The organism is Cellulomonas fimi, from assembly GCF_028583725.1.
Lineage (GTDB): Bacteria > Actinomycetota > Actinomycetes > Actinomycetales > Cellulomonadaceae > Cellulomonas > Cellulomonas fimi_B.
Window position 1 is genome coordinate 1606221 of sequence record NZ_CP110680.1, and the last position, 56814, is coordinate 1663034.

52 protein-coding genes, 1 tRNA gene and 1 riboswitch (2 of these 54 running past the window's edge) are annotated in these 56814 nt (G+C 74.2%); of the genes, 25 read left to right on the forward strand and 28 right to left on the reverse strand.

Translation table 11 applies throughout. The features are described 5' to 3' along the window. Positions 1-1213: the 5' portion of a cytochrome ubiquinol oxidase subunit I gene (locus OOT42_RS07360; RefSeq protein WP_273654226.1), read on the reverse strand. It extends 296 nt beyond the left edge of the window; the window shows 1213 of its 1509 coding nt (coding positions 1-1213); it begins with the start codon at positions 1211-1213; the stop codon falls past the left edge of the window. Positions 1214-1710: 497 nt separating this feature from the next. On the opposite strand from OOT42_RS07360, the gene OOT42_RS07365 reads away from it, so the two are divergent. Further along, positions 1711-5037 (forward strand): Rne/Rng family ribonuclease, encoded by a 3327-nt coding sequence (locus OOT42_RS07365; protein ID WP_273654227.1) that lies wholly within the window; start codon positions 1711-1713, stop codon positions 5035-5037. Between the two features lie 81 nt (positions 5038-5118). On the opposite strand, the gene OOT42_RS07370 is transcribed toward OOT42_RS07365, so the two are convergent. Then, positions 5119-6219, reverse strand: a complete 1101-nt coding sequence (locus tag OOT42_RS07370; protein ID WP_273654228.1) for a YihY/virulence factor BrkB family protein — start codon at positions 6217-6219, stop codon at positions 5119-5121. 128 nt (positions 6220-6347) lie between these two features. After that, on the reverse strand, positions 6348-6965 hold the full coding sequence (locus OOT42_RS07375; protein WP_273654229.1) for an NAD(P)H-dependent oxidoreductase: 618 nt from the start codon (positions 6963-6965) through the stop codon (positions 6348-6350). A 97-nt stretch (positions 6966-7062) separates the two neighbouring features. Here OOT42_RS07375 and OOT42_RS07380 point away from each other — a divergent pair, with 97 nt between their 5' ends. From OOT42_RS07380 to proB, 5 genes are all read left to right on the forward strand, one after another. Continuing rightward, positions 7063-7629, forward strand: a complete 567-nt coding sequence (locus tag OOT42_RS07380) for a TetR/AcrR family transcriptional regulator C-terminal domain-containing protein (RefSeq protein WP_273654230.1) — start codon at positions 7063-7065, stop codon at positions 7627-7629. 254 nt (positions 7630-7883) lie between these two features. Further along, complete coding sequence (gene rplU, locus OOT42_RS07385) at positions 7884-8192, forward strand: 50S ribosomal protein L21 (protein WP_174768669.1); 309 nt, start codon at positions 7884-7886, stop codon at positions 8190-8192. A 65-nt stretch (positions 8193-8257) separates the two neighbouring features. Next, positions 8258-8515, forward strand: coding sequence for a 50S ribosomal protein L27 (gene rpmA / locus OOT42_RS07390; RefSeq protein WP_168677922.1), 258 nt, complete (start codon positions 8258-8260; stop codon positions 8513-8515). 108 nt (positions 8516-8623) lie between these two features. Further along, a complete protein-coding gene (obgE, locus tag OOT42_RS07395) occupies positions 8624-10144 on the forward strand; it encodes a GTPase ObgE (protein ID WP_273654231.1) in 1521 nt (506 codons plus the stop codon). Positions 10145-10339: 195 nt separating this feature from the next. Then, positions 10340-11494: a glutamate 5-kinase gene (gene proB, locus OOT42_RS07400; RefSeq protein ID WP_273654232.1), complete on the forward strand. Its 1155-nt coding sequence runs from the start codon at positions 10340-10342 to the stop codon at positions 11492-11494. A gap of 126 nt (positions 11495-11620) precedes the next feature. Here the strand turns inward: proB and OOT42_RS07405 are convergent, their stop codons facing one another. The 5 genes from OOT42_RS07405 to OOT42_RS07425 all read right to left on the reverse strand — a co-directional run bounded on the left by OOT42_RS07405 (position 11621) and on the right by OOT42_RS07425 (position 18446). Then, positions 11621-12679, reverse strand: a complete 1059-nt coding sequence (locus OOT42_RS07405; RefSeq protein WP_273654233.1) for an IS110 family transposase — start codon at positions 12677-12679, stop codon at positions 11621-11623. A 247-nt stretch (positions 12680-12926) separates the two neighbouring features. Further along, a complete protein-coding gene (locus OOT42_RS07410; RefSeq protein ID WP_273654234.1) occupies positions 12927-14567 on the reverse strand; it encodes an ABC transporter substrate-binding protein in 1641 nt (546 codons plus the stop codon). A gap of 74 nt (positions 14568-14641) precedes the next feature. Then, entirely contained in the window at positions 14642-16393 is a 1752-nt protein-coding gene (locus OOT42_RS07415) for a dipeptide ABC transporter ATP-binding protein (RefSeq protein ID WP_273654235.1), read from the reverse strand. Next, a complete protein-coding gene (locus OOT42_RS07420) occupies positions 16390-17382 on the reverse strand; it encodes an ABC transporter permease (protein WP_273654236.1) in 993 nt (330 codons plus the stop codon). The genes OOT42_RS07415 and OOT42_RS07420 overlap by 4 nt, the downstream gene beginning before the upstream one ends. After that, positions 17379-18446, reverse strand: a complete 1068-nt coding sequence (locus tag OOT42_RS07425; protein WP_273654237.1) for an ABC transporter permease — start codon at positions 18444-18446, stop codon at positions 17379-17381. Before OOT42_RS07425 ends, OOT42_RS07420 begins: the two co-directional genes overlap by 4 nt. A 76-nt stretch (positions 18447-18522) precedes the next feature. Beyond that, positions 18523-18633, reverse strand: a riboswitch (SAM riboswitch). 175 nt (positions 18634-18808) lie between these two features. Between OOT42_RS07425 and OOT42_RS07430 the strand changes: the two genes are divergently transcribed. The 10 genes from OOT42_RS07430 (at position 18809) to OOT42_RS07475 (ending at position 25417) form a co-directional block, all read left to right on the forward strand. Next, on the forward strand, positions 18809-19630 hold the full coding sequence (locus OOT42_RS07430) for a nitroreductase family protein (protein ID WP_273654238.1): 822 nt from the start codon (positions 18809-18811) through the stop codon (positions 19628-19630). Positions 19631-19715: 85 nt separating this feature from the next. Then, positions 19716-20132 (forward strand): rhodanese-like domain-containing protein, encoded by a 417-nt coding sequence (locus OOT42_RS07435; protein WP_273654239.1) that lies wholly within the window; start codon positions 19716-19718, stop codon positions 20130-20132. Further along, positions 20129-20737: a GNAT family N-acetyltransferase gene (locus OOT42_RS07440; RefSeq protein ID WP_273654240.1), complete on the forward strand. Its 609-nt coding sequence runs from the start codon at positions 20129-20131 to the stop codon at positions 20735-20737. The genes OOT42_RS07435 and OOT42_RS07440 overlap by 4 nt, the downstream gene beginning before the upstream one ends. A 4-nt stretch (positions 20738-20741) precedes the next feature. Next, positions 20742-22049: a glutamate-5-semialdehyde dehydrogenase gene (locus OOT42_RS07445; protein ID WP_273654241.1), complete on the forward strand. Its 1308-nt coding sequence runs from the start codon at positions 20742-20744 to the stop codon at positions 22047-22049. 58 nt (positions 22050-22107) lie between these two features. Beyond that, entirely contained in the window at positions 22108-22263 is a 156-nt protein-coding gene (locus tag OOT42_RS07450) for a hypothetical protein (RefSeq protein WP_273654242.1), read from the forward strand. A gap of 23 nt (positions 22264-22286) precedes the next feature. Then, positions 22287-22886 carry a nicotinate-nucleotide adenylyltransferase gene (nadD, locus tag OOT42_RS07455; protein ID WP_273654243.1) on the forward strand — a complete coding sequence of 200 codons (600 nt, stop codon included), beginning with the start codon at positions 22287-22289 and terminating at the stop codon, positions 22884-22886. Then, entirely contained in the window at positions 22883-24172 is a 1290-nt protein-coding gene (locus OOT42_RS07460) for a hypothetical protein (RefSeq protein WP_273654244.1), read from the forward strand. Before nadD ends, OOT42_RS07460 begins: the two co-directional genes overlap by 4 nt. Positions 24173-24193: 21 nt before the next feature. Further along, positions 24194-24577, forward strand: a complete 384-nt coding sequence (gene rsfS, locus OOT42_RS07465; RefSeq protein ID WP_273654245.1) for a ribosome silencing factor — start codon at positions 24194-24196, stop codon at positions 24575-24577. Continuing rightward, positions 24574-25269: a histidine phosphatase family protein gene (locus OOT42_RS07470; protein ID WP_273654246.1), complete on the forward strand. Its 696-nt coding sequence runs from the start codon at positions 24574-24576 to the stop codon at positions 25267-25269. The genes rsfS and OOT42_RS07470 overlap by 4 nt, the downstream gene beginning before the upstream one ends. A gap of 75 nt (positions 25270-25344) precedes the next feature. Beyond that, positions 25345-25417, forward strand: a tRNA-Ala gene (locus OOT42_RS07475). 48 nt (positions 25418-25465) lie between these two features. On the opposite strand, the gene OOT42_RS07480 is transcribed toward OOT42_RS07475, so the two are convergent. From OOT42_RS07480 to OOT42_RS07505, 6 genes are all read right to left on the reverse strand, one after another. Next, a complete protein-coding gene (locus tag OOT42_RS07480; protein ID WP_273653218.1) occupies positions 25466-26647 on the reverse strand; it encodes an IS481 family transposase in 1182 nt (393 codons plus the stop codon). A 195-nt stretch (positions 26648-26842) separates the two neighbouring features. Next, positions 26843-27595 (reverse strand): phosphatase PAP2 family protein, encoded by a 753-nt coding sequence (locus OOT42_RS07485; protein ID WP_273654247.1) that lies wholly within the window; start codon positions 27593-27595, stop codon positions 26843-26845. Positions 27596-27731: 136 nt separating this feature from the next. Next, the gene (locus OOT42_RS07490; RefSeq protein ID WP_273654248.1) at positions 27732-28601 is read right to left on the reverse strand and encodes an NAD(P)H-hydrate dehydratase; all 870 of its coding nucleotides are present in this window, start codon (positions 28599-28601) and stop codon (positions 27732-27734) included. Next, positions 28585-29361 (reverse strand): histidine phosphatase family protein, encoded by a 777-nt coding sequence (locus tag OOT42_RS07495; protein ID WP_273654249.1) that lies wholly within the window; start codon positions 29359-29361, stop codon positions 28585-28587. Before OOT42_RS07495 ends, OOT42_RS07490 begins: the two co-directional genes overlap by 17 nt. A gap of 321 nt (positions 29362-29682) precedes the next feature. Further along, positions 29683-31167 (reverse strand): glycoside hydrolase family 43 protein, encoded by a 1485-nt coding sequence (locus OOT42_RS07500; protein WP_273654250.1) that lies wholly within the window; start codon positions 31165-31167, stop codon positions 29683-29685. Positions 31168-31247: 80 nt separating this feature from the next. Beyond that, the gene (locus tag OOT42_RS07505) at positions 31248-32003 is read right to left on the reverse strand and encodes a DeoR/GlpR family DNA-binding transcription regulator (protein WP_273654251.1); all 756 of its coding nucleotides are present in this window, start codon (positions 32001-32003) and stop codon (positions 31248-31250) included. A 65-nt stretch (positions 32004-32068) separates the two neighbouring features. Between OOT42_RS07505 and OOT42_RS07510 the strand changes: the two genes are divergently transcribed. Together OOT42_RS07510 and OOT42_RS07515 are read left to right on the forward strand one after the other, a co-directional pair. Continuing rightward, on the forward strand, positions 32069-32767 hold the full coding sequence (locus OOT42_RS07510; RefSeq protein ID WP_273654252.1) for an NUDIX domain-containing protein: 699 nt from the start codon (positions 32069-32071) through the stop codon (positions 32765-32767). A gap of 75 nt (positions 32768-32842) precedes the next feature. Continuing rightward, a complete protein-coding gene (locus OOT42_RS07515) occupies positions 32843-33112 on the forward strand; it encodes an HPr family phosphocarrier protein (protein WP_273654253.1) in 270 nt (89 codons plus the stop codon). Between the two features lie 54 nt (positions 33113-33166). Here the strand turns inward: OOT42_RS07515 and ptsP are convergent, their stop codons facing one another. Continuing rightward, a complete protein-coding gene (gene ptsP / locus OOT42_RS07520) occupies positions 33167-34849 on the reverse strand; it encodes a phosphoenolpyruvate--protein phosphotransferase (RefSeq protein ID WP_273654254.1) in 1683 nt (560 codons plus the stop codon). After that, positions 34846-36186: a PTS transporter subunit EIIC gene (locus OOT42_RS07525; protein ID WP_273654255.1), complete on the reverse strand. Its 1341-nt coding sequence runs from the start codon at positions 36184-36186 to the stop codon at positions 34846-34848. Before OOT42_RS07525 ends, ptsP begins: the two co-directional genes overlap by 4 nt. Positions 36187-36397: 211 nt before the next feature. On the opposite strand from OOT42_RS07525, the gene OOT42_RS07530 reads away from it, so the two are divergent. The 4 genes from OOT42_RS07530 to OOT42_RS07545 are packed head-to-tail and all read left to right on the forward strand — an operon-like array spanning position 36398 to position 38282. Then, a complete protein-coding gene (locus tag OOT42_RS07530; protein WP_273654256.1) occupies positions 36398-37309 on the forward strand; it encodes a GntR family transcriptional regulator in 912 nt (303 codons plus the stop codon). Next, a complete protein-coding gene (locus OOT42_RS07535; RefSeq protein WP_168679346.1) occupies positions 37306-37551 on the forward strand; it encodes a glucose PTS transporter subunit EIIB in 246 nt (81 codons plus the stop codon). The genes OOT42_RS07530 and OOT42_RS07535 overlap by 4 nt, the downstream gene beginning before the upstream one ends. A 42-nt stretch (positions 37552-37593) precedes the next feature. After that, positions 37594-37824 carry a glucose PTS transporter subunit EIIB gene (locus tag OOT42_RS07540; RefSeq protein ID WP_273654257.1) on the forward strand — a complete coding sequence of 77 codons (231 nt, stop codon included), beginning with the start codon at positions 37594-37596 and terminating at the stop codon, positions 37822-37824. Beyond that, positions 37824-38282: a PTS sugar transporter subunit IIA gene (locus tag OOT42_RS07545; RefSeq protein WP_273654258.1), complete on the forward strand. Its 459-nt coding sequence runs from the start codon at positions 37824-37826 to the stop codon at positions 38280-38282. The genes OOT42_RS07540 and OOT42_RS07545 overlap by 1 nt, the downstream gene beginning before the upstream one ends. Here the strand turns inward: OOT42_RS07545 and OOT42_RS07550 are convergent. From OOT42_RS07550 to OOT42_RS07580, 7 genes are all read right to left on the reverse strand, one after another. Then, a complete protein-coding gene (locus tag OOT42_RS07550; protein WP_273652808.1) occupies positions 38279-39256 on the reverse strand; it encodes an IS481 family transposase in 978 nt (325 codons plus the stop codon). The genes OOT42_RS07545 and OOT42_RS07550 overlap by 4 nt on opposite strands. A 120-nt stretch (positions 39257-39376) precedes the next feature. Beyond that, a complete protein-coding gene (locus OOT42_RS07555; RefSeq protein ID WP_273654259.1) occupies positions 39377-40909 on the reverse strand; it encodes a histidine kinase N-terminal 7TM domain-containing diguanylate cyclase in 1533 nt (510 codons plus the stop codon). 91 nt (positions 40910-41000) lie between these two features. Next, complete coding sequence (locus OOT42_RS07560; RefSeq protein WP_273654260.1) at positions 41001-42077, reverse strand: DNA polymerase IV; 1077 nt, start codon at positions 42075-42077, stop codon at positions 41001-41003. 58 nt (positions 42078-42135) lie between these two features. Continuing rightward, a complete protein-coding gene (locus OOT42_RS07565) occupies positions 42136-43035 on the reverse strand; it encodes a carbohydrate ABC transporter permease (protein WP_273654261.1) in 900 nt (299 codons plus the stop codon). Next, the gene (locus OOT42_RS07570) at positions 43035-43964 is read right to left on the reverse strand and encodes a carbohydrate ABC transporter permease (protein ID WP_273654262.1); all 930 of its coding nucleotides are present in this window, start codon (positions 43962-43964) and stop codon (positions 43035-43037) included. Before OOT42_RS07570 ends, OOT42_RS07565 begins: the two co-directional genes overlap by 1 nt. A 32-nt stretch (positions 43965-43996) precedes the next feature. Continuing rightward, on the reverse strand, positions 43997-45340 hold the full coding sequence (locus OOT42_RS07575; RefSeq protein ID WP_273654263.1) for an ABC transporter substrate-binding protein: 1344 nt from the start codon (positions 45338-45340) through the stop codon (positions 43997-43999). Positions 45341-45424: 84 nt separating this feature from the next. Next, on the reverse strand, positions 45425-47098 hold the full coding sequence (locus OOT42_RS07580) for a glycoside hydrolase family 13 protein (RefSeq protein ID WP_273654264.1): 1674 nt from the start codon (positions 47096-47098) through the stop codon (positions 45425-45427). Between the two features lie 77 nt (positions 47099-47175). Between OOT42_RS07580 and OOT42_RS07585 the strand changes: the two genes are divergently transcribed. Then, on the forward strand, positions 47176-48390 hold the full coding sequence (locus tag OOT42_RS07585) for an ROK family transcriptional regulator (RefSeq protein WP_273654265.1): 1215 nt from the start codon (positions 47176-47178) through the stop codon (positions 48388-48390). Here the strand turns inward: OOT42_RS07585 and OOT42_RS07590 are convergent. The 5 genes from OOT42_RS07590 to OOT42_RS07610 form a co-directional block, all read right to left on the reverse strand. Continuing rightward, positions 48326-49057 (reverse strand): hypothetical protein, encoded by a 732-nt coding sequence (locus tag OOT42_RS07590; protein WP_273654266.1) that lies wholly within the window; start codon positions 49055-49057, stop codon positions 48326-48328. The two genes, OOT42_RS07585 and OOT42_RS07590, sit on opposite strands and share 65 nt — an antisense overlap. A 9-nt stretch (positions 49058-49066) precedes the next feature. Further along, the gene (locus OOT42_RS07595) at positions 49067-49594 is read right to left on the reverse strand and encodes a gluconokinase (RefSeq protein ID WP_273654267.1); all 528 of its coding nucleotides are present in this window, start codon (positions 49592-49594) and stop codon (positions 49067-49069) included. Further along, positions 49591-50829: a D-mannonate dehydratase ManD gene (gene manD / locus OOT42_RS07600; RefSeq protein WP_273654268.1), complete on the reverse strand. Its 1239-nt coding sequence runs from the start codon at positions 50827-50829 to the stop codon at positions 49591-49593. The genes OOT42_RS07595 and manD overlap by 4 nt, the downstream gene beginning before the upstream one ends. Positions 50830-50867: 38 nt before the next feature. Further along, positions 50868-52280, reverse strand: a complete 1413-nt coding sequence (locus OOT42_RS07605; RefSeq protein ID WP_273654269.1) for a mannitol dehydrogenase family protein — start codon at positions 52278-52280, stop codon at positions 50868-50870. 120 nt (positions 52281-52400) lie between these two features. Next, positions 52401-53432: a LacI family DNA-binding transcriptional regulator gene (locus OOT42_RS07610; RefSeq protein WP_273654270.1), complete on the reverse strand. Its 1032-nt coding sequence runs from the start codon at positions 53430-53432 to the stop codon at positions 52401-52403. A 122-nt stretch (positions 53433-53554) separates the two neighbouring features. On the opposite strand from OOT42_RS07610, the gene uidA reads away from it, so the two are divergent. Then, complete coding sequence (gene uidA / locus OOT42_RS07615; protein ID WP_273654271.1) at positions 53555-55342, forward strand: beta-glucuronidase; 1788 nt, start codon at positions 53555-53557, stop codon at positions 55340-55342. Positions 55343-55454: 112 nt separating this feature from the next. Continuing rightward, positions 55455-56814, forward strand: partial view of a glucuronide transporter gene (uidB, locus tag OOT42_RS07620; protein WP_273654272.1) — the 5' portion only. Its footprint extends 104 nt past the window's final position; 1360 of the gene's 1464 nt are visible here — the first part of the coding sequence; the start codon lies at positions 55455-55457; its stop codon lies beyond the right edge, outside the window.

Below are 56814 nucleotides of genomic sequence, written 5' to 3' on the forward strand. Positions count from 1 at the left end.
TCTCGGTGAAGATCCAGCCGAACGCCGACGCGAGGAACGGGGTCGCGAGCGCCGCGACCGCGAGGCGGGAGACCCACACGTTCCCCGTGACGCGGCCCTTGCGCGTGACCCAGAGGGCGACGAGCGCGAGCGCGGCGGACCCGGCACCGAAGCCGATCATCAGGCGGAACGACCAGTAGGTCACCGCGAGGTTCGGCTGGAAGGAGATCGGCTCGCCGTCCTCGCCGGTGAACCCGAACTTCTCCTCGTACTGCGCCTGCAGGTCCTCGACGCCCGGCAGCGGCGTCGTGAAGTCGCCGTGCGCGAGGAACGAGGTCAGGCCGGGGATCTCGATGACGTGCGAGACGCCCTCGCAGGAGTCGGTGAGGTCGCCGATCGCGAGGATCGAGAACGGCGCGCCGCCCTCGGTCGTCTGGCAGATCGCCTCGGCCGCCGACATCTTCATCGGCTGCTGCTCGTACATGAGCTTGGCCTGCGCGTCGCCGCTCACGGCCACGACGATGCCGCCCACGAGCATGGTGATGACGCCGAGCGTGACGGCGGGCCGGTAGACGTCGCGCGCCTCGTCCGCACGGTTCGCCCGGACCAGCTTGACCATCCACCAGGCGGCGATGCCCGCGACGAACGTGCCCGCGGTGAGGAACGCGGCGCTGATGGTGTGCGGGAACGCGGCGAGCAGCGTGTTGTTGGTGAGGACGGCGCCGATGTCCGTCATCTCCGCGCGGCCCGTCTCCGGGTTGTACGTCGACCCGACGGGGTGCTGCATCCAGGAGTTCGCGGCGAGGATGAAGTACGCGGACAGGTTGGTCGCGATCGCGACGGCCCAGATGCAGGCCAGGTGGATCTTCTTGGGCAGCTTGTCCCAGCCGAAGATCCACAGCCCGAGGAACGTCGACTCGACGAAGAACGCGGCGAGCGCCTCCATCGCGAGCGGCGCCCCGAACACGTCGCCGACGAAGCGCGAGTACTCCGACCACGCCATGCCGAACTGGAACTCCTGCACGATGCCGGTGGCGACACCGATCGCGAAGTTGATCAGCAGGAGCTTGCCGAAGAACTTGGTGAGCCGCAGCCACCGCTCGTTCCCCGTGCGGACCCAGATCGTCTGCATGATCGCGACGAGGGGCGCCAGGCCGATCGTCAGCGGCACGAAGATGAAGTGGTAGACGGTCGTGATGCCGAACTGCCAGCGGGCGAGATCGAGGGCGTCCACGTGGGTTCTCCGTGCTCTGCGGACCGGACAAGGCAGGGCAGGTCGCACGGAGGACGCCTCGGCGGGTGCCCAGCCTGTGGACCTGGGGGAACGCTAAGAAGCACCCCCAGTCTGCTCCTGGGACCAAGGTCCCGTGTGGTGACAGGGCGTCGTGAAACGGCCGCCCGGGGTGTCGAGCGTCACCCGGCCCGCGCCGCGCCGGTGACCGCACCGCGCCCGCGGGAGGGCCCTGTGCGATACTGACCACGGTTCCGTCGGCGCCCACACCGCGGACGGACCCTTGAGCTCGCAGCACCAGCGCGCATCGCGCGCCAGTCCGCCGCTCGGCCGTGCCGCTCCATCCGGGAGCGCGACGCCGGTGCAGGCGACGGCGCCGGCCCAGGTGCAGCAGCCACGACCGACGACTTCCGTCGCCACGCCGAGGGCGTGCGTGACGACCGACCGACCGAGGACCGCGCGTGTGGGGCGGGGCTCTGCGGTACCCAGGAGCACCACGCGTGACCCCCGAGAACACCCCCGAGACCGCAGACGCCACGACGCCGACCGGGGGTGAGGCCGCGCCGGCGACGCGCCGCCGCCGGGCGACGCGCACGACCGCCGCCGCACCCGTCGTCGAGCCGTCGGCCGACGCCCCGGTCGACGGTGCGCCGGCCCCCGAGCCCGTCGCCGGCACCGCTGCGCCCGAGGTCGCCGCCGCCACCGACGCCCCCGCCGAGGCGCCCGCCACCAAGCCCCGCCGCTCGCGCCGCGTGACGCGCACCGTCACGCCGACCGCCGAGCCCGCCTCCGACGACACACCTGCCGCGCAGCCGACGCCGGACGCCACCGCGCAGACCGCCGCCCGCGCCGAGGCCGCCGCCTCGCCGGCCGAGCCGTCGACCGCCGAGCAGCCCGCCGCCGAGCAGGCCGTCACCGAGCCCGCGGAGACCAAGAAGCCCGCGCGTCGTCGCCGCGCCGCGGCCCGACCCGCCGCCGCCCCCGAGCCCGCTGCCGCGGCCACGCCCGCCGAGCCCGTGGCCGCCGCCGACGAGGCGCCGGAGGCGGACGAGGAGGTCGAGGAGACCGCCGCGGAGGCCGACACCGCGCAGGACCCGGCCGCCGCACCCGCGCTCGACGTCCTCGCCGCGCTCGCGGACGTCCGCCCGGAGCCGCAGGCGCCCACGAGCCCCCGGCTCGCGACGACCGCGCTGCTCTTCCAGGCGCCCGACCCGTCCGCGGCGCGCCCGCGCCGGCGCCGGGCGCAGGCGAGCGCCGGGTCGCCCGAGGAGATCTCCGAGGCGGCGCGTCGCGCCGAGCGCGAGGCCGCGGAGGCCGCCGAGGCCGCAGCGGCCGCCGACACCGAGCAGGACGCCGACCCGACCGAGGGTGTCGCCGGGGCGCCCGAGGCCGCGCAGGCCGAGCGTCCGGCCCGCCGCCGCGGACGTCGCGGCCGCAACGCCCCGCCGCCCGTCGAGGACGCCGACGTGGTCGAGGAGGACGCCGACGCCGTCGCGCCGTCCGACGAGGTCGACGCCGAGGACCGGTCGGACGCGCAGGCCGCCGACGAGCGGGCCGCCGACGACGAGGCTGCCGACGAGCAGGGCGCCGACGACCAGGGCGAGGGCGGGCAGCGCCGTCGCCGTCGCCGGGGTGGCCGGGGCCGTCGCAACCGCGGCGAGTCCGCCGAGCAGGACCAGGACGCCACCTCCGACGCGGACGCCGAGGACGCCGAGCCGCAGGACGCCGACGCGGACACGGACGACGCGGACGCCGACGGCGAGCAGGGCGGGTCGAGCCGCCGCCGTCGCCGTCGCCGTCGGGGCAGCCGTGGCGACGCGGGCGAGCCCGAGCGCCCGTCGCGCCGCTCCGCGAGCGACGAGGTCACCGCGCTGCGCGGGTCGACCCGGCTCGAGGCCAAGCGCCAGCGCCGTCGTGAGGGTCGGGACGCGGGGCGCCGCCGCCAGATCATCACCGAGGCCGAGTTCCTCGCCCGACGCGAGTCGGTCGAGCGGACGATGGTCGTGCGCGAGCGCGCCGGCCGGACGCAGATCGCGGTGCTGGAGGACGGCGTCCTCGTCGAGCACTACGTGTCGAACCAGGCGCAGACGTCCATGGTCGGCAACGTCTACCTCGGTCGCGTGCAGAACGTGCTGCCGAGCATGGAGGCCGCGTTCGTCGACGTCGGCAAGGGCCGCAACGCCGTGCTCTACGCGGGCGAGGTCAACTGGGACGCCGCGGGGCTCGAGGGCCAGCCGCGCCGGATCGAGCAGGCGCTGAAGTCCGGCGACTCGGTGCTCGTGCAGGTCACGAAGGACCCGATCGGCCACAAGGGCGCGCGTCTCACGTCGCAGGTCACGCTCGCGGGCCGCTACCTCGTGTTCGTCCCCGGTGGCGGCATGACCGGCATCAGCCGCAAGCTGCCCGACACCGAGCGCAACCGGCTGAAGAAGATCCTGCGCGAGGTCGTCCCGGACTCGGCGGGCGTGATCGTCCGGACCGCGGCCGAGGGGGCCTCGGAGGAGGAGCTGCGCGCCGACGTCGCCCGCCTGCAGGGGCAGTGGGAGGCCATCGAGAAGAAGGCGAAGACCGCCTCGGCGCCCGCGCTGCTCCAGGGCGAGCCCGACATGGCGATCCGCGTCGTGCGCGACATCTTCAACGACGACTTCTCCGCGCTCGTCGTCCAGGGCGACGACGCGTGGTCGACGATCTCGTCGTACATCGACGAGCTCGCGCCGGACCTCGCGCAGAAGGTCTCGAAGTGGACGGGCACGCAGGACGTGTTCACGGTGCACCGCGTCGACGAGCAGCTCGCGAAGGGCATGGACCGCAAGGTCTGGCTCCCGTCGGGCGGCTCGCTCGTCATCGACCGGACCGAGGCGATGACGGTCGTCGACGTCAACACCGGCAAGTTCACGGGCTCGGGCGGCACGCTCGAGGAGACGGTGACGCGCAACAACCTGGAGGCTGCGGAGGAGATCGTCCGCCAGCTCCGGTTGCGAGACATCGGCGGGATCATCGTCATCGACTTCATCGACATGGTCCTGGAGTCGAACCGCGACCTCGTGCTGCGCCGCCTGGTCGAGTGCCTGGGCCGCGACCGCACGAAGCACCAGGTCGCGGAGGTCACGTCGCTCGGCCTCGTGCAGATGACCCGCAAGCGCGTGGGCCAGGGCCTCGTCGAGGCGTTCTCGGAGACGTGCGAGCACTGCCACGGCCGCGGCTTCATCGTGCACGAGGAGCCCGTCGAGAAGAACGGCCGCCCCGACGCGGGTGCGACGCAGGCGCCCGCGCCCGCGGAGACCGGCGAGTCGAAGCGGTCGCGCCGCAAGCGCGGCGGAGCGAAGGAGACCGCCCCGGCGGCGCCGCACCCCGGCGTCCCGGTCCTGCCGGAGGCCCGCGAGGCCGTCAAGGCGACGCTCGCCACGATCGCGGCAGCGGCCGCGCACGCGCACGAGCACCACGGCCACCACGAGGGTGACGTCGCCGCACACGACGACGTCGCGACCACCGTCGACGACGTCGCGTCGGACGGGGGCGCTCCGGCGGTCCTGGAGGAGACGGTCGCGGTGCGCGAGAGCGTGCTGGTCGTCGAGGACGCGGTCGAGGAGCTCGCGGCGGCGGAGACCGCGCCGGGCGTCGACGCCCCGGCCGACCAGCCGGTGCTCGACGTGCTCGCGGCGCTCGCGGCGAGCGGCGTCGCCCCGGCGTCGCCCGCCGAGGCACCGGTCGACGGCGAGCCGGCGGCCGAGCCCGTCGACGAGCCGCTCGAGCTGACACCGGTGTCGCCGGACCTCTTCGAGGACGCGGCCGACGACGAGGAGCCGGCCGAGGCGCCGCACGACTGACCCGCCGGCGTCGCCCCGGCACGCCGTGCACGACGACGCCCGCACCGCGCGACCGGTGCGGGCGTCGTCGTGCGAGCGGCGTCAGCGGTGCGTGCCGTCGCCCGGGGCGCCGTCGTCGTTCCCGGTCCGGCTCGCCCGCATCCGCAGCTCGCGGCCGCGACGGACGTCCTCGGCGGCCTTCGCCGCCTTCTTGTCGCTCGCCTTGGTGTCGCGCGCGGGCAGCTGGATCGTCTCCTCGGCCGCGATGCCGCCCTGGAGCTCGCGGCCGCGCTCGAGCTCGGCGTCGAGCTCCGCGCCGAACAGCAGCGCGAGGTTGCTGATCCACAGCCACAGCAGGAAGACGACGACGCCGGCGAGCGAGCCGTACGTCGCGTCGTACGACGCGAACGTCGTGACGTAGAAGCCGAACACGACGGACGCGACGGCCCACACGACCAGCGCGACGGTCGCGCCGACGCTGATCCAGCGGAACTTCGGCTGCCGGACGTTGGGCGTGCCGTGGTAGAGCAGCGCGATCGCGACGACGACGAGCGCGACCACGACGGGCCACTTGAGCACGTTCCAGACGGTCACCGCGGTGTCGCTGAGCCCGACGGCGTCGCCGATGGTCCGCGCGACCGGTCCGGACAGCACCATGGCCACGACGACGAGCACCGCGATGACCACGAGCACGAGCGTGATGAGCAGGATGACCGGGCGCAGCTTCCAGATCGGCCGGCCCTCCTCGACCTCGTACACGCGGTTCATGCCGCGCCCGAACGCCGCGACGTAGCCGGACGCGGACCACAGCGCGAGCAGCACGCCGAGGACGAGCGCGAGCCCCGCCTTCGAGTTCGACGTCGCCGCGTCGACGATCGGCGTGATGGTCTCCGCCGCCTGGTCGGGCGCGCCGAGGTCGGCCACGAGGTCCATGACGCGGTTGAGGGTCTGCTCGGGGTCACCGACGAGGCCGAGCACCGAGACGACGGCCAGCAGCGCGGGCGCGATCGCGAGCACCGCGTAGTAGGTGAGCGCGGCGGCCTGGTCGGTGCACTCGTCCGCGAGGAACTCGCGGAACGTCTTGCGCGCCACGTACTTCCACGACGGCTTGGCGATGTCGCCGGGGGAGTCGGGCTTGCGGGGGTCGTCGGGATCGGGGGCGGCCTGGGTCGTGCTGCGGCTGCGGGACGGGTCCTGGGACACGACGCCTCCTGGTGGGACGCGGCGGCTGCGGGACGCCTCTTGCCCGACTCGGTCCGACCTGGTGAGGCTAGGTCGGACCACCGGGGGGCGCACCTGGACCGCTGCCCGGTCCGGCCGCGGCGTGCTCGTCAGGACGCGACGGCGACCCCGCGGACGTGCGGCAGGCGGACGTCGGCGGCCCGTGCCTCGATGCGCGCGAGCCACCCGTCCCGTCGGGCGGGGGAGACCTCGGCGACCCGGGGATGGCTGAGCCAGCGCGCGGGGACGCCCATCTTCTGCCAGACCCCGCGGACCGACGCCTTGTGCGCGGTGTTGCCGAACACCCACCGGTACGCCGGTCCGGGCGTGGCCATGGTCGTCGCCACGGTGACGCGGCGCAGGCGCGCGAACCGGCCGCGGGGCAGCCCGAGGACGCCGTCGTCGTAGGCCCAGCCCGGCACGAGCACCTTGTCGTAGAACCCCTTCATCACGGCGGGCGCGGTCTCCCACCAGACCGGGTGCACGAGGACGAGGTGGTCGGTGGCGTCGATGCGGTCCTGGAGGTCGCGGACCTGCGGGTCGAGCGTGCGATGCTCGCGCCAGGCGGCGAGGTCGGCACGGCGCATCACGGGGTCGAACCCGAGCGCGTCGAGGTCGACGAGATCGGTCTCGTGACCCGCGCGCCGGGCGCCGCGCTCGGCGGCGTGGGCGAGCGCGTGGCAGAAGCTGCCCTCGTAGGGGTGGTTGACGACGATCGTGGTGCGCACCATGGCCTCCTGAACAGTGTTCAATTGAACGGTGTTCAGGTTGCGGTGAACGCTGTTCAGTTGTCAAGGTGGGACGTCGCCGGACGCGGGAGGTGGGATGGCGCAGCGGCTCGACCGCGAGCGGATCGTCCGTCGCGCGCTCGACCTCCTCGACGAGGTCGGCCTCGACGGCCTCACGCTGCGCCGGCTCGCCGGCGACCTCGGTGTCCAGGTGGCGGCGCTGTACTGGCACGTCCCGAGCAAGGCCGCGCTGCTCGACGAGATGGCCACCACGATGCTGCGGGACCTCATCGTCGCGGCCGAGCCCGAGATCCGGGACCTCGTCGGGGAGCCCTGGCAGGACTGCGTGCGCGTCTCGGCCGACCGGTTCCGTGCGGCGCTCCTGAGCCGCCGCGACGGCGCACGCGTGTTCAGCGGCACGTACGTGACCGACGAACGCCTGCGCGGGTGGGTCGAGCTCCCGCTCTCGATCCTCGTCGGGGCGGGGTTCTCCGTCGAGGACGCGACCCGTGCGTGGTCGACGCTGCTGGCGTACGTCGTCGGATTCGCCGTCGAGGAGCAGGCGCGTCCGGCGGGCGACGACGACTCTGACGCGCGCTTCACCTTCGGCGTGGACCTCGTCGTCGGCGGGCTCGAGGCGAGGCTCGCCGCCGCGGCGGTGTGAGCGGCGGTGCGAGTGGCGGTGCGGGTGGCGGTGTGACCAGCGTCGCCCCCCGCGGCGGTTTGACCCTGGCTCACGCGGTCCGTACCCTAGAACGTCGGCGCGTCGTGTGCGCGCTGGTCATGTGTGCCGCCGCAACGGCGTCGACGCGACTCCCCTTGCACCGGGCCTCCGGACGCTGCGGGACGTGCGCGGGCGCAGGCAGGCACCGGCAGACTTTTGACCGAGCAGTTCGACGAGCAGAGATGAGCAGCAACGTGGTGTACGCGATCGTGAAGGCTGGCGGCCGCCAGGAGAAGGTCGCGGTGGGCGACGTCGTCGTCGTCGACCGCCTCGCCGCGCAGGCCGGCTCCACCGTCGAGCTGCCCGCGCTGCTCCTCGTGGACGGCGAGAAGGTCACCACGGACGCCGCGGCCCTGGCCAAGGTGAAGGTGACGGCGGAGGTCGTGCGGGACGAGAAGGGCCCGAAGATCGACATCCTCAAGTACAAGAACAAGACCGGCTACCGCAAGCGCCAGGGTCACCGCCAGCAGCTGACCCGCATCAAGGTCACCGGCATCAAGTGAGCTTCCCCGCGGCGCACTGACGCCGCGGACCCCGACTTTCGCAGCAGCTAGAGAGCAGGTTCGTCATGGCACACAAGAAGGGCGCGAGCTCCTCGCGCAACGGTCGCGACTCCAACGCGCAGCGCCTCGGCGTCAAGCGCTTCGGTGGCCAGGTCGTCAAGGCCGGCGAGATCATCGTCCGCCAGCGCGGCACCCACTTCCACCCCGGCAACAACGTGGGCCGTGGCGGCGACGACACGCTCTTCGCGCTGGCCCCGGGTGCCGTCACGTTCGGCACGCGTCGTGGCCGCAAGGTCATCGACATCGTGGCCGTCGAGGCCTGACGACCACTCAGCAGTCGACGAAGGGGCGCACCGGTGCGGTGCGCCCCTTCGTCGTGTGACGATCACGAGAGCGCCCCGTGAGGTCCGGGGCCGGACAGGAGGACAGCCGTGGCGACGTTCGTCGACCGGGTCGTGCTGCACGCGACCGGCGGTGACGGTGGGCACGGGTGTGCGTCCATCCACCGTGAGAAGTTCAAGCCGCTCGCCGGCCCCGACGGGGGCAACGGCGGCAACGGCGGCTCGGTGATCCTGGAGGTCGACCCCCAGGTCACGACGCTGCTCGAGTTCCACCACCTGCCGCACCGGCACGCCCCCTCGGGGACGCAGGGCATGGGCGACCACCGGTCCGGCTCGACCGGGCAGGACCTCGTGCTCGGCGTGCCCGACGGCACGGTCGTCAAGGGCACGGACGGCGAGGTGCTCGCGGACCTCGTCGGTCTCGGCGCCCGCTTCGTCGTCGCGGCCGGCGGGCGCGGCGGGCTCGGCAACGCCGCCCTCGCCTCGCAGCGGCGCAAGGCCCCGGGCTTCGCGCTGCTCGGCGAGCCCGGTGAGACCCTCGACGTCGTCCTCGAGCTCAAGACGATCGCCGACGTGGCGCTCGTCGGGTACCCGTCGGCGGGCAAGTCGAGCCTCGTCGCGGCGATCTCTGCCGCGCGGCCCAAGATCGCCGACTACCCGTTCACCACGCTCGTGCCGAACCTCGGCGTCGTGCAGGCCGGGTCCTCCCGCTACACCGTCGCCGACGTGCCCGGGCTCATCCCCGGCGCGTCGCAGGGCCGCGGGCTCGGCCTGGAGTTCCTCCGGCACATCGAGCGCTGCGCCGTGATCGTGCACGTCCTCGACTGCGCGACGCTCGAGCCGGACCGCGACCCCATCTCCGACCTCGACGTCATCGAGGCCGAGCTCGCCGCGTACGCCGGTGACCTCGGGATCGAGGGCGGGCGCGTCCCGCTCGCGGAGCGCCCGCGCATCGTCGTGCTCAACAAGGTCGACGTGCCCGAGGCGCGCGACCTCGCTGACATGGTCAAGCCCGAGCTCGAGGCGCGCGGGCTGCCCGTGTTCGAGATCTCGACCGCGAGCCACGAGGGCCTGCGGCCGCTCACGTTCGCGCTCGCCGAGCGCGTCGAGCAGGCCCGTCGCGAGGCCCCGCAGCCGGAGGCCACGCGCGTCGTGCTCCGGCCCAAGGCCGTCGACGACTCGGGTTTCACGGTGACGCGGCGCGAGGGCGGCGGCGCCGTCTGGTTCGCGGTGCGCGGCGAGAAGCCCGAGCGGTGGGTCCGGCAGACGGACTTCTCCAACGACGAGGCCGTCGGCTACCTCGCCGACCGGCTCGCCCGGCTCGGCGTCGAGGACGCGCTGTACTCGGCCGGCGCGGTCGCCGGGGACGAGGTGCGCATCGGTCCGGACACCAACGCGGTCGTCTTCGACTGGGAGCCGACGCTCATGACCGGCGCCGAGCTGCTCGGCGGCCCGCGCGGCTCGGACGTGCGCCTCGAGGACCGGTCGCGCCCGACCCGTGGCGAGAAGCGGCAGGAGTACCGCGAGCGCATGGACGCCAAGACCGCGGCCCGTGACGAGCTGTGGTCCGAGCGCGAGCACGGCGTCTGGACGGACCCGGACGCGGACTGACGCCGAGCGCGAGCCCGGCGTCCGGACGGACCCGGACGCGGACTGGCGCCGAGCGTGAGCACGGCGTCCGGACGGACCCGTACGAGGGACGACGCGTGACCCGCAGCGGCGTGTTCGCGCCCACCCCGGCGCGGGCGGCGTCCGGCGCGCGGATGCGTCCGCGGTGATCCGGGGCGGCGGGGGCAGAATGCGGGCGTGAGCGCCGCACCCCTGCACGACCGTCAGCAGCTGCCCGCCGCCGCGCGGGTGGTCGTCAAGGTGGGGTCGTCGTCGCTCACGAGCCCGGACGGGCGCCTCGACCCCGAGCGGCTGCGTGCGCTCGTCGACGTGCTGGCCGAGCGGCGCAACGCCGGCGGGCAGGTCGTGCTCGTGTCGTCGGGGGCCATCGCGGCGGCCATCGGTCCGCTCGGGTTGTCGGCGCGGCCCCGGGATCTCGCGACGCAGCAGGCCGCCGCGTCGGTCGGGCAGGGTCTGCTCGTCGCGCACTACACGAAGGCGTTCGCGGACCACGGGCTGCGCGTCGGGCAGGTGCTGCTGACCGCCGAGGACACCGTGCGGCGCGGGCACTACCGCAACGCGCACCGGTCGCTGACCCGGCTCCTCGACCTCGGCGTGGTGCCGATCATCAACGAGAACGATGCGGTCGCGACGGACGAGATCCGGTTCGGCGACAACGACCGGCTCGCGGCGCTCGTGTCCCACCTGGTGCACGCGGACGCGCTCGTGCTGCTCACCGACGTCGACGCGCTGTACACGGGACCGCCGTCGCGGCCGGGGTCGCGGCGCCTCACGCACGTCTCCGGACCGCGGGACCTGGACGGCGTCGACGTGTCGTCGCGGGGGAGTGCGGTCGGCACCGGCGGCATGGTGACCAAGCTCGAGTCGGTCGCGATCGCGACGCACTCCGGCATCCCGGTGGTGCTGACGTCAGCGGTGCAGGCGCGGGCCGCCTTGTCCGGCGAGGACGTCGGGACGTGGTTCGCCGCGACCGGGCGACGGTCGTCGATCCGGCTGCTGTGGCTCGCGCACGCGGCGCGCACGCGCGGGCGGCTCGTGCTCGACGAGGGTGCGGTGCGGGCGGTCGTCGAGCGGCACACGTCGTTGCTGCCGGCCGGCGTCACCGGTGTCGAGGGCACGTTCGACGCGGGCGACCCCGTCGAGATCGTCGGGCCGGACGGGACCGTCGTCGCGCGTGGGCTCGTCGCGTACGCGTCGGACGAGGTGCCCGACCTGCTGGGTCGCACGACGTCGGACCTGCGGGACGACCTCGGTCCGGGCTACGACCGCGAGCTCGTGCACCGTGACGACCTGGTCCTCGTCAAGCGTCGGCGGGTGGCGGCCGAGCGCTGAGCGCGCCGCGCACCACCACGCACCGTCCGCGCGACGCCCCTTCGTGACGACGCGCGGGGCGGGAGCGCCGTCATGGCCGCTCGCGCCCCGCGTGTCGTCGCGCCGCCCGGACGCTCCTATGGATCGTCAAGCCGGTTGTGGGCCGTGTTCGAGCTGTCGAAACAGGTCGCGGGCGATGTAGCGCTTGAGGCAGCGGCGGATCTCGCGGTCGGTCTTGCCCTGCGCGCGGCGGCGTTCGATGTAGTCGCGTGTGGGCTGGTGGTAGCGGGTGCGGGACAGGGCGATGACGTGCAGGGCGCGGTTGAGCTGGCGGTCACCGGTCCGGTTGAGGCGGTGGCGGGTGCGCAGCCCGGAGGAGGCGGGGATGGGTGCGGTGCCGGCGAGCATCGCGAACGCGGCCTCGGATCGGATCCGGCCCGGGTGGGACCAGCTGGTCAGGACCTGGGCGGCGACGATCACCCCGACGCCGGGCGCCTCGAGCAGGTCCGGGCGCCAGGCCCGCACGATCACGGCCATGGCCTGTTCGTGCCCGCGGGCCTCGGCTTGCAGCGTGATCACGCGTCGGGCCAGGGCGCGCAGCACCGTGGCGGTCGTCGCGGTGTGGCCGTCCCAGGCGGGCCGTGCGCGCAGCCGTGCGGCGGTCGTGGTCATCGTTGCCGTCGACCGGCCGCGGAATGCCGCCCGCAGGACCTCCGGGGCGGCGACCACCAGCGCGTGCAGCTGACGTTGCGCGAGCGTGGCGGCCTCGACCGCGGAGCGACGCGCGGCCATCAACGCGGCCAGCTGGGCGCGCGGCCCGTCGGTCTTGACCTGTGCCAGGTGCTGGCGCCCCAACGCCTCCCGGGCCGCGCGGGCCGCGTCCAACGAGTCGGACTTCGCGCCATGGCGACGCGCCGCACGAGCCGGCCGGTCGAGCTCGATGACCTGCTCACCAGCGGCGCACAGGTGGCGGGCCAGGCCAGCGCCATAGCCCCCGGCGCCTTCCAACGCCCACACCCGCGCGCCACCGTGGCCGCCAGCCCACCGCAGCAGCTGGTCGTAGCCGGCCGGGTCGGTCGCGACCGTGACCTCGGCCAACACCCCACCGGTGGTCGCGGCCACGACCGCGGCGGTGTGCGTGTGCTTGTGAGTGTCGACCCCGATGACGACGTCGACGAGTTCGGCAAGACTGGGCATCGCGTTCATCTCCTTGAACCGGGGGAACGTAGGTTCCGGTCCGGTCGGAGACGGCAGGACTGTGACGGGACACGCACCGCTGCAACGGTGCGGTCAAGCTCCTGATCAGGCCAGCAACTCCGGTCGGGCCGGGGCCGGCAACCACACGCGGACAAGTCCGCTCCAAGGCACGAGACCAGTCAGACGAAGGGTCACACGCGCAGTCACCGAGCCACAGCCCACCGCACCCATCAAGGCTGCGTCGAGATCCTCACAGTCAGTCGAGCCAGGCGGTCGTGAGCTGGTCGAGCCGCGAGTCGGCGCCGAGCTCGACGCCGTGCACGTCGGGCGACAGGCCGAGGTACGTCGTCAGCTCGTGCACGGGCAGGACCCAGTGCTGCGACGCGAGCCGCTCCTGCGCCTCCGCGAGGACCGCGTCACGCGCCGCCGGGTCGCTCGTCGCGAGCTGCTCCTGGAGCAGGCCCTCGAGCTCGGGGTCGTCGATCCGGTAGTAGTTCGTCGCCGCGGTGGAGTACTGCGTGCGCAGCACGTCGCCGTCGGCGCGGGACAGGTTGCCCCACACGAGGTCGAACTCGCCGGACTTGAGCTTGGCCTGGAAGTCAGGCACGGCCCCCGACCAGAGCGTGACGTCGATGCCGACCGCCTTGAGCTCGGCCTGGAGCAGCTCGACGGACGTCTGGTTCGGCGAGAAGTTCGTGATCCAGACGAGCGTCGGCGCGAGGCGCACGCCGTCCTTCGCGTAGATGCCGTCGGCGCCCTTCTCCCAGCCGGCGTCCTCGAGGACCTCGGCGGCCTTCGCCGGGTCGGAGTCGAGGTGCTCGCTCACGTCGGCGACGCCCGGCGTCGTGCTCGCGAGCACGCTCGTGGCGACGGCGAACCCGTCCGTGAGCGCGGTGTCGCGGACCTCGGTCGGGTCGATCGCGAGGCCGATCGCCTCCCGGACCACCGGGTCGCTGCCCAGCGGGGACGCACCGTTGAACGTGAGGCCGAACGTGATGCCGGGGTTGGCGCGGTGGACGAGCGGGAAGCCCGACTGCTCGAGTGTCGCGATGTCGGTCGGCTGGACGCCGCCGATGACCTGGACCTGTCCCGACGTGAGCGAGCCCGTGCGGACGCTGGCCTCGGGTGCGACCTGGAACGTCACGGAGTCGACGTGGGGGGCACCGGCGTCGGTGCGCGCCTCAGGCGCCCACGCGTAGTCGTCCCGGGCCTCGAGGACCGTCTCGGTGTCCTTCGTGTAGTGGTCGAGCACGAACGGCCCGGTGCCGACGACGGCCGAGCCGTCCGCGCGGTCGTCGAACGGCACGGCGATGGTCGACGCCGCCACGATGCCGAGCGCGACCGTGCTCACGGCCTGCGGGAACGCGGCGTTGGGCGTGCCGAACGCGACGGTCACGGTGTGCTCGTCGACGACGGTCGTGCCCGTGTACCCGACGAACGACGGCGCCGCGCTGCTCTTGGCTCCCGCGGCGACGATGTCGTCGAACGTCGCCTTGACGGACTCGGCCGTGAACGGCGTGCCGTCCGAGAACGTCACGTCGTCGCGCAGGGTGAAGGTGTGCTCGGTCGCGTCGTCGCTCGACGACCACCCGGTCGCGAGCCACGGCTCCAGGGACCCGTCGGACGGGTCCTGCCACAGCAGGGAGTCCACGAGCTGGCGCGTCACGTAGAGCGTGTCGTTGCCCGAGCCGGTGCCGGACGGGTTGAGCGAGATGGGGTCGTTGCCGATCGCGAACACGAGGTCGCCGCCGTCGACGGGACCGCTCGACGCGGACGTGGACGGCTCGGTGCCCTCGGGGGAGCCGGAGCTGCACGCGGTCAGCGCGAGGCCCAGCGTGAGGGCGAGGGCCGCGACGCGCAGGACGCGTGCGCGGGCAGGGGACGGGGACTGCGACATGGGGTATCTCCAGGGTGCTGCGGGGCGGGGGCGCGGTCAGCGCCGGGGGCGGCGACGGCCGGGACAACAGGCGGTCATCGCTCACCTCCTCGGTGCACGGCGCGCACGGACGTGCCGGGGATCGCCTCGAGCAGCTCGGTCGTGTACGGGTGCGAGGGGCGCGCGAACACCGACTCGACGTCGCCCTGCTCGACCACCCGCCCGTGCCGCAGCACGACGACCTCGTGCGCGACCTGCCGGACGACGGCGAGGTCGTGCGAGATGAACAGGTAGGAGACGGCCAGGTCCCGCTGCAGGTCGGCGAGGAGGTCGAGGATCTGCGCCTGGACGGACACGTCGAGCGCGGAGACCGGCTCGTCGAGCACGACGATGTCGGGGCGCACGGACAGCGCCCGGGCGATCGCGACGCGCTGCCGCTGCCCGCCGGACAGCTCGGCCGGGTGGCGGTGCAGCGCCGACGCGGGGAGGGCGACGAGGTCGAGCAGCTCGGCCGCACGGTCCGCGCGCTCGCGGCGGTCTCCGACCCGGAAGGCGCGCAGCGGCTCGGTGACGATCCGCTCGACGGTCCAGCGCGGGTCGAGGGACGCGTACGGGTTCTGCTGCACGACCTGGAGCCGACGCCGCAGTGCCCGGAGCTGGGCGCCGCGGACGCGCGTCACGTCGGTGCCGTCGACGTGCACGGTGCCGGCCGTCGGCTCGGTGAGGCGCAGCGCGAGGCGGGCGGTCGTCGACTTGCCGGACCCGGACTCGCCGACGAGCGCGAGCGTGCGGCCGCGCGGGACCGCGAACGACACGTCGTCGACGGCCCGCAGGACACCGGAGCCTGCGCGACCGGCCCGCGGCAGCGGGAAGTCCCTGACGAGCCCGCGGACGTCGAGCGCGGGTGGTGGGGGCGCCCCGGCCGGCGCGGTGACGCGCTCCGCGGAGGCTGGCGCCGGCGGGACGGCCGCAGGACGGACGGTCGCGGGCGGGCCCGTCGCGGCCCGACGCGCACCCCGCAGCGACGGCGCGGCCGCGAGCAGCGCGCGCGTGTACGCCTCGCGCGGCGAGCCGAGGACCTCGTCGGGCGTCCCCGCCTCGACGACCCGGCCGCGGGACATGACGACGATCCGGTCCGCCCGGTCGGCGGCGACGCCGAGGTCGTGCGTGATGAGCAGGACGCCCGTGCCGGTCGCCGCCGTGAGGTCGTCGAGGTGGTCGAGGATCCGGCGCTGCACGGTGACGTCGAGCGCGCTCGTGGGCTCGTCGGCGACGAGCAGGCGCGGCTTCGCGACGAGCGCGATCGCGATGAGCACGCGCTGGCGCATGCCGCCCGAGAGCTCGTGCGGGTACTGCCGTGCGCGCAGCTCGGGCTCGGGGAGGCCCGTGCGGCGCAGCGCCTCGACGGCCTCACGGGCGGCGCCCCGCCGGTCAGCGAGGCCGTGCACGACGAGCGCCTCGGCGACCTGGTCGCCGACCCGCGCGACGGGGTTGAGCGACACCGTGGGGTCCTGGGGGACGAGGCCGACGAGCGCGCCGCGGACGGTGCGCAGCACGTGTGGCGACGCGGTCGCGAGGTCGTGGCCGAGCAGGTCGATCGTGCCGGACGTGATGCGCGCGGCAGGCGCGAGCAGCCGGACGACGGCCGCGGCGGTCGTCGACTTGCCCGAGCCGGACTCGCCGACGACGGCGACGGTCTCGCCCGCGTCGACGTGCAGCGAGACGCCGCGCACGGCGTGCACGTCGCCGCGGCGGGTGCGGTAGGAGACGGCGAGGTCGCGGACCGTGAGCAGGCGCTCGGCGGCGGGTGCGTCCGCGGTGCGCGGGGCAGGGGTCGTGGCGGTCATCGGGTCCTCCCGGGGTCGCCGTCGAGCGCGCGGGAGAGGCGTCCCGCGGCGAGCACGGTCGCGACGATGACGAGACCGGGGAGCGTCGTCAGCCACCACGACGTGCGCAGGAAGTCGCGGCCTCCCGCGACGAGCGAGCCCCACTCGGGGGCGGGCGGCGGCTCGCCGTAGCCGAGGAACGACAGCGACGACACCGCGAGGACCGCGCCGCCGAGCTCGAGGGCGGCCAGCACGACGACGGGTCCGACGGAGTTGGGCAGGACGTGGCCGAACAGGACGGTCCACCAGCGGCTGCCGCCCGCCTGCGACGCCTCGACGAAGCCGGACGTCCGCACGCGCAGCACCTCGGACCGCATGATGCGCGAGACCGCCGCGACGTTCGCGATGCCGACGGCGATCGCGACGTTCACCGAGCCGAAGCCGAGCACCGTGATGAGCGCGAGCGAGAGCAGCAGCGCGGGGATGGACAGGAGCACGTCGACGACCCGCATGGCGACGTCGTCGACGAGACCGCCGACGAACCCCGCGACGAGCCCGACGAGCGCGCCGACGACGAGCCCGACGAGCACCGCCACGAGCGCGGCGCGCAGGGTGAGCTGGGTGCCGTGCACGACGCGCGTGTAGAGGTCGCGGCCGAGCTGGTCGGTGCCGAACCAGTGCGCGGCCGACGGCGGCTGCAGCTTGTCGGCCGGCACCCCGACGAGCGGGTCACCGGGTGCGAGGAGCGACGGTGCGAAGGCCGCGACGACGACCGCGAGCGACCACAGGAGCGCGAGCACCAGGCCCGGCCGGCGGACGAGGTCCTCGAGGCGGGACCGCCACGGGCCGCGGTGGGTGAGCTCGTCGTCGTGCTCGCGGACCGCGTCGGCGAACCGGTCGGCGGCCGTCGCCGTGAAGTCGTCCGCGCGCGTGTCGGGGTCGAGCGCGGTGGGCACGAACCCGTCCGGGCGCGACGAGCCGGAGCCCGTGAGGCTGTCGATCGTGCTCATCGCGCACCTCCGGCAGGGACCGCGTCGGCATGCTCTGCCGGCGCGGTGGTCGGCGGTCGCGCGTCGTGCTCGTCGGCGGCCGGGCGCGCCGGGCGACCCGCGTCGTCGGGCTCGGGGGTGACGCCCGCCGCGCGGCCGGCCGTCACGATGCGCGGGTCGAGCAGCGGGTAGACCACGTCGACGAGCAGGTTGGTCAGCACGTACACGGTCGCGGCGACGAGCACGACGCCCTGCACGACGGGGATGTCCTGCGCCGCGACCGACGTCGCGGTGAGCCGCCCCAGACCGGCCCGGGAGAACACCGTCTCCGTGACGACCGCCCCGGACAGCAGCCCGCCGACGACGAGCCCGGTGGCCGTCAGCGCCGGCAGGGCCGCGTTGCGGAGCGCGTGGCGCAGGTGCACGCGCACCCGGCCTGCGCCCTTGGCGACCGCGGTGTCGACGTACGGCTCGCGCAGGGTGTGCAGGAGGCTGCGCGACAACAGCTGCGCGATGATCGCCGACGTCGGCAAGGCCAGGGTGACCGCGGGCAGCACGATCGACGCGAACCCCTGGTTGCCGAGCGCCGGGAAGATCGGCAGCTGGAACGAGAACCACTGCACGAGCGTCAGGCCGAACCAGAACGACGGGATCGCGACGCCGAGCGGCGGCAGCGACAGCAGGAACCCCGCGAGCGCGCGGTTGCGGGTCGCGGTCGCGACGACCGCGAGCGTCCCGCCGCCGACGACCGCGAGCAGCAGCGCGGCGCCCGCGATCGCGGCGGTGGGCGGGATCGCCTGCGCCAGGAGCGTCGTGACCGGCTGCTTGCTCACGACCGACGTGCCGAGGTCGCCGCGGAGCCCGTCGAGCAGCTGCGACACGTACTGCACGGGCAGCGGCTGGTCGAGCCCGTACTCGGCGCGCAGCGCGTCGAGCTGCTCGGGCGTCACGTCGGTGGACTCGCCCCCGTACATGAGCGACACCGGGTCGCCGGGCAGCGCGTACAGCACGACGAACGACACGGTGTACGCGGCCCACAGCACGAGCACGGCGAGGCCGAGCCGGCGGGCGAGGTACCGCGTCACGGCGTCACCGCCAGGGCGTGGGGCGCGGGCGTCATGGGGTGCTCCTTCGGTGCGCGGGACGGTGCGCGCGTTCGGTCGTCCGTGCTTGCACGACGGGGGGCCGTGCCGGGTCCTCACCTGGAGCACCCCGCCACGTCCGGAGGGTTGCTGCCCGACCAGCCAGGGCTTGTCGTCGGGTCTCGTGACCGGCGGGAAGTTAGGAACGCGACCGGGGACGGTCAACGGTCCGGCGCGCGTGTCCCACGATCCGGACAGGGCGTCTCACGATCGTCCCGCCGCCTGAGACGACAGGGCAGGGGCGTTGACTGCCGGCCGACCCGCGCCGACCCTGCGCGCAGCCCCGCACCGACCGAGGAGGCACCTTGAGCATCGACGTCCGCGACGCTGCACGCCTCGCGCACCAGCGGTACGCCGCCCCGCCGCCCGTCGGCCTGCGCACCTCGCCCGTCGTCGAGCAGCAGCTCGCGCACCGGTCCGTCCGGCGCTACCTGCCCGACGACGTGGACGACGCGACGATCGCGACGCTCGTCGCCGCCGCGCAGTCCGCCGCCACGAGCTCGAACCTCCAGCTGTGGAGCGTGGTCGCCGTCCGCGACGCCTGCACCCGCGCGCGCCTCGCGGAGCTCGCCGGCGGGCAGGGCCACGTCACGCAGGCGCCCGTCCTGCTCGTGTGGCTCGTCGACCTCGCCCGCGCGCACGCCGTCGCCGCCCGGCACGAGGCACCCACCGCCGGGGCCGAGTACCTCGAGACGGCCGTCGTCGGCTTCGTCGACGCCGCGCTCGCCGCGCAGAACGCGGCGCTCGCCGCCGAGTCGCTCGGGCTCGGCACCGTCTACATCGGCGCGCTGCGCAACTACCCGACCGAGGTGTCGTCGCTGCTCCGGCTCCCGGCGCACGCGTTCCCCGCGTTCGGGCTCGTCGTCGGGCACCCCGACCCGGCCGAGGCGACGCGCGTCAAGCCACGGCTCCCGCAGTCGGCCGTGCTGCACCACGAGGTCTACGACGAGTCGGCGCACGACGCGGTCGAGGACTACGAGCGCCGTATCGGCGCGTTCTACGCCGACGAGGGCCTCGCGCACTCGTGGGTCGAGCGGCTGCTCGCCCGGCTGTCCGGCCCGCACGCGCTCAACGGCCGCGACCGGCTGCGCGAGCACCTGCACGACCGCGGCTTCCCTCTGCGTTGACCCGCGCGCCCGCCCGCGCTGGGTCGTTCCGCCCGCCTCGACCCCGCTGACCCGTCCCGCCGACCGCCACCCCCAGGAGCCCCTCATGACCCGATCCACCGCCCCCGCCGAGGACCTCTCGCTCGAGGACGCCGGCGCGCTCGCGCCGCTCGTCACGCCCGCCGACGCGGCCGAGCGCGTCGCCGCGGGCGCCGTGCTCGTCGACGTGCGCAGCGACGCCGGCCGCGCGCGCACCGGCGCGATCCCCGGCGCGACCGTCGTCGACCGGTACGCGGTCGACACTGACTTCGACCTCGCGTCGGCGGCGCGCATCGCGCCCGTGGTGTCGCTCGACACCCCGATCGTCGTCGTGTGCGGGTCGGTCCGCGGTTCCGGGCCGGTCGCCGCGGAGCTCCGGGCGCGTGGCTTCACGAACGTCGTCCACGTCGAGGGCGGGGCGCCCGCGCGGAAGGACGCCGGACTCCCGGTCGACGAGGTTGCGGCGGGGGAGCCGTCCGCGTGAGCGCACCCGCCACCGACCGGGTCGACGGGACGCGGCACGGCGGGATCGTCGTGCGCCTCGTCGAGCCGCACGAGCACGACGACGTCGCGCGTCTGTCCGTCGCGGCCTACGCGCACGACTACGACATCAGCGACACCTACCGGGCGTCGCTCGCCGACGTCGCGTCGCGCGCGGCCGAGCACGAGGTCTGGGTCGCGCAGGACGTCGCGACCGGCGCGCTGCTCGGCACGGTCGCGACGCCCCGCGTCGGCGGGCACATCTCGCCGCTCGGACAGGACGGCGAGCTCGACTTCCGGCTGCTCGCGGTGGACCCGTCGGCGCGCGGCCGGGGCATCGGCACGTTGCTCACGCAGTTCGTGATCGAACTTGCACGCCAGCGCGGGCTGTCGCGCGTCGTCATGAACTCCGGACCGCGGATGACCGGCGCGCACCGCCTGTACGAAGGGCTCGGCTTCGTGCGGCAGCCCGAGCGGGAGACGCGCGTCGTCGACGGCGGCACGCTGCTCGCGTTCGCGCTCGACGTGCCCGCTGCGGACGGCGGTGCGGTGGGCGACGGCCGGGTCGTGGATGCGCGGACCGGCGGCGGCGCCCGCGGTCTACCCTGACGGGATGACCGCATCGCTCGAGGCACCCCTGCACGACGCCGCCGAGACGGACGTCGCAGCGCAGGTCCGCGAGGTGGCGCAGCGCGCCAAGGTCGCGTCCCGTGCGCTCGCGACCGCGACCCGCGCCACCAAGGACGCCGCGCTGCACGCGCTCGCCGACGCGCTGGTGGCCGCGACCGACGAGATCGTCGCCGCGAACGCGCTCGACCTCGACCAGGGCCGCGCCGACGGCATCTCGCCAGGGCTCCTCGACCGCCTCGCGCTCACGCCTGAGCGGGTCGCCGCGATCGCCGACGCGCTGCGCGAGCTCGCCGGCCTGCCCGACCCGGTCGGCGAGGTCGTGCGCGGCTCGACGCTGCCGAACGGCCTCCGACTGCGCCAGCTGCGCGTCCCGATGGGCGTCGTCGGCATGATCTACGAGGCGCGTCCCAACGTCACGGTCGACGCCGCTGGGCTCGCGCTCAAGTCCGGCAACGCGGTGATCCTGCGCGGTGGGTCCGCGGCCGCGCACAGCAACGAGGTCATCGTCCGCGTGCTGTCCGACGCGCTCGTCGCGCAGCGCCTGCCCGGCGACCTCGTGCAGTCCATCGACGCGTGGGGCCGTCCCGGCGCCGTCGCCCTCATGCACGCCCGCGGGCTCGTCGACGTGCTCGTGCCGCGGGGGGGAGCGGACCTCATCGCGACCGTCGTGCGCGAGTCCACGGTGCCCGTGATCGAGACCGGTGTCGGCAACGTGCACGTGTACGTCGACGAGAGCGCCGACCTGTCCGTCGCGCTCCCGATCCTGCTCAACGCCAAGACGCAGCGCGTCGGCGTCTGCAACGCCGCGGAGACGCTGCTCGTGCACGAGGGCGTCGCCGACGAGTTCCTGCCGGTCGCGCTCGCCGCGCTCGCGGACGCGGGCGTCACGATCCACGGGGACGAGACGACGCTGCGGCTCGCGCCCGAGGAGGTCGCGGTCGTCGCGGCGACCGACGAGGACTGGGCGACCGAGTACCTGTCCCTCGACCTCGCCGTCCGCGTCGTCGAGGACCTCGACGAGGCGCTCGACCACATCCGCACGTGGAGCTCGGGCCACACCGAGGCGATCGTCACGCGCGACCTCGCGGCCTCCGAGCGGTTCGTCGCCGAGGTCGACTCCGCGGCCGTCATGGTCAACGCCTCGACGCGGTTCACCGACGGCGGCCAGCTCGGCCTGGGCGCCGAGATCGGCATCTCCACCCAGAAGCTGCACGCGCGCGGCCCGATGGGCCTCGCCGAGCTCACGACCACCAAGTGGGTCGTGCAGGGCGACGGGCACGTCCGGCCCTGACGCCACAGCGCGCCGTGCGACACTTGTCGCTCCCCGACAACCCCACAGGAGGAACACCGTGCACAGCGCACTGATCGCCGCCGCCGAGGAAGCCGCCGAGCACGCCAACGAGCTGCCGTTCTCGCCCGTGGTCTTCGGGATCGGGGCGTTCGTCGGCCTCGTCGCCATGCTGCTGTTCACCTTCGCGTTCCGGAGCGTCGGGACCCGTCACTGAGCGCGGCGGGGAGCACCGGTCCGATGACGCAGCGGCGACCCCGCCTGGGTGTGATGGGCGGCACGTTCGACCCCGTCCACCACGGGCACCTGGTCGCCGCGAGCGAGGTCGCGGACCGGTTCGACCTCGACGAGGTCGTCTTCGTCCCCACGGGCCAGCCGACGTTCAAGCAGGAGCAGGACGTCACCGTCGCGGAGCACCGCTACCTGATGACCGTCATCGCGACGGCGTCGAACCCGCGGTTCACCGTGAGCCGCGTCGACATCGAGCGTCCCGGGCTGACGTACACGGTCGACACGCTGCGTGACCTCAAGACGCAGCGCCCGGACGCCGACCTCTACTTCATCACCGGCGCCGACGCGATCGAGCAGATCCTCACGTGGAAGGATGCCGAGGAGCTGTTCGCCATGGCGCACTTCGTGGCGGTGACCCGTCCGGGTCACACGTTGTCGGTCGACGGCCTCCCCGCCGACCGGGTGAGCATCCAGGAGATCCCCGCCCTGGCGATCTCCTCGACCGACGTCCGCGCGCGGGCACGCGCCGGTCAGCCGGTCTGGTACCTCGTCCCCGACGGGGTCGTCCAGTACATCGCGAAGCACAGGTTGTATCGAGGTCAGTCATGAGTGAACCGGGAGAGCGACGGCGCCGCCGCGAGCTCGAGCGCGCCGCCGCCGAGCAGGAGGCCGCCCAGGGCCAGTCCCGTCGTGCCATGCGCGAGCAGGCCACGGGTGGCTCCGGCGTGCCGTCCTGGTCGCAGCCCGCCGACGACCAGGCGACACGGTCCCGTCGGTCGATCCGCGACACGAGCCTCGACCCGACGAGCGCGCCGCGGCCGTCCGCCGGTGCGCAGCCGTCCGCCGCCGCACCCGCACCGGCCTGGCCGAGCGCCACGTCGCGTCCGGCCGCACCGCCGCAGCAGCCCGCCGCGCGCCCTGCGTCCGCCGCGCGCCCCGCGCCGGCCGCGCCCCCGCAGCAGCAGGCCGCCCCGCGGCTCGCGTCGCCCGCCGCGCCCCCGCAGCAGCAGGCCGCGCCGCGCCCCTCGTCGCCCCCGAGCCAGCGCCCCGCCCCCGCGTCGCCGACGTACGGGCAGCAGCCCGCAGCACCCACGTACGGCTCGGGGTCCGCCCCGCGGTCGACGTACCCGTCAGCGGCGCCGACACCCGCCCCTGCGCCGTCGGCGTGGCCGCAGCAGCCCGCCGGCTGGCCCGCGACGTCCCGACCCGAGCCGTCCGCGGCGCCGCCGCCCTCGCCGGCCCGGCCCGAGCCGACGACCGCGCGTCCCGCGACGTCGCCCGAGCGCCGCCCGGCGTCGGCGACACCGCCCGAGCCGCGGAGCGCGTCGTCGTCGTGGTCCGCCGCCCCGGCGACCGACCGCCCGGGCTCGTGGTCCGCGTCGTCCGCGACGTCGTGGAGCCCGTCCGGTGCGCGGACCGACGCCCGGCCCGGCACGGACGTGCCGAACCAGCCGTCTGCGAGCCCGGCGTGGCCGTCCGCCACGTCCGCGTCCGCTCCCGCCGGGGCGGCGCCCGCCGCGCCGGAGGCGTTCACAGCCGCGTCGGCGGGGCCTGCGCCTGCCGTCCCGGCGTCGTGGGGTTCGGCGGCCGGCGGCGCGGCCGACGCGCCCGCGGGGCCAGCGACCGGTGCCGCGTTCGCGAAGCGTTCCGGCCCGCCGGCCGGAGGAACCGTCGTCGCGGACGACCTCGACGAGGACGACGAGGACGACGAGGACGACGAAGAGCGCCCCCGTCACCCGTACACGTGGCTGCACCTCATCGTGCTCGCGCTCGTCGCGTTCGTGCTCGGCTTCCTCATCGTGCTGCTGCTGAACAACGCCCGCGGCGAGGAGCCCGGCGCGACCGCGGCACCCCCGGCGGACACCGCTCGCACGAGCGCGCCGCTCACCACCTGACCGCACCACCCGAGGAGTTCCGTGCCCGCGACCGAACGAGCCGTCGAGCTCGCCGTGGCGGCGGCCCGCGCCGCCTCCGACCTCAAGGCGCAGGAGATCATCGCGCTCGACGTCAGCGAGCAGCTCGTGCTGACCGACGTCTTCCTCATCGCGTCCGGCACCAACGAGCGGCAGGTCGGCGCGATCGTCGACGCCGTCGAGGAGGCGCTCTTCCACCTCGGCAGCAAGCCCGTCCGGCGCGAGGGCAAGGCGCAGGGCCGCTGGGTCCTCATCGACTTCGGCGACGTCGTCGTGCACGTCCAGCACGCCGAGGACCGCGTCTACTACGCGCTCGAGCGGCTCTGGAAGGACTGCCCGCTCATCGAGCTGCCCCCCGACGTCCACGCCGACGGCGCGGAGGCGTGAGCGCCGGACGCGTGCTGCTCTGGCGGCACGGGCGCACCGCCCACAACGCCTCCGCACGCCTGCAGGGCCAGGTCGACATCCCGCTCGACGACGTCGGCCGCTGGCAGGCACGCACGGCCGCCGCGCGGATGATCGCGCGGCACGAGCCCACGCGCATCGTCACCTCCGACCTCAGCCGCGCGCACGACACCGCCGCGTTCCTCGCGCGGGCCGCGGGCCTCGAGCTCGTCGTCGACCCGCGCCTGCGCGAGCGCGGCTTCGGCATCTGGGAGGGCCTGACGGGCGACGAGATCGTCGCGTCGTGGCCCGAGGAGTTCGCCGTCTGGCGGGCCGGGGGCGAACCCGCGGGCGTGGGTGCGGAGACCCGCGCAGAGGTCGCCGACCGGGTCGCCGTCGCCGTCGCGGAGCACGCGGCCGCTCTGGGCGCGTCCGACACGCTCGTCGTGGTGTCGCACGGCTCCGCGATCAGCTCGACCGTCGGGCGCCTGCTCGGCCTGGGCGACCGGCTGCACGCGTTCGCGGGCATGCTCAACGCGCACTGGACCGAGCTCGTCGCGACGAAGGTCGACGGCGAGCCCGCCTGGCGGCTCACCGGCTACAACCTCGGCCCGACCGACGCGTCGACCGACTGGAACGCCGGGCCCGACCGGCGCGAGTCCGACGCCGACGCCGAGACCCGCGACCCCGATTAGGAGATCGACCGGGGTTCGTCCTAGACTCTCCGAGCGCCCGCAAGGGTGTGGGACCCGCTGCGGTGGGTTCGGAACGGGGCTGTGGCGCAGCTGGTAGCGCACCTGCATGGCATGCAGGGGGTCAGGGGTTCGAGTCCCCTCAGCTCCACCGATGTGATGACGCGGGACATCGTTGATAGATGTCCCGCGTCATCGTTTATAGAGGAGAGCCCGGCCATCGGCCGGCCTCTCGTTCGTTGTTGCGCCAGTAGGTGCGGGTCGGGTCGATGGTGCAGGTGGCCAGGATCTCGCCGGTGTGTCGGGCGATGACGGTGGCTGTGGTCTCGTCGATGAGGACCAGGACGGAGGTGCCGCGGTGGGCGGCGCCGATGCCGAGGTGGTGCATGCGACCGGCGCGGCGCAGGGAGATCTTGCCGTTCGTGCCGACGTGGTCGAAGCGCAGCCGGTAGTGCCCGGCGATGGTGGTGCCGGCTGGTCGAGCCTTGGGGCGGGCGTGGTAGGTGTCGTGCGGGGTGGCTCGGTCCAGGGCGCGGTGCGGGCGGGCGGTGTTGTAGAGCGCGCGGAAGGCATCGAGCTGGGCTTGTAGCGCGGGTAGGTCGGCGGCTGGTGGCTGGTGTGCGAGCCAGTTCTTCAGGGTCTGGTGGAAGCGTTCGATCTTGCCCTGGGTCTGCGGGTGGTTCGGGTGGCCGTTCTTCTGCTGGATGCCCAGGGCGTGCAGCAGGTACTCGAACGCGTTGCGTCCGCCGGTGAACCTCGAGGTGTAGACCGAGCCGTTGTCGGTCAGCGTGGAGGCGGGCGGTCCGTAGGCGTTGATGCAGGTCGTGAAGGTCTCGACGACGAGTGTGCCGGTGACGCGGGGGTGGGCGGTGCAGGCCAGCAGGTAGCGGGAGTGGTCATCGAGCCAGTTCAGGATCTCGGTGTCGGTGCCGTCGGCCAGGGGCCAGTGGGTGAAGTCGGACTGCCAGGTCTCGTTGGGTTGTTCGGCGGCGAAGCGGCGCAGCGAGGAGCGGGGGCGTTTGCGCGGCTCGGACACGATGAGCTGCTCGGCGTGCAGGACGCGGCGGATGGTGGACGGCGCCGGCGGGTCCAGTCCTTCGGCGGCCAGGTGCCAGGCGATGGTCACCGGGCCGGCGTCCAGGCCGTCGACGGTCAACTTCTCGCGCAGCTCGACGATCCGGGTGCGCACGTGCTCGCTGGTCGCGTTCGGGTTGCTGCGGGGGCGTCTCGAGCGCGGCTCCAGACCGTCCAGGCCGTCGGCTTCGTAGCGCTGCACGAGGGTGTGGACCCACTGCCATGACACCTCGAACCGGCGGGCGGCCTCCGCCTTGGTCAGGCCCTGCTCGACGACGGACAGCACGATGACCTTGGCCTTCGACATGGTCGATCGTCGCGGCCCGGCCGGTATCAACGATGTCGCGACTCACCTATCAACGATGTCGTGAACCACAACACCCTCAGCTCCACCGAAAGAGCAGGTCAGAGGCCACGTCAGGATCCTGAGCACAGGATCGGGCGTGGCCTTTGCGATGCCGACGGTCAGGCGGTCGTGCGTCCTGCGCAGACGACGGTGTCCTCAGCTCGGGTTCTCGGCGGGGGACGGCACGGGGAGTGCCTCGGGCCGGCGGTGGAGCGTGTGCAGCCGGTCGACGATCAGCACGCCCCCGAGCACGGTGATCGCGAGCGCGACGGCGGCGACGACGTCCGTGAGGAAGTGGTACCCGAGGTAGAGGCGGCTCAGCGCCACCACCGATGTGCCCACGACGGTGAGCAGGCTCCAGCCGACGAGGCGGGGGACGGTCGGGTTGCGGCTGCACACGAGGTAGCCCGCGACGAGGAGGAACGTCGCCGTCCCGATGGTGTGCCCCGACGGGAAGGATCCCGTGGTCTCGGCGCCCGGCACGAACATCGTCTCGGCGGGCGGTCGTGCGCGCCCGACCAGGCCCTTGATCGCCACGCTGATGATCGTCGACGCGACCATCGCCCCGGCCAGGAGCAGCGGTCGCCACCACTCTCGGCGCACCAGGCCCCACACCACGCAGGCCACCAGCACGATGATCGGCAGGACCGTGGGCCCGGTGACGAACGTGATCGCGGCGAGGACGGAGGTCCACCCGGAGCTGCGACGGTCGACCAGCCACTCCAGGACGGGCTGGTCGAGGTCCCACAGGTCGTCCTTCTCCCGGACGCCGTCGAGCACCGCGAGGAACACCCACAGCCCGGCGACCACGAGCAGGATCCCGGGCAGGAGCGCCCACAGCACGGGACGGGCGCGCAGCGCGGCGAACCACGACGTTCTCGGCGGTGCCAGGGGAGGATCGTCCGACATGGACCGACGCTAACCGGGACTCGCCGGCCCCACGACCGCACCGGAGGTGCGACGCTGCCGCCGTGCACGCCTCCTTCGCCGACGACGGCCCCCAGCCCGGCGCCGGCGTGCCGACGATCTCCCCCGACGACCGCGGTCAGGGCGTCAGGTCGGTGAGCAGCGCGGGCAGCTCGTCGACGAGCTCACGGGCGAGGTAGCCGGTGCGCCCGACGCGGACCGCGAGGCGGTCGTCGGCGGTCGCGTGCAGGTGCGTGGCCCAGCAGGCGGCCTGGGCGAGGTCGGCGCCGCGGCCGAGCAGCCCGACGAGCGCACCGGCGAGCACGTCACCGCTGCCGGAGGTCGCGAGGCCCGGCGTCCCGGTCGAGACCTCCCACCGGCGGCCGTCGGGCGCGCCGATGCGTCCCTGACACGTGACGACCGCGTCGTACCGCTTCGCCACGCGCTGCGACGCGGCGTCGCCGAGGTCCTCGTCGGCGACGCCGAGCAGCCGCGCGGCCTCCGTGGTGTTGGGCGTGAGGACGAGTCGGCCCCGCAGCTGCTCCGCGACCTCCGGGAGGTCGGCGAGGACGCCGAGGGCGTACGCGTCGAGCAGCACCGGCGTGGACCGCCGGACGAGCGGCACCAGCGTGGTGAGCAGGGCCTGCGTGCGGTCGGCGTCGTCGAGGCCCGGTCCCACGAGCACGGCGTCGGCGGCGCGCATGTCGTCGGCGAGGACCTCGAGCCCGGTGCCCTCGACGGACCCCTGCTCCGTCTCGGGGAGCCCGACGACGCCCGCCTCGGGCAGCGCGACGGCCAGCGGCACCGCGACCGACCGTGCGACCGCGAGCGTGAGGCGTCCCGCGCCCACCCGCAGCGCCGCGGTCCCCGCGAGGAGCACGGCGCCCGGCGTCTGACGCGCGCCCCCGACTACGACGACCTGCCCGCGCCCGTACTTCGAGCCGGCGAGCGCCGGCAGGGGCCACTCGCGCAGGAGTCGCGGCGTGACGGTCTCAGCGCGGGTGGGCATCGGTGTCCCCCTGGTGGGTCGTGGCAGGCGTGCCCTGCGCGCGGAGGTGGGAGTCGTCGTTGAACGCCGTCAGCTCCCACCGGGGTGGTCCGGGCCGGCGGCTCGCGCTGCGGGCGAGCCGGGTCACCGCGGCGTTCCGGACGGGGTGACGACGGCCGAGGTCCAGCACCTCGGTCTCGGTCAGGCGCTCGCAGACGTACCGGACGGTCATGAGGACGGCGTCGTGCGCGACCACGAGGACGCGCCGGTCCGCCTCCCAGCGGTCCAGGTCGGTGAGGAAGGAACGGACCCGGAGGGTCAGGTCCGCCCACGACTCGCCGCCCGGCGGCCGGTAGAAGAACTTGCCGAGATGTCGACGGCGCGCGGCCTCGGCCGGGAACCGCGCGTCCACGCCGGTGCTCGTGAGCAGGTCGAGGATCCCGAGCTCACGGTCGCGCAGACGCTCGTCCCGGTGCAGCGGCAGGTCGAGCCCGGCGGCCTCGAGCGCGATCGTCGCCGTCTGCACGGCGCGCACGTACGGCGACACCCAGACGACGTCGGGGCCGGTGGTGCGCGACGCGTCCGCGAGCCAGGCGCCCAGGGCGGCCGCCTGCTCCGCTCCGAGCGCGGAGAGCGGGGTGTCGGCGTCGCGGGTGTCGAGGTCGATGACCTCCTGTCGTGCGCGCTCCGCCGCTGCCGCCGCGACGTTCCCGACGCTCTCGCCGTGCCGGACGAGCATCAGCTCGACGACACCGGTCCCGCGCTGGCCGTCGTCCCTCACGCGGGCTCGGCCCCGGTGGGCGCGGGGGAGGCCGGCACCGCCGGGTGCTCGTGCCCGAGGGTCGTCTGCTCCGTCATCGTCCCGTCTCCCTCTCGTCCCAACAGCGCGATGTTCCTCGGCGCCCCCGGCCGGCGGCCCCGGCAGGTCGCCGGGGCGCTCCACGGGCGCGCCGACCTCGCGTGCGCACGAGGTCGGCGTGGCCATCGTGGAACGCCCGCGCCGGTTCCGCCTGCGCTCGCGCCCCGGCGGTCCTGACCGTGGCCCCGCCGTCGCCTCGTGACCGCGGTCGACCGCACCGTGCGATGACGGCGGAGCGCCCGGTCACGACGATGGCGCCGGCCCGGCCGTCCCGACGTGCTCGACCGCGCGCACGACCAGCGAGCCGCGCCGGCACGTCAGGCCCACGAGACGCCCCGTGAAGCCGCCCGCGACCTCGGTGGACAGGTAGCGGCCGTCGAGCCGGCCGAGATCGACGCGGCCGTCCGGCCCGTCGACGGCCGCGACCACGACGTCGGGTCCGCGCTCGCGGCTCCACCGGGGGGCGTCGGAGTGGACCGTCCGCAGGTCGAGCACCGTCGCGGGGGTCCAGGGCGCCTCGCCGAGCACCGACGTCAGCGACCCGATGCGCGCGACCGCGCGGACGGTCCCGTCGTCGACCTCGAGCGACACGGCGTGCCGTGGGTCGAGGCGCACCTCGAGGCCTCCCGCGCCGTCGGTCGCGTCGACGCGCGCGCGGGTCGTCGTCACGGCGTGCTCCTGCCGGCGACCGACGAAGGACCGTGCCCCGTCCGTGCCCGCGGTCAGCACCCACGCGTCGCCCGTGCGGCGCAGCAGGTCGCCGGGGAGGGCTCCGGCACCCACCCAGGTCGGCGGGAGCGCACCGTCGAGCACCTCCCGCACGTCGGGCTCGGCGGGCGGCTCGAGCGGGTCGCCGAGCACCGGCCAGCCGTCCCGCCAGACGACCTGCGCCGCGAACGTCTCGCGGCCGCGCACGTGCCAGCCGGGGAACGCCCCCTCGTGCCGGACGCCGAGGAAGACCACGGCCCACGAGCCGTCGGAGCGCTCGACCAGGTCGGCGTGGCCGGTGTGCTGCACGGCCGTCGCGCGACCGCGTGCGGTGAGCAGCGGGTTGTGCGGCGACGGGTCGAAGGGGCCGGCGGGCGACGGCCCGCGCGCGACCGAGACGGCGTGCCCGTGCCCGGTGCCGCCCTCGGACACGAGGAGATACCACGTCGACCCGACGCGGTACAGGTGCGGGCCCTCGGGGTCGCGCCCGCCGGTCCCGCTCCACAGCCGCCGCGGCGCCGTGAGGAGGTCGCCGGTCGACGGGTCCAGGACGGCCTGCACGATGCCGTCGTCCGACCACGTGAGGTAGCAGGTGCCGTCGTCGTCCCAGGCGAGGTCCGGGTCGATACCGCCGGCGTCGCGGATGCGGACCGGTTCCGACCACGGGCCCGCGGGTTCGGTCGCCGTCACGAGGAGGTGGCCCGGGCCGTCCGACACGTTGGTCGTGACGAGCCAGAACCGGCCGTCGTGGTGCCGCAGCGTCGGGGCGTAGACGCCGCCCGAGGGGGCGACGCCGTCGAGCACGAGCTGCGACGGGCGGTCGAGCGCGTGCCCCACGAGCTCCCACGAGACGAGGTCGGGCGACCGGAACAGCGGGACCCCGGGGGCGTACTCGAAGCTCGAGCACGCGAGCAGGAAGTCGCCGTCGCCGGTCCGGCACACCGTCGGGTCGGGGTGGAACCCGGCCACGACGGGCCGGGTGGGCAGGTCAGGGGCGGTGGGCGTCGTCGCATCCGGCACGGGTCCGACCCTGTCACACCGGACGCGGCCTCCGGCGAGCCGTGTCGTCGACGATCGCACCGGGCGCGACGGGCTGCGCGTCAGGCGGGGACGAGCGCGACGCCCGCGCGCCGGAGCTCCACGAGCGTCGGGTCGTCCTGCGCGACGTCCGTGACGACGCCCGCGACGTCGTCGAGCGGCAGGACCGCGAACCGTGACGCGGCGCCGATCTTCTCCTCGCTGGCCAGGACGAACGTGTCGGCGGCGCGGCGTGCCAGCGCGCGCTTCATCGCGGCCTCGTCGGCGTCGCCCGTGGTGAGCCCGGCCGTGGGGTGCACGCCCGTGACGCCGAGGAGGAAGACGTCCGCCGTGACGCGCTCGGCCCCCTCGACGGCCGCGGCACCGCACGCGACGCCGGAGTGCTTGAACAGCCGCCCGCCCAGCACGACGACCTCGACGCGCGGGTGCTCGACGAGCGAGGCGGCGACGCCCGGGCTGTGCGTCACGATCGTGGCGTCCAGGTCGGGGGGCAGCGCCCGGACGACCGCGAGCGCGGTGGTGCCGCCGTCGAGGATCGCGGTGCAGCCGGGCGTGACGAGGCGGGCGGCTGCGGCGGCGACACGGTCCTTGCTCGCGACGCTGACGCCTCCGCGGCTCGCGAGGTCACCGACGGCGGGGGAGGCCGGGAGCGCCCCGCCGTAGACGCGCTGGCACAGGCCGGCCTGTGCGAGGTCGCGCAGGTCGCGCCGCACGGTGTCGGGCGAGAGACCGAGCTCGGCCGCGAGGTCCTTGGCGACGATGCGACCGTCGCGGTGGAGCCGGTCGAGCAGGACGTCGCGACGTTGGGCGGTGAGCATGCGGCCTCCGTGATCCTGCACGTTCTTTCTTGTTGCTGCCGAGTGTTGCACGTACTGTCGCACGCATGCACCCCGCTCCCACGACCACGTCCACGACGCCCCACGCGCAGCCCGGGACTCGGATCCCGGACCACCGTGGCCGTACCGACCTCGACCGCGCCGGCCTCGACCTCACCGGCAACCCGCGCGTCCGCGTGGTCGCCGTTGAGCTCCTCGCAGCCGCCTGGCACGTGCTGCGCCGGACGACGTTCGACTACCGCGGCGCCGACGGCCGGTGGACACGTCAGCAGCGCGAGACGTACGACCGCGGCAACGGGGCGACCGTCCTCCTGTACGACCCCGACCGTGCCACCGTGCTGCTCACCCGGCAGTTCCGCTTCCCCGTCTACGTCAACGGCCACCCCGACGGGATGCTCCTCGAGACCGCGGCCGGCCTGCTCGACGACGACGACCCCGAGACGGCGATCCGCCGCGAGGCGCAGGAGGAGACCGGCGTGCACGTGGGTGCGCTCGAGCGGGTCTTCGACGTCTGGATGAGCCCGGGATCGGTCACCGAGCGGCTGCACTTCTGGGCCGCGCCGTACACGCCCGCGCAGCGCACGGCCGCCGGCGGCGGCGTCGCGGCGGAGGGGGAGGACATCGAGGTCGTCGAGCTGCCGTTCGCGGACGCGCTCGCGATGACCCTGACCGGCGAGGTCGCCGACGCGAAGACGATCATGCTGCTCCAGTGGGCGGCGCTGCACGGGCCGTTCCGCGCGCACTGAGCCCCCGCGGCCTGGACCTGCATGGTCTAGACCAGTAGCCTGCCGGTGTCACCGTCGACCGCCAGGAGGCAGGCCATGCAGCGTTCCGTCGTCGTCGCGATCGAGGAGGGCCTGCACGCCCGTCCTGCCGCGCTCTTCGTCGCCGAGGCCGCGCGGCAGCCCGCACCGGTGACCATCGCGAAGAACGGCTCGGCGCCCGCGCCGGCCCGCTCGATCCTGTCCGTCATCACCCTCGGCGTGTGCGCGGGCGACGAGGTCACCCTCGCGACCGAGGCCGACGACGCCGAGGCGGCCGCCTCGCTCGATGCGCTCGAGTCCTTCCTGGGCCGCGCCGCCGTGAGCTGACCGCGCGCGAGGGCCGGGCGCGTCCCGCACGACGCCGCCCGGCCCTCGCCCGCGTCACAGCCCGAGCTCGTCCAGCACGGGCAGCCGTGCCCGCACCGCCGCACGGGCCGCATCGGCGCCGTCGGCTGCACGCGCGACGTCGGCGAGCTCGCGGCACTGCGCCGCCGTCACGGTCGCGAGCACCGCGCCGACCTCGGGCAGCGCGCGCGGCGTCATGGACAGGGACGAGACGCCCAGGCCGACGAGCACCGTCGCGAGCGCCGGGTCCGCGGCCGCCTCGCCGCACACGCCGACCGGACGCTCGCGGAGCCGCCCGCCCGCGCACGTCGCGGCGACGAGGTCGAGCACCGCGGGCTGCCAGGACGTGGAGAGGCGGGCCAGCCGCGCGAGCTCGCGGTCGGCGGCCATCGCGTACTGCGTGAGGTCGTTCGTGCCGATGCTGGCGAACCGCGCGTGCGCGAGCAGGTCGCGCGCCCGCAGCGCGGCGGACGGGACCTCGACCATGACCCCCGCCTGGTCGAGACCGTGCGCGGTACACCGCTCGACGAACTCGCGCGCCTCGTCGGCCGTCGCGACCATCGGCGCCATGACCCACACGTCGGCGTCGCACTCGCGCGCGGCCGCCGCGATCGCGGCGAGCTGGTCGTCCAGCACACCGGGGTGCTCCCACGACGTGCGCAGGCCGCGGACGCCCAGCGCGGGGTTCGGCTCGTCGGGCGCGGTGACGAAGGGCAGCGGCTTGTCCGCCCCCGCGTCGAGCGTCCGCACGACGACCTTCCGCCCGGGGAAGGCGGCGAGCACCTGCCGGTAGGCGGCGACCTGCTCGTCGACCCCGGGGGCGGCGGTCCGGCCGAGGAACCCGAGCTCGGTCCGCAGCAGTCCCACGCCCTCGGCACCCGCGGCGGCTGCCGCCTCGGCGCCCGCGGGGTCCGCGACGTTGGCGAGCAGCGCGACGGGCAGGCCGTCGGCGGTCGCGCCCGGCGCTGCCAGGCGGGTCGCGCGGCGGACCGGTCGCGCCGCGCGCGCGACGGTCGCGTCGTCGGGGTCAGGGGTCACGACGCCGAGCGAGCCGTCGACGAGCACGGTGTCCCCGTCGCGCAGCGTGCCCGCACCGGCGACGGCGACCACCGCGGGGATCCCGAGCGCGCGCGCCAGGATCGCCGTGTGCGATGTCGGGCCCCCGCCCTCCGTGACGAGCGCGAGGACGCGGTCGGGGGAGAGGCGCGCGGCGTCGGCGGGCGCCAGGTCGCGGGCCACCAGCACGAACGGCGCCTCACGGTCGGGCACGCCCGGCACCGGTGCGCCGGTGAGGGTCGCGACGACGCGGTCCCGGACGTCCTGCACGTCGCGTGCGCGCTCGGCGAACAGCCCGCCGAGCGCGACGAGCTGCTCGGCGATCCCCGCGGCCGCGTCCCACACCGCGCGCTGCGGCGTCGCGGACGTGTCGAGGACCCGCCGTCGCGCCTCGTCGACGAGCGTCGGGTCGGCCGCCATCTCCGCGGTCACGGCGAGCACCTGCGCGGCTTCGCCCTCGGCCGTCCCGGCGGCGGCGAGCAGCGCGTCGTGCACGGCCGTCGTGGCCGCGTCGACCCGGTCGGCGGCCGCGGCCAGGTCGGTGCCCGGGGGGAGCGGCTCGGTCGACGGTGCCGGCAGCGGGTCGGGCATGCGGGCGACGACGCCTGCGCGGCGCCCGGGGCTGACCCCGACGCCGCGCAGGACGAGAGCGGTGCTGGTCATCGCGCGGGGTCGGTCGCCGCCGCGTCGGCCGCCGGGGCCGGCTTGTCGAGGCGCGGGGCCGGCGCGTCGACGACGTCGGCCGTCGGGTCGACGGGGGCCACGTCGTCGTCCTCCCGGCCGGGGGTGCGCAGGTTCCACCGCGTGATGACCCACCGGAACAGGAGGTAGTAGACGACGGCGTACCCGAGCCCGACGACGATGAGCAGCAGCGGCTGCTCGGCGATGCGGAAGTTGAGCACGTAGTCGATCGCGCCCGCGGAGAACCCGAACCCGTCGCGGATCCCGAGCGCGTTGGTGAGCGCGAGCGACGTGCCGGTGAGGACCGCGTGGATCGCGTACAGCGGGTACGCGACGTAGACGAACGCGAACTCGAGCGGCTCGGTCACGCCGGTGACGAACGAGACGAGCGCGGCCGAGCCCATGATGCCCGCGATGACCTTGCGGTTCTTCGCCTTCGACGTGTGCACGATCGCGAGGGCGGCCGCGGGCAGGGCGAACATCATGATCGGGAAGAAGCCGGTCATGAACGTGCCGGCGGTCGGGTCGCCGTGCAGGAAGCGCGCGATGTCGCCGGTCCAGACGTCGCCGTTGGCGTCGGTGTACTCGCCGAACTGGAACCACGGCAGCGAGTTGAGCAGGTGGTGCAGGCCGATCGGCACGAGCAGGCGGTTCGCGGTGCCGTACACGAAGGCGCCGAGGATCGTCGAACCCGTGACCCACTCGCCGACCGCGGTGAAGCCCGCGTCGAACGCCGGGTAGATGAGCGCGGCGACGACGGCGATGAGGATGGCGGCGCCGGCCGTGACGATCGGGACGAAGCGGCGGCCGCCGAAGAACGCGAGGTAGGGCGGGAGCTTGATCCGGTAGTACTTCTGGTAGAGCAGCGCGGCGACGAGGCCGATGACGATGCCGCCGAGCACGCCGTAGTTGATGAGCTCCTGCTTCTCGCCCTCGGCGGCCTCGCCCAGGACGTACGGCGAGAGCGCGGTCGTGACGCCCTTGAACACCAGGTAGCCGATGAGCGCCGCGAGCCCCGTCGAGCCGTCGGACTTGCGCGCGTAGCCGACGGCGACGCCGAGCGCGAACAGCAGCGGCAGGTTGGCGAACAGCGCGTCGCCGGCCGCGGCGAGGACGGCGGCGACCGGGATCAGCCACTCGGCGTGCGCGCCGAGCCCGTCGGCGCCGAGCATGTCGGGCTGGCCGAGCCGCAGCAGGAGCGCCGCCGCGGGCAGCGACGCGATGGGGAGCATGAGGGAGCGGCCGATGCGCTGGAGCTGCGCGAGGCCGGGGATCCCCTTGCGCGGGGTGTCGACAGGATCGACGACGGCGGTGGTCATGGAGCACTCCTCGTTGAGGGTCGATGACGTGCGGGGCCGAGGGGGAGGGACCAGCGGCGGACGGAGCGTCTGGAGCGCCGCGCTGTGCCCTGGTCTGGACCAGTTGCGCACAGAGTGGTCTAGACCTCATCATGTGTCAAGGGTCACACCGCGACGCCGCGGAAGCCGCCCCGGAGCCGGGGGAGGCTGGCCTGCCATGCCGTTCTGAGGAGTGGACCTGGACGCGGACCAGCGGGCTGACGACGACCCGGCGCGCGGCGACGACGCCGACGACACCCCCGTCGCGCACAAGTACCTCGCCGTCCGCGACCACCTCGTCGGGCTCGTCGCGCAAGGGCTCCGGGTCGGCGACGCGATCCCGTCCGAGCGGCACCTGAGCCAGCAGTTCGGGCTGTCCCGCATGACCGTCCGGCAAGCCGTCGACGCGCTCGTCACCGAGGGCGTCCTGGTCCGCGAGCAGGGCCGTGGCACGTTCGTCGCCCCGCAGCGCATGGACTTCGAGATGCGCCTGACGACGTTCGGCGAGGAGATGCGCCGGCGCGGCATGGAGCCGACGACGGCCGTCCTCGCGGCGCAGACCGTCGCCGCGACCCCCGACGTCGCGGCCGCCCTCGAGCTCGAGCCGCGCGCCAAGGTGCACTACCTGTACCGCGTGCGCAGCGCCGACGGCGACCCCATGAGCATCGAGCAGGTCTGGGTCCCCGCCGCGCTCGCGCCCGACCTGCTCGACGGCGGGGCGCCGCCCAGCATGTACGACGCGCTGCGCGCCCGCGGGCTCGCGCCGGAGTGGGGCGAGGACACCCTCTCCGCCGACGACGCGACCGACACCGAGGCGTCGCTGCTCGGCCTCGGCGACCGCCGCGCGGTGCTCCGGGCGGCGCGCCGGACCTACAGCGCGCAGGGCGCGACGATGTACTCCCGCTCCTGCTACCGCGCCGACCGGTACAGCGTGTGGGTGCCGCTGCGTGCGCCGCGACCGTCGCTCGTGCCACGCCGGCGGTCGCCCGGCGGCGATGACGGCACGCGCACCGACGTCCCGACCCCCGCCGCCGACCCGGCGACGCCCCCCACGACGACGCGGCACGCCCCTGCCGCCGCGGCAGCACGAGGAGAACGGCCATGAGACCGGAAGGCATGGAGCAGGCCGCGGCGATCCTCGCCGCGCTCGGCGGCGTCGAGAACATCGACGAGATCGAGCCCTGCACGACGCGGCTGCGCTCGCTGGTCCGGGACACCGCCCGCGTCGACGCGGCCGCCCTGCGCGCCGCGGGCGCGTTCGGTGTGATGATCTCGGGCCGTGTCGTGCAGGTCGTCGTCGGCCCGAACGCCGACACGATCGCCACGGACCTCGACGACCTGATGTGACAGCGCCGGTCCCCGACCGGCCAGCGACGAAGGAGCACCACGATGAGCAAGGCAGAGCAGATCCTCGCGGCGCTCGGCGGCGACGCGAACGTCCTCGACCTGGAGCCGTGCGTGACGCGGCTCCGCGTCGAGGTCGAGGACCCGTCGCGCGTCGACGACGCCGCGCTCAAGGCCGCCGGGGCGATCGCCGTCGTCCGCTCGGGCGTCGCCGTGCAGGTCGTCGTCGGCCCCGAGGCGGACACCCTCGCGTCGGACATCGAGGACCTGCGCTGATGGCCCTGCCGATCCTCGCGCCCGTCGCCGGACGCGTCGTCGCGATGACGGACGTCGACGACCCGGTGTTCGCGGGCGAGCTCGTCGGTCCCGGCCTCGCCATCGACCCCGCGCTCGACGCGCCCGCCGAGGTCGTCGCGCCCGTCGACGGGACCGTCGCGAAGCTGCACGCGCACGCGTTCGTGATCGAGACCGCCGACGGCCGGGGCGTGCTCGTGCACCTCGGCATCAACACCGTGCAGCTCGGCGGCGAGGGGTTCACCCTCCTCGCCGCGGAGGGCGACGCGGTCGTCGCGGGGCAGGTCCTCGTGACGTGGGACCCGGCCGCCGTCGAGGCCGGCGGGCGGTCGCCCGTGTGCCCCGTGGTCGCGCTCGACGCGCGCCCGGACGCGATGTCCCGGCACGTCCAGCCGGGCGACACCGTGTCGGCGGGGGACGCGTTCCTCGCGTGGGCCTAGCTGTACTGACCCGCAGCGTTGTTGACGCGGTCGATGGGTCGTAGGCCGCCGATGCCGAGGTGGGGTCGGTCCAGGTTGTAGCGGTCGAGCCAGTCGGGCAAGACGGCGGCGCGTTCGGCATTGGTGGTGAAGACGCGTGAGTATGCCCACTCGGCGGCGAGGGTGCGGTTGAGTCGCTCGACCTTGCCGTTGGTCCACGGGCAGTAGGGCCGGATCAGCTTCAGGCGGATGCCGAGTTGCTCGGCCGTCTCGAGGAAGTCCCGGGAGATTCGGTAGTTCCTGGCGTTGTCGCTGATCACGCGCTCGACCGTGATGCCGTGAGAGGCGTAGAACGCCGCTGCACGGGTCAGGAACCCTGCGCAGGTCGTGCCTTTCTCGTCGTTGTGGATCTCGGCGTAGGCCAGCCGGGAGTGGTCGTCGATCGCGGTGTGGATGTAGTCGTAGCCGACCCCGCGGCGGCGGTCTCGTCGACCGTCGGCTCGGCCCAGTGCCCGATGCCCGCCGCCGTCCGGGATGCGCCCGAGCTTCTTGACGTCGATGTGGACCAGCGAGCCGGGATAGGCGTGCTCGTAGCGGTGCGGTGAGCGCCGCGAGGCACGAATCGGCAGGCCGGTCAGGGGGTCGCACTCGCGCAGCAGGGGTGCGCCGTGACGGGCCAGGACGCGCCCGACCGTGGAGGCGGGAAGACCCAGGTGATAGCCGATCCAGACCGGCCCTCGCCGCGAGAGCATCCGAGCGATCCGCACCCGGGTCTCCACGCATGCGGGCGTGCGACGCGGATGGGTGCGTGCGCAGCTCGGCCGGTCCACCAGGCCTGCGCGGCCCTCGATCCGAAATCGGCGCCACCACCGCCACGCGGTCGTGCGCGAGACGCCCATCTCGGCGGCGACGTGGGCGACCGGGCGGCCAGCCGCGATGCGCTGGACCATCACGAACCTGCCGGCAGGTGTCAGCCGGGCATTAGCGTGAGACACGAGAGACCTCCGTGGTCCGAGTCGGTTCCTAGACAGCTCCAACTCGACCCGGAGGTCTCTCGCTACGTCAACAACGGTCTTGGTCAGTACACCTAGCGGCTCCTCGACCGCCCGCCGCCGTCACGGCGACCGGGTCGACGAGACCGACGGGTCGCTCGCACCGACGACCTGGTCGCGGCCCGCGTCCTTCGCGACGTACATCGCGTCGTCGGCGGCGCGGAGCATGTCGTCGGCCGTCGCCCCGGGCGTCAGCGTCGCGACGCCCGCGCTCAGCGTCACCCGGACGGGCTCGCGATCCGTCGGCACACGGAGCCCTGCGCACCGGGTGCGCACGTCGTCGGCCCGGAGCGCCGCCTCGCGGGCCGTGGCGCCGGGCAGGAGCAGGACGAACTCCTCGCCGCCGAGCCGGGCGGCCGTCTCCCCGGGCCCGGTGGCCACGGCCAGCTCGTGGCCGACCGCGACGAGCACCGCGTCCCCGACGGCGTGCCCGTGCGAGTCGTTGACCGCCTTGAAGTGGTCGACGTCGACGAGCACCATGCTGAGCGGACGGCCCGTCCGGCCCGCCTCGTCGACGGCGTCCGCGAGCCGTTGCCCGAGCGCCCGCCGGTTGAGCAGGCCGGTGAGACCGTCGCGCGTCGCCTGGTCGACGAGCTCCGCCCGCAGGCGTTCCAGCTCGGTGACGTCGCGCAGCACCACCACCGTGCCCGCCGCGCGGCCCGCCGCGTCCGTCATCGGCGTCACGCGCACGTCGAGCACCGTCCCGCTCGCCGTCGTCAGCGTGCCCCGGTCGCGCCGCGCGGGGTCGCCGTCGAGGTAGGACCGCCACGGGGCGTCGGCGGCGGCGTCGAGGCCCCCACCGCCCGGGACGCCGACGAGCGAGCGGGCCGCCGGGTTCGCGTCGATCACGCGGCCGCGCGGGTCGAGCACGAGGACGGCGTCGTCGATCACCTCGAGCACCTGCCGGGTAGTCACCGGCACCACCGTGCTGTGCCCGCCGAACCGTTCGACCCACCACCAGATCGCCGCGCTCACCAGCAGGAAGGCGGGCGTGAGGTGCAGGTTCTCCGACCGCGCCGCGACGAGCGTCGTGAGGACGTTGCCGAGCGTGGGGATCGTGGCGGCGAGCACGGCCACACCGAACACCCGCCGGTGCCCGGGCACCGCGCGCACCATGGCGCCGAGGCCCAGGACGATGCCCGCCGCGACCAGCGCGTAGCAGTAGGCGGTGTGCACCCAGTAGAGCGGGCCCGCACCGACCGTGACCGTCGTGCCGTCGGCGTGCACGCGCAGGAACCACTCGTGCACCGGGTCGAGCACGAGCGCCACGACGAGGAGCGCGGGGTGGACGAGCAGCAGCGCCCGGGCACGCCCCGACAGCCGCCGGCCGGACAGCACCGCGAGGTACCAGAAGGTCGCCCCGGCGACCGCGGCCGCGCCCGGGAACACGAGGTAGTGCAGCGCGACGGTCGCGGGCACGGAATCCTCGGCGACGTGCAGCAGCGCGCGGGCCGAGGCCCACAGCGAGGCGCCGAACATCATGATCGCGAGAGGGAGGGCGAGCGGGGAGGACCGGCGCCGGCGCGCGACGAGGATCCCCGTCGCGGTCGCCACGACGGCGGCGAGCAGCGAGACGGTCTCGACGAGGGTGGGCACGGACACCTCCGTCCCGTCCCGTCGGCGGGACGAGGCCGGTCGTGAGGGCACGGGCGGCGCGCCACCCGACCGGCCGTCGCCCGTGCGGGTGTCAGATCCGGCCGCGGACGGGCGTGCGCTCGACGGGGTCGGCGTCGCCGGGCGCGGCCATCTCCGCGCGGACGCCGAGCAGCCGGATCTCGCGGTCCTCGATCTTCTCGGCCAGGGTCGCGGCAGCCTCGACGACCGCGGCACCGTCCGTCGTGGGGGCGGGGAGCTTGCGACTCATGGTCGTCGTGACGAACGGCGCGTAGCGCACCTTGAGCGCGACGCGCACGACGGGTCGCCCGTCCTGCGCGGTGTCCTGGACGACCTCGCGCGCGAGCGCCAGCACCGCCTCGCGCGCCTGCTCGGGCGTCGTGAGGTTCTGCTGGAACGTCGTCTCCCGGCTGTGGCCGCGCGGCACCCACGGGGTGTCGTCGACGGTCGCCGGGCCGAGGCCGTGCCCGAGGTCGTGGTACCAGACGCCCATGCGCGGCCCGAACTCGGCGACGAGCGCGTCGACGGACGAGTCCGCGAGCTCGCGCACGGTCGTGACGCCCAGCGCGGCGAGCCGCTTGGACACCTTCGTGCCCACGCCCCACAGGTCGATCGTCGGGCGGTCGCCCATGACGTCGAACCAGTTCTCCGCGGTCAGCCGGAAGACGCCCGCCGGCTTGCCGTGCTCGGTCGCGATCTTCGCGCGGACCTTGTTGTCGCCGATGCCCACCGAGCAGTGCAGCCGCGTCTCGCGGAACACCGCCTCCTGCGCGCGGCGGGCCAGCGCCTCGGGGTCGTCCGTCCGGGCCCCGAGGAACGCCTCGTCCCAGCCGAGCACCTCGACGACGACGTCGAGCGACCGGAGCGTCGCCATGACGCGCTCGGACACCGCCTCGTACTCGGGTGCGTCGACGGGGAGGAACACGCCGTCGGGCAGCTTGCGCGCCGCGATCCGCAGCGGCATCCCGGACCGCACGCCGTGCTCGCGCGCCTCGTACGACGCGGTCGAGACCACGCCCCGCTCGGTGGGGTCGCCGCGCCCGCCGACGACGACCTGCCGACCCGCGAGCTCCGGGCGCCGCAGCACCTCGACCGCCGCGACGAACTGGTCGAGGTCGACGTGCAGCACCCAGGCGGCATCCGTGCCCATGCCCCCTGAGTGTGCCCGTCGTCGCCGACACCCGCCGGGCGACGGTCGTGCGCCGGCGCTACTTGATCGCCCCCTGCGTGACGCCGGCCATGACCCAGCGCTGGGTGAAGAGGTAGACGATGATCGCGGGCGCCATCGCCATGAGGTAGGACGCGAACGCGACGTTGTAGTTGCTGCTGAACTGCGTCTGGAAGACGCTCTGCAGCACCGGCAGCGTCTGCAGGGTCGAGTCGGCGGTGATGAGCGACGGCATCATGAAGTCGTTCCACGAGGCGAGGAACGCGAAGATCGCGACGGTCGCGCTCATGGGCGCCATCATCGGGAAGACGATGTGCCGGAACACCATCCAGGTGGTGGCGCCGTCGAGGCGCGCGCTCTCCTCGAGCTCCTCGGGCAGGCCGCGGATGAACGCGGTGAACAGCAGCACGCTGAACGACAGCTGGAACATGACGTGCAGCAGCGCGACGCCCACGGGGTTCGCGAGCCCGACCATGCCGGTGAGCTTGACCTGCGAGAGGGCCAGCACGGGGAACGGCAGGAACATCGCCGCGAGCAGGTAGAAGAACGAGAAGCGGAAGAACTTCCGGTCCCAGTTGCGGGCGATGGCGTAGGCGGCGAACGACGCGAGCACGACGGTGCCGACGACGGTGACGGCGGTGACGAACACGGAGATCGCGAAGCCGCGCGGGAAGTTGGTGAGCCGCCACGCCTCGACGAACCCGTCGACGCTGAACGGCGACGGCAGCGAGAACACCTGGCCGTCGACGGACTGCGCGGTCGTCTTGAACGCCATGGTGAGTGTCGCGTAGAGCGGCAGGAACACGGCGATCGAGCAGACGAGCAGGGTGATCGTGGCGCCCCAGCTCGGGCGGTCCTCCCCGCCGCGGCCGAGGAAGCGCCGGCGCCGGCGGACGGGCACCTGGCCGGGGGTCGTGGTGACGAGCGTCTGGGCAGTCATCAGAACGCGTTCCTTCCGCGGGTCAGGCGCAGCTGGACGACGGCGAGCACGACGGCGATGAGGAAGAAGATCGTCGCGTTGGCCATCTGGTAGGCGTAGTCGCCGCCGGTGAAGCCGGTGAAGATCGTCATGGCGACGCTGCGGGTCGCGGTGCCGGGGCCGCCGTTGGTGAGGCCGACGATGATGTCGTAGGCGTTCAGGAAGTTCTTGAAGCCGATCACCATGTTGATGACGACGTACCCCGCGACGAGCGGGAGCGTGATCGACAGCAGTCGCCGGACCGGCGTCGCGCCGTCCATGGCGGCGGCCTCGTACACCTCGCCCGGGATCGACAGGATGCCCGCGATGTAGATGAGCAGCGCGCTCGGGATCGCCTGCCACGCGGTGACGATGACGATGGTCACCCAGGCGAGGTCCGGGTTGGCGAGCAGGCTCTGCTCGAGGGCCGTGATCCCGACCGCCTGCCCGAGCTGCGGCACGGAGTTCGAGAACAGGAAGTTGAAGACGTACGCGATGACGATGCCCGAGATGACCATGGGCAGGACGAACACCGCGCGCAGCGCGATCTTGGCGCGGATCTTCGCGGTGAGCCCGACCGCGAGGAGGAACGCGACGACGTTGACCAGGATCACGGTGACGAGCGCGAAGCCGATGGTGAACGCGTACGAGCTGCGGATCGCCGGGTCGGAGAACAGCGCCAGGTAGTTGGTGATCCCGGTGAACTGGAACTCCCCGAACCCGACGGAGTCGGTGAAGCTCAGGGTGATGCCCATGATCGCCGGGAGGGTGATCGAGAGCGTGAACAGCACGAGCGCGGGCACGAGGAACAGGTAGAACGTCCGGTTGACCCGCGGGCGGTCCTTCGAGGTCGGCGGGCGCGGGGGAGCGACGTCGCTCCGGCGCGGCCGGGTCGCGGCTGCGGTGGCCATGGTGGTCTCCGTTCGTGGGAGGCGGAGCGTCGTCAGGAGCGGAAGGCCAGACGCCGCCAGTCGGCGTCGAGCGTGCGCAGCACGGGCTCGGGGTCGGCGCCGGCCGCGAGCGACTGCGTGTAGTTCTGCAGCGGGATCGACTGCGGGACGAGCTGCGAGGCGCCCAGGTAGAACGCGGAGCGGTCGTAGTACTCCTGGAGCTCGACGAGCGTCGGGTTCGTGACGGGCGCGGCGTCGGTCGTGACGCCGAAGCCGAGCGCGTGCGCGTTGTAGGCGTCGATGACCTCGGGCTGCATGAGGAACGCGAGGAACTCGCGCGCCGCCTCCTTCTTGCGCGACCCCTCGGGGATCCACAGCGCGAGGTCGATGTTGACCCGCACCTTGCGGTCGTCCGGGTCGCGCGTCATGGGCAGGGGGAACGCGCCGACGTCGAGGTCCGGGTTCGTCTTCGCGATCTCCCCGATGGCCCACGGCCCCTGCAGGTACATCGCCGCCTCGCCGCTCGCGAACGCGAGGTTGCCGTCCCCGTAGCCGCGGCTCGCCGCGTTCGGGTTGTCGTAGGGGAGGAGCTGCTGCATCTGCTCGACGGGCTCGAGGAACTGCTTCTCGAACGACACGGGCGAGTCGGGCCCGACGTTCGTGCCCTGGCGCTTGAGCTGGTTGAAGAAGCGCGTGGTGTCGAGCCGGCCGCCGACCGAGTAGTCGAACGGCCCCTGTGCGATCGTCCACGGGTCCTTGTACGTGCCGTAGATCGGCGTCACGCCCGCCTCGGTCAGCGTGTCGCACACCGTCATGAGCTCGTCCCAGGTCGTCGGCGGCGTGAGGTCGTGCTCCGCGAAGATCGTGCGGTTGTAGAGCACGGCCGCGGCCATGAGCGAGTACGGGATGACGCTCGTGCGGTCCGGGTAGGTGGCCGTCACGTCGATGAGCGGCTGGAGGTCCGGACGGATGCGCGCCGCCTCGGGCATGTCGGCGAGGTCGCTCAGCACGCCGCGCTCGACGTAGCGCGAGATCTCGAAGTTGTAGTTGAGGCAGCCGATGTCGGGCGGCGACTCGCGCACGAACGACCCGGCGAGGTTGGACGTGGCGTCGTGCCGCACGCGCACGCGGCTCTGCGACTCGTGGAACTGCTCGATGAGGTCGTCGAAGTAGCCGATGACCTCGGGCTTCGACTGGAAGAATACGATCTCGGTGGTGCTCGACCCGCCCGCCCCGCGAGCGCACGCCCCCAGCGCGAGGCCCGCGCCGACCGCGCCGACGCCGCGCAGGAACGCACGTCGGGACAGGTCGCGTGACGCGAGCGACGGGACGGGGGTGGCGCCCGGGTCGGGCGGTGGCTGCGGTGCGGGCGGTCGTGCGGTCCTGGACGTGGGCACGGCGTCGTCTCCCCTCGGGTGTCGTGCGGCGGCAGGGGTGCCGCCGGCGTCGGACGGGTGCCGCGGCACCCGCCCGGACCGTCGTCAGTCGACCGGCGCGTCCGCGAGCCGGAGCCAGACCGTCGTCTCCGCGGGGACGTGGTCGCCGTCGAGCGGGGAGCTCGACACGACGACCTGCCCGGCGGGCATCGGCACGCTCGTGGTGCCGAAGTTCGTGATCGACGCCCAGCCGCCGGGCCGCGCGAAGGCGACGACCGTGGCGGGGACGTTGGTGAGCCAGGTGAGCGTCTCGGTGGTCTGCAGGCGCCGCCGTGCGGCGAGCGCCCGCCGGTAGAACGCGAGGGTCGACGCGTCGTCGGCCTCCTGGCGGTCCACGGCGAACCGCGCGAACGACGCCGGCACCGGCAGGTGCGCGCGCTCGTCGCCGAACCCGAGCGTCGGGCCGTGCGACGCCCACGGCAGCGGCACGCGGCAGCCGTCGCGGCCCTTCTGCTCACCGCCGGAGCGGAAGAACGTCGGGTCCTGCAGCACGTCGGCGGGCAGGTCGGCGACCTCGGGCAGCCCGAGCTCCTCGCCCTGGTAGAGATACGCCGAGCCGGGCAGGGCGAGGGTCAGGAGGGTCGCGGCGCGGGCGCGGCGACGGCCCCGCTCCTCGTCCGGCGCGGGGTCGGTGCCGTCGGTCAGCAGCCACGCGGCCAGGTCGGTCCCGTCGGGCAGGCCGTAGCGGGTCGCGTGCCGCACGACGTCGTGGTTGGACAGCACCCACGTCGACGACGCGCCCGACTCGCGCGCCAGCTCGAGGTTCTTGTCGATGATCGACGCGAACGACGCGGCGTCCCAGGACGCCTCGAGCAGGTCGAAGTTGAACGCCTGGCCGAGCCCCTCGGGGGAGGCGTACCGCGAGCGGCGGTGCGCGGGCACCCACGCCTCGGCGACCGCGGTGCGCGGCGGGTCGTACTCGTCGAACAGGCGGCGCCACTCGCGGTAGATGTCGTGCACCTCGTCGCGGTCCTCGAGCGGGTGCGCGCCGCCCCAGATGTCGGCGTCGAGGTCGGCCTGCGTCGGCAGCGGCTCGGCCATGTCCTTCGCGAGCGCGTGCGCGACGTCGATCCGGAAGCCGTCCACGCCCCGGTCGGCCCAGAAGCGCAGCGTCGTGAGGAACTCCTGGCGCACCTCGTCGTCGGCCCAGTTGAGGTCGGGCTGCTCGGGCGCGAACAGGTGCAGGTACCAGTCGCCGTCGCCCGCGGGGTGCCAGGCGGGGCCGCCGAACGTCGACGTCCAGTCGCTCGGCGGCAGCTCGCCGTGCTCGCCGAGGCCGCGGCGGAAGACGTAGCGCTCGCGGGCACGCGACCCGGGCGGCGACGCGAGCGCCTCCTGGAACCAGACGTGCCGGTTCGAGGTGTGGTTGGGGACGATGTCGACGACGACGCGGATGCCCGCGGCGTGCAGCGCGGCGCGCATCTCGTCGAACTGCGCGAGCGTGCCGATGCGGGGGTCGACGTCGCGGTAGTCGTCGACGTCGTAGCCGCCGTCGGCGAGCGCGGACGGGTAGAACGGGCTGAGCCACACCGCGTCGACGCCCAGCTCGCGCAGGTAGGGGACCCGGGCCGTGATGCCCGGCAGGTCGCCGATCCCGTCGCCGTTCGAGTCGGCGAAGCTGCGCGGGTAGATCTGGTAGACGACCGCCTGCCGCCACCACGTGGCGTCCTTCTCCGGCAGTCCCGCCGCCACGTTCCCGAGCACGGTCATCGAGGTCATCCGTCCCCCTGTTTGATCTACGGCTTAAATTTAAGTCGTGGCACTAGAGTGACGCGAGACGGCGGAGGAGGTCAAGGGTGGAGACGGTCCCGGTCTCGACGAGGCGGCTGCGCGAGGTCAGCACGCGCCTCGTGCTCGACCACGTGTGGGACGCCGAGGAGGTCACCGGCACGGCGTTGATCGAGGCCACGGGCCTGTCGCGCGCGACCGTGCACGACGTCTGCGACGAGCTCATCGCGCAGGGCTGGGTCGTCGAGCTCGAGAGCCAGCGGGCCGCCGGGGATCCGAGGCGTGGACGCCCGGCGCGCCGGTACGCGTTCGACGCGCGCGCCGGGGTCGTCGTCGGCGTCGACGCGGGCCAGCACCGCGTGTGCGCGACCGTGACCGACCTGCGCGGCGAGGCGCTCGCACGCACCGAGCTGCCGGTGGCGGCCGTCGACGGCACGGCGGAGCACCGCCTGGTGCTCGTCGAGCAGGCCGCGCTCGACGCGCTCGCCGCCGCCGGTGCGGCCCCCCGCAGCGTGCTCGCGGTCGCGGTGGGTGTGCCCGCGCCCGTCGACCGCGACGGTCGGACCGCCTTCCAGGACAACCCGTTCTGGGCGCGCATGAACCCCGACATCGGCGGCCACCTGCGTGCGCGGCAGGGCTGGACGACGATCACCGACAACGACGCCAACCTCGCGGCCGTCGCCGAGCACTGGCGCGGGCACGGCCGCGACGCGCGCTGCCACGTCACGCTGCTCGCGGGCGAGCGGTTCGGCGCGGGCGTGGTCGACGACGGACGGCTCCTGCGCGGCGCGCACGGGGGTGTCGGCGAGATGCGCTACCTCGACCTCGTCGAGGGTGTCGGGTCCGCCGACGGCATCGCCGCGATCGTCCGGGACGACGCCCGCGCACAGCTCCACCGGCTCGACGGTCACGCCGGCTCCGTCCTGCAGGACCTCGACCCCGCGGTGCTCGACGCCGAGAGCGTCTTCGCCGCCGCACGCGACGAGGACCCGCTCGCGGTGAGCGTGCTCGAGCACACCGGTGCGCTGCTCGCGCGCGTCGTCGCGACCTTCGCGAGCATCTACGACCCCGAGCGCGTCATCATCGCGGGTGCCGTCGCGGACTCGTGCGAGCCGTTGCTCGCCCTCGTGCGGCACGAGCTCGACCGCTACCTCGACCCGCCGGGGATCCAGGTGCTCGCATCCGACCTCGGGGGTGACGTCGTGTCGGTGGGCGCGGTCAAGCGCGCGCTCGACCACGTGCGCGCGCACGCGCTCGAGATCGAGCCGGCGACGTTGCGCTGACACCCGTGCCGGTGCGCCCCACGGTGGACGCGAGCACCACGAGCGCCGCCGCCGCGAGGACGTGCCACACGCCGTGCCCCTGCCACGGCGTCGACGGGTCGCACCACGGCAGGCCGGGACGGGCCGCCGTGCCCACGGCGGCGCCGACCACGAGGAGCGCGAGCGCGACCGCGACGGCTCGCCGCAGCGCCGGGCGCGCGCGGGCGCGCAGGACCGTGAGCACGACTGCCACCGCCGCGACCCCCACCTGCGCGAGGTCGCCCGCCCGCGGGGCGAGCACGACGACCGGGAGCAGCGCGACGGTCGGGAGCGCCCACCACCACCAGACGCGGGTGCGGCCGGCCAGGTCCGCCGCCGCGTCCGCGGCGAGGAACGCCAGGGTCGCGAGCAGCGGCAGGTCGTGCGCGACGTCCGACCACGCGGGGTCGGGCCCGTGCTCGACGAGCGAGCCGACGCCGGTCGCGGCCACGAGGCCCGCGAAGGTGCGCACCCGACTCACGCCGGTACCGGCCGGGTCGGTGCCCCGGGCGACGAGCAGCACGACGACCGCCCCGACGACGAACGCGAGGCTCGTCAGCGCGGCGACGGGCTCCGTGACGGACCCGTCGGCCGCCTCGCACTGCACGTCGGCGGCGACGGAGCCGGTCCAGCGCACCACCGCGTCCACCGGATCACCCTAGGCAGCGACCGTCACCCGGCGGGCGGTCGCCTCCGCGAGCCGGTCGGGCGTCTCGCCGACGTCGAGCACCACGCCCGCCTCGTCCGCGTCCAGCGGTTCGAGCGTCGCGAGCTGCGAGTCGAGCAGCGACGCGGGCATGAAGTGGTCGAGCCGTGCCGCGAGCCGCGCGGCGAGCACGTCACGGCTGCCGTCGAGGTGCACGAACGTGACGCCGGGGGCTCCGTCGCGCAGGACGTCCCGGTACCGGCGGCGCAGCGCCGAGCACGCGACGACCGCACCGGCCGGGGCCGCGGCGAGCTCGGCCGCCACCGCCCTCAGCCACGGCAGCCGGTCGGCGTCCGTCAAGGGCTCGCCGGCGGTCATCTTCGCGACGTTGGCCGGCGGGTGCAGGCCGTCCGCGTCGACGAACGCGACGTCGAGCCGTCGCGCGAGCAGCCACCCGACGGTCGACTTGCCCGAGCCCGAGACGCCCATGACGACGACCCGCGGGACGGCGCCGCTGCCCGGGAGCGCGATCCCGGTCACCAGTCGTGCACCGTGCCGTCGGCGAGCCGGTTGTAGGGCAGGTACGCCGTCTCGTACGGGTACTTCCCGGCCTCGTCGACGTCGAGGTCGACGCCGAGCCCGGGCTGGTCGCCGGGGTGCAGCATCCCGTCGGCGAACGTGAACGACTGCTGGAACACCGCGTTCGTCCGGGCGCCGTGCTGCATGTACTCCTGGATACCGAAGTTGTGGATCGACAGCCCCAGGTGCATCGCGGCCGCCATGCCGACGGGGGACACGTCGGTCGGCCCGTGCATGCCGGACTTGATCTGGTACTGCGCGGCGTGGTCGAGGACGCGACGCAGGTGCGAGATGCCGCCCGTGTGCGTCACGGCGGACCGGACGTAGTCGATGAGCTGCTCGCGGATGATCTGCTGGTAGTCCCAGACGGTGTTGAAGATCTCGCCGATCGCGAGCGGCGTGGTCGAGTGCTGGCGGACCAGCCGCAGCGCCTCCTGGTTCTCGGCCGGCGTGCAGTCCTCGAGCCAGAACAGGTCGTACGGCTCGAGCGACTTCGCGAGCCTCGCGGCCTGGATCGGCGTCATGCGGTGGTGCCCGTCGTGCAGCAGGGGGACCTCGGGCCCGAACTCGTTGCGGACCGCCTCGAACACCGTCGGCACGTGCCGCAGGTACGAGCGCGTGTCCCAGTCCTCCTCGGTCGGGCGCGCGCCGCGCTGCGCGGGCTCGTGGTCGTAGCGGACGCCGGTGTTGGCCTCGAACGTCGCGTTCGACGCGATGCCGTAGATCGACTTCAGGCCCGGCACACCCGTCTGGACGCGGATCGCCTTGTAGCCCTGCTCCTGGTGCGCGCGGATCGAGTCGAACAGCTCGGGCAGGTCCTTGCCCGACGCGTGCCCGTACGCGAGCAGCCCGGTGCGCGACGCACCGCCGAGGAGCTGGTAGACGGGCATGCCGGCGGCCTTGCCCTTGATGTCCCACAGCGCCATGTCGACGGCCGCGATCGCGGCCATCGTGACGGGACCGCGCCGCCAGTACGCCGAGCGGTAGAGGAACTGCCACGTGTCCTCGATGCGGTGCGGGTCGCGCCCGATCAGCAGCGGCGCGACGTGCTCCTTCAGGTACGCGACGACGGCGAGCTCGCGCCCGTTGAGCGTCGCGTCCCCGAGGCCCGTGAGGCCCTCGTCGGTCGTGATCTTCAGCGTGACGAAGTTGCGGTCGGGGCTGGTGACGATGACGTCGGCGGCGACGATCTGCATGGTGTCCTCCTGGGACGGGGTGGTCGGGCTGCGGTGGGTCAGCGGACGGCGTCGAGGACGCCGGTGTCGACGGACGCGGTGACGGCGGCGACGAGCGCGTCGTCGTCGGCGAGGTCGGGTGCGAGCGACGCCACGGTCTGCGCGACGACGTCGCGGGGCGCGGTGCCGAGCAGCCGGCCGACGAGGTAGCCGTCGGCGGGGTCGGCGCCGGTGTGCGCGGTGAGCAGCAGGTGGCGCAGCCAGTCGGCGACGACCTGCGCGCCGGCCGTGCCGACGGGCAGTCCCGCGTCGCGTCGGGCGCGCGCCACGGCGAGCACCCGCACGGGGATCTTCTGCGCGCCGTCGAGCGCGACCTGGTCGAGCCGGTGCTCGATGCGGGCGTTGCCGAACCGCGCGCGCAGCGCGGCGAGCGCCGCGTCGACCTCGTCGTCAGGCAGCCCGAGCACGGCGCGCGCCTCGTCCCACAGCGCCTCGAGCGCGGGCCGCAGCTCGGCGTCGGCGAACGCCTGCGCGACCGTGGCGTGGCCGCGGCGCAGGCCGCCGTACGCGAGCAGCGAGTGACCCGCGTTGAGCAGCCACAGCTTGCGACGCTCGTACGGCGCGACGTCGGGCACGAACCGGGCGCCGGCGTGCTCCCACGCGGGGCGGCCCGCGGGGAAGTCGCCCTGGAGCACCCACTCGCGGAACGGCTCGGTGACGACGGGGGAGCGGTCGACGCGTCCCGTGAGCGTGCGGGCGGTGCGCCGGTCCTGGTCGGTCGTGGCCGGCGTGATGCGGTCGACCATGCTCGACACGAACGACACGTGCTCACGCACCCAGGCGGCGAGGCCGGGGTCGACGGCGTCGGCCAGGTCCAGCACGACCCGGCGCAGCACGGCCCCGTTGTGGGGCAGGTTGTCGAGGCTGACGACGGCGATCGGTCCCGCGGCCGCGGCGCGTCGGGCGCGCAGCCCGTCGAGCACCTTGCCGGGCGCGGTGGTGGCGGAGGTGCCCGGGCCGCCACGACCCGCGACGAGCCGGCGCAGCAGGCGGGTGTCGGCGGCGACGGCGGGGTCCTGGACGTCGAGCGCGCCGCTCGTGTCGCGCCGGTAGCCGGCCTCGGTCACCGTGAGCGTGAGGACGCCGACCTCGGGCCGCGACAGCAGCGCGCGCCAGCGGGCGCCACGGGTGCCGTCGTGCGCCTCGACGAGCGACTCGACCTGCTCGGCGGTGTCACCGTCGGGTCCGCGCGTCACGAGCGTGTAGAGGCACCGCTGCGACGCGAGCGCCTCGGCGACCCGCGGCGAACGGCCCGTGAACCCGGCGACCCCCCAGCGCTCGCCGGGCGGCACGGACGCGTTCGCCTGCTCGGTGAACCACAGCAGGTGGCCCCGCGCGAACGCGCCGAGGCCGAGGTGGACCACGCGCACGGGTGGTGCGGGGTGGTGGCGCGACCAGGTGGGCGTCTGCACGGTGCGACCCTCTCGACGGGGCGAGACCCGGTCGGTCCCGCCTGCCCCTCGATTGAGCGCCACGGCGCAGCGTCATGGCAATCGGTTGCCACGAGTTGTCCCCGGGCCGAGCAGGACGCGTCAGTGCGCGCGGCGACGACGAGGGGCGGGCGCGGTCGACTCGCGCTCGACGAGCGCGGCCGGCAGCCGCGCAGGGCGGACGTCGCGGGGTGTCCGGGACCCGGCCTCCTGCAGCAGCGTGCGGACCGCGTAGTTGCCGAGCGCGGCCAGCGGTGCCGCGACCGTCGTGAGCGCGGGCGAGCACAGGTCCGCCCCGAAGATGTCGTCGAAACCGACGACGCTCACGTCGCGCGGCACGCGCACGCCCTGCTGCTGGAGGCGCCGCATGAGCCCGATCGCGACGAGGTCGTTGTAGGCGACGACGGCCGTCGTGCCGCTCGCGACCACGGCCTCGGCCGCGTCCGCGCCGCCCTCGAGCGTCGGCGCGACGGGTCCGACGCGCTGCGCGCGCAGCTCGAGCTCGTGCGCGGCCTCCCGCAGCGCCTGCCACCGCACGCCGTCGGCCCACGACGCCTCGGGTCCGGCCACGTAGACGATCGTGCGGTGGCCGAGCGCGCCGAGGTGCTCGACGGCCCGACGCATGCCTCGCGCGTTGTCGGTCACCACGCTCGGGATCCCGGTGAGCACGCGGTTGAGCACGACGGTCGGCCGCTGGCGGGCGATCACGCGGATCGCCGAGTCCGACATGCGCGACGTACCGAGCACCAGGCCCTCGACGAAGGGCACGGACCGCTCGATCGCCTGGCGCTCGACGACCGCGTCCTCGTGCACGTCCGCGACGAGCAGCGTGTAGCCGCGCTCCGCGGTCGCCTGCTCCGCGCCGCGGATGATCTGGAAGTAGAACGGGTTGGTCACGTCCGACACGATCAGCGCGATCATCGACGTCTTGCCCGTCGGCAGCGCCCTGGCCAGGGGGTTCGCGCGGTAGCCGAGCCGCTCCGCGGCCTCGTGGATGCGCGCCGCCGTCTCGGCGTTGACGCGGCCCGGGCGGGAGAACGCGCGCGACACCGTCGACGGTGCGACGCCGACCTCGGCGGCGACGTCGTAGATCGTCGGCGGGTTCCGGGCGGTCCCGGGCGGCTCCTCGCCCATGCCCGCGACGCTAGGTCGCACGACAACTCGTGGCAACCGCTTGTCGTCCCGCTGCGCCCGGGCACCCAATAGGGGAAGAACCCGCGCCGACCGCCGCTGCGGGACACGAGAGGAGAGCACCGATGCTGCGTCCCCAGGACACCGCCACACGTGAGCGGAAGGCGCTCGACGGGCTGTGGGACTTCCGCCTCGACGCCACCGGCGAGGGGCGCCGCGCGGGCTGGCAGGACGGGCCGCTGGTCGGTGCGCGCCGCATGCCGGTGCCGGCGAGCTACAACGACGTGCTCGTCGGCACCGAGGGTCGCGACCACGTCGGCGACGCCTGGTACCAGACCGTCGTCCGCGTGCCGCGTGGCTGGGCGGGGGAGCGCGTCGTGCTGCGGCTCGACTCGGCGACGCACGCCGCGGTCGTCTGGGTCGACGGCACCGAGGTCGTCCGCCACGAGGGCGGCTACACGCCGTTCGAGGCCGACGTCACCGCGCTCGTCACGCCCGGCGACGAGGTCCGCGTCACGGTCGTCGTGAACAACGAGCTCACCTTCCAGACGATCCCGCCGGGCGTGGTCCACGACGGACCGCACGGCCGCCGGCAGCAGTACTTCCACGACTTCTTCAACTTCGCGGGCCTGCACCGCAGCGTGTGGCTGTACGCGACCCCCACGACGTACGTGGACGACGTGACCGTCGTGACCGACGTCGACGGCACCACCGGTCTCGTCCGCTACGACGTGTCCGTCGCCGGGACCGTCGAGGGCACGTCGGTGCACGTCGCGCTCCGCGACGCCGACGGCGCCGTGGTCGCCGAGTCCGCGGGTGCGTCGGGCACGCTCACCGTCCCCGATGCGCACCTGTGGGCACCGGGCCACGGCTACCTGCACGACGCCGAGATCACGGTGATCGACGGCGACGGCACGGTCGTCGACGCCTACCACCAGAGCGTCGGCATCCGGACCGTCGAGGTCCGCGGCGCGCAGTTCCTCATCAACGGCGAGCCGTTCTACTTCCGCGGCTTCGGCAAGCACGAGGACACGCCCGTGCGCGGCAAGGGCCACGACGACGCCTACCTCGTCCACGACTTCGAGCTCATGGACTGGATCGGCGCGAACTCGTTCCGCACGTCGCACTACCCGTACGCCGAGGAGGTCTACGACTACGCGGACCGCGCGGGCGTCGTCGTGATCGACGAGGTCGCCGCCGTGGGCCAGAACATGGGCCTCGCGGGCGGCATCTTCGGCGGGCAGAACTACACGACCTTCTCCCCGGAGACCGTGAACGACGACGCGCAGGCCGCGCACGCGCAGGCGATCCGCGAGCTGGTCGGACGCGACAAGAACCACCCGAGCGTCGTGCTGTGGTCGATCGCGAACGAGCCGGAGTCCGACACCGACGCCGCGCGCCGCTACTTCGAGCCGCTGTTCGCGCTCACGCGCGAGCTCGACCCGACGCGTCCCGTCGGCTTCGTCAACGTCATGCTCGCGCCGCACGGCAAGTGCCAGGTCTCCGAGCTCGGCGACGTCCTCATGCTCAACCGCTACTACGGCTGGTACGTCAACACCGGCGACCTGGCCGCCGCCGAGGACGCGTGGCGTGCCGAGCTCCAGGAGTGGGCGACCGAGGGCAAGCCGATCATCATCACCGAGTACGGCGCCGACACCGTCGCCGGCCTGCACTCCATGACGCCCGAGCCGTGGTCGGAGGAGTACCAGGTCGAGTACCTCGACATGAACCACCGCGTCTTCGACTCGGTCGACGCCGTCGTCGGCGAGCACGTGTGGAACTTCGCCGACTTCCGGACCGCCACCGCGTCCGTGTTCCGCGTCGACGGCAACAAGAAGGGCGTGTTCACCCGCGACCGCCGGCCGAAGGCCGCCGCGCACCTGCTGCGCCGACGCTGGACGCGCCGTGACTGACCGCGACGCGGCGCCGCCCCACCGCGGCGCCGCGTCCAGCGCCCGTGAACCCGAGCCACCCGACCGCCCCACGACCCCGCCGCGCACCGCGGCCCCGACCCGAGGACAGGCCATGACCAGCAGCGCCGCTGTCTCGCAGCCCGCACCGACCGCACCCGCGGTCCCGTCCACCACCCCGAGCAGCCCTGCCGGCTCCGCGACGTCCGGGAAGCTGCGGCTGTCGCAGCTCCTCGGGTACGCGTCCGGCGACGCCGCGAACAACCTCGCGTTCTCGATGACGTCGATGTTCCTGCTGCTCTACTACACCGACGTCGTCGGGATCAGCCCCGCCGCGGCGGGCACGCTGTTCCTCGTCGTGCGCGCCTGGGACGCGTTCGCCGACATCTACGCCGGGCGTGTCGTCGACCGGACCATGACGCGGTGGGGCAAGTTCCGGCCGTTCTTCCTGTTCGGCTCGCTGCCCCTGCTGCTGCTGAGCGTCGCGACGTTCACCGTCCCCGGCGGGCTCGGCGGGACGGGCAAGCTCGTCTACGCGTACATCACCTACGCGCTGCTCGGCCTCGCGTACAGCCTCGTCAACATCCCCTACGGCTCGCTTGCGTCGGCGATGACGCAGGTGCCGACCGAGCGCGCCAAGCTCGCGAGCTTCCGCATGGTCGGGACCGCCGCGACGATCATCATGCTGTCGTTCGTCGTCGCGCCGCAGATCCGCTCGTCGGAGAACCTGCAGCAGTCGCTGACCCTGACGACCCTGCTGTTCGTCGTCATCGGCTTCGGGCTCTACATGATCCTGTTCCGCACCTCGCGCGAGAACGTGGTCCGCGACGTCGCGAAGGTCAGCCTCGGCCAGAGCCTGCGCACGCTGCGCGGCAACCGCCCGCTGCTCATGCTGTGCGTGAGCGCGCTGTCGTTCCTCACCGGCATGTTCGCGCTGCAGACCGTGCAGGCGTACTACGCCCGCGACGTCCTCGGCGACGCCAACCTGTTCATCGTCCTCACGGTCGTGAGCACGCTCGCGATGTTCGTCGTCGCGCCGGTCATCCCGCGGATCGTCGGCTGGGTCGGCAAGAAGAAGGCGTACATCGCGTCCGGCCTGGTCGCGGTGGTCGCGGCCATCGGCATCGCGCTCACGCCGCCGTCGCTCGTCTGGCTGGCCGTGGTGTTCTTCGGCCTCTACGGGGTCGGCCTGGCCGCCGTGAACACGCTCATGTGGGCGCTCGAGGCCGACACCGTGGAGTACGGCGAGTGGCGGTCGGGCGTCCGGACCGAGGGCACGACGTACGCGGTGTTCTCGTTCACCCGCAAGCTCGGCCAGGCGCTCGGCGGTGCCGCCGCGGCGTACGGCCTCGGCATGGTCGGCTACCTCGCCGGCGCCGAGCAGCAGTCCGCGGGGGCCGTCGACGGCATCCGCGCCATCGCGGGCTTCGTGCCCGCGGTGTTCATCGGGATCGGCGTCCTCATCATGGTCGCCT

Bases quoted from the DNA above. Each gene is read 5' to 3' on its own strand.
- OOT42_RS07460 (WP_273654244.1), top strand. From the start codon at position 22,883: ATGAGTGAACCGGGAGAGCGACGGCGCCGCCGCGAGCTCGAGCGCGCC.
- OOT42_RS07490 (WP_273654248.1), bottom strand. From the start codon at position 28,601: ATGCCCACCCGCGCTGAGACCGTCACGCCGCGACTCCTGCGCGAGTGG.
- OOT42_RS07535 (WP_168679346.1), top strand. From the start codon at position 37,306: ATGAGACCGGAAGGCATGGAGCAGGCCGCGGCGATCCTCGCCGCGCTC.
- OOT42_RS07445 (WP_273654241.1), top strand. From the start codon at position 20,742: ATGACCGCATCGCTCGAGGCACCCCTGCACGACGCCGCCGAGACGGAC.
- uidA (WP_273654271.1), top strand. From the start codon at position 53,555: ATGCTGCGTCCCCAGGACACCGCCACACGTGAGCGGAAGGCGCTCGAC.
- nadD (WP_273654243.1), top strand. From the start codon at position 22,287: ATGACGCAGCGGCGACCCCGCCTGGGTGTGATGGGCGGCACGTTCGAC.
- OOT42_RS07545 (WP_273654258.1), top strand. From the start codon at position 37,824: ATGGCCCTGCCGATCCTCGCGCCCGTCGCCGGACGCGTCGTCGCGATG.
- OOT42_RS07435 (WP_273654239.1), top strand. From the start codon at position 19,716: ATGACCCGATCCACCGCCCCCGCCGAGGACCTCTCGCTCGAGGACGCC.
- OOT42_RS07565 (WP_273654261.1), bottom strand. From the start codon at position 43,035: ATGACTGCCCAGACGCTCGTCACCACGACCCCCGGCCAGGTGCCCGTC.
- OOT42_RS07420 (WP_273654236.1), bottom strand. From the start codon at position 17,382: ATGAGCACGATCGACAGCCTCACGGGCTCCGGCTCGTCGCGCCCGGAC.
- OOT42_RS07510 (WP_273654252.1), top strand. From the start codon at position 32,069: ATGCACCCCGCTCCCACGACCACGTCCACGACGCCCCACGCGCAGCCC.
- OOT42_RS07560 (WP_273654260.1), bottom strand. From the start codon at position 42,077: ATGGGCACGGATGCCGCCTGGGTGCTGCACGTCGACCTCGACCAGTTC.
- OOT42_RS07515 (WP_273654253.1), top strand. From the start codon at position 32,843: ATGCAGCGTTCCGTCGTCGTCGCGATCGAGGAGGGCCTGCACGCCCGT.
- rpmA (WP_168677922.1), top strand. From the start codon at position 8,258: ATGGCACACAAGAAGGGCGCGAGCTCCTCGCGCAACGGTCGCGACTCC.
- manD (WP_273654268.1), bottom strand. From the start codon at position 50,829: ATGCAGATCGTCGCCGCCGACGTCATCGTCACCAGCCCCGACCGCAAC.
- OOT42_RS07570 (WP_273654262.1), bottom strand. From the start codon at position 43,964: ATGGCCACCGCAGCCGCGACCCGGCCGCGCCGGAGCGACGTCGCTCCC.
- OOT42_RS07525 (WP_273654255.1), bottom strand. From the start codon at position 36,186: ATGACCACCGCCGTCGTCGATCCTGTCGACACCCCGCGCAAGGGGATC.
- OOT42_RS07505 (WP_273654251.1), bottom strand. From the start codon at position 32,003: ATGCTCACCGCCCAACGTCGCGACGTCCTGCTCGACCGGCTCCACCGC.
- OOT42_RS07580 (WP_273654264.1), bottom strand. From the start codon at position 47,098: ATGACCTCGATGACCGTGCTCGGGAACGTGGCGGCGGGACTGCCGGAG.
- ptsP (WP_273654254.1), bottom strand. From the start codon at position 34,849: ATGACCAGCACCGCTCTCGTCCTGCGCGGCGTCGGGGTCAGCCCCGGG.
- OOT42_RS07410 (WP_273654234.1), bottom strand. From the start codon at position 14,567: ATGTCGCAGTCCCCGTCCCCTGCCCGCGCACGCGTCCTGCGCGTCGCG.
- OOT42_RS07415 (WP_273654235.1), bottom strand. From the start codon at position 16,393: ATGACCGCCACGACCCCTGCCCCGCGCACCGCGGACGCACCCGCCGCC.
- OOT42_RS07610 (WP_273654270.1), bottom strand. From the start codon at position 53,432: ATGGGCGAGGAGCCGCCCGGGACCGCCCGGAACCCGCCGACGATCTAC.
- OOT42_RS07485 (WP_273654247.1), bottom strand. From the start codon at position 27,595: ATGTCGGACGATCCTCCCCTGGCACCGCCGAGAACGTCGTGGTTCGCC.
- OOT42_RS07405 (WP_273654233.1), bottom strand. From the start codon at position 12,679: ATGAACGCGATGCCCAGTCTTGCCGAACTCGTCGACGTCGTCATCGGG.
- OOT42_RS07380 (WP_273654230.1), top strand. From the start codon at position 7,063: ATGGCGCAGCGGCTCGACCGCGAGCGGATCGTCCGTCGCGCGCTCGAC.
- OOT42_RS07480 (WP_273653218.1), bottom strand. From the start codon at position 26,647: ATGTCGAAGGCCAAGGTCATCGTGCTGTCCGTCGTCGAGCAGGGCCTG.
- OOT42_RS07540 (WP_273654257.1), top strand. From the start codon at position 37,594: ATGAGCAAGGCAGAGCAGATCCTCGCGGCGCTCGGCGGCGACGCGAAC.